The sequence below is a fragment of the Flavobacterium fluviale genome, from assembly GCF_003312915.1.
Classification (GTDB): Bacteria; Bacteroidota; Bacteroidia; order Flavobacteriales; family Flavobacteriaceae; genus Flavobacterium; species Flavobacterium fluviale.
Genome location: NZ_CP030261.1, coordinates 115,343 through 173,013 on the forward strand (window position 1 = coordinate 115,343; position 57,671 = coordinate 173,013).

The 57,671-nt window shown below is 32.4% G+C and carries 53 protein-coding genes and 1 tRNA gene (1 of these 54 cut by a window edge); 28 read left to right on the forward strand and 26 right to left on the reverse strand.

The window, feature by feature from the left end; translation table 11 throughout:
- The 4 genes from HYN86_RS00585 to HYN86_RS00600 all read right to left on the reverse strand — a co-directional run.
- Nucleotides 1-1,304, reverse strand: partial view of a sensor histidine kinase gene (locus HYN86_RS00585; RefSeq protein WP_113676317.1) — the 5' portion only. Its footprint begins 217 nt before the window's first position; 1,304 of the gene's 1,521 nt are visible here — the first part of the coding sequence; its start codon is at nucleotides 1,302-1,304; its stop codon lies off the left edge, out of view.
- A gap of 152 nt (nucleotides 1,305-1,456) precedes the next feature.
- Complete coding sequence (gene xerD / locus HYN86_RS00590) at nucleotides 1,457-2,353, reverse strand: site-specific tyrosine recombinase XerD (RefSeq protein WP_113676318.1); 897 nt, start codon at nucleotides 2,351-2,353, stop codon at nucleotides 1,457-1,459.
- An 81-nt stretch (nucleotides 2,354-2,434) separates the two neighbouring features.
- Nucleotides 2,435-3,016 carry a porin family protein gene (locus HYN86_RS00595; RefSeq protein WP_113676319.1) on the reverse strand — a complete coding sequence of 194 codons (582 nt, stop codon included), beginning with the start codon at nucleotides 3,014-3,016 and terminating at the stop codon, nucleotides 2,435-2,437.
- Between the two features lie 195 nt (nucleotides 3,017-3,211).
- Nucleotides 3,212-3,718, reverse strand: coding sequence for a porin family protein (locus HYN86_RS00600; protein WP_113676320.1), 507 nt, complete (start codon nucleotides 3,716-3,718; stop codon nucleotides 3,212-3,214).
- A 282-nt stretch (nucleotides 3,719-4,000) separates the two neighbouring features.
- On the opposite strand from HYN86_RS00600, the gene HYN86_RS00605 reads away from it, so the two are divergent.
- The 3 genes from HYN86_RS00605 (at nucleotide 4,001) to HYN86_RS00615 (ending at nucleotide 7,764) form a co-directional block, all read left to right on the forward strand.
- On the forward strand, nucleotides 4,001-4,561 hold the full coding sequence (locus HYN86_RS00605; protein ID WP_113676321.1) for a porin family protein: 561 nt from the start codon (nucleotides 4,001-4,003) through the stop codon (nucleotides 4,559-4,561).
- A gap of 125 nt (nucleotides 4,562-4,686) precedes the next feature.
- Nucleotides 4,687-5,100, forward strand: coding sequence for a type II 3-dehydroquinate dehydratase (aroQ, locus tag HYN86_RS00610; RefSeq protein WP_113676322.1), 414 nt, complete (start codon nucleotides 4,687-4,689; stop codon nucleotides 5,098-5,100).
- Nucleotides 5,101-5,277: 177 nt separating this feature from the next.
- Complete coding sequence (locus tag HYN86_RS00615; protein ID WP_113676323.1) at nucleotides 5,278-7,764, forward strand: DUF5686 and carboxypeptidase regulatory-like domain-containing protein; 2,487 nt, start codon at nucleotides 5,278-5,280, stop codon at nucleotides 7,762-7,764.
- Nucleotides 7,765-8,063: 299 nt separating this feature from the next.
- On the opposite strand, the gene HYN86_RS00620 is transcribed toward HYN86_RS00615, so the two are convergent.
- The 4 genes from HYN86_RS00620 to HYN86_RS00635 all read right to left on the reverse strand — a co-directional run bounded on the left by HYN86_RS00620 (nucleotide 8,064) and on the right by HYN86_RS00635 (nucleotide 11,454).
- Complete coding sequence (locus tag HYN86_RS00620; RefSeq protein WP_113676324.1) at nucleotides 8,064-8,942, reverse strand: cation diffusion facilitator family transporter; 879 nt, start codon at nucleotides 8,940-8,942, stop codon at nucleotides 8,064-8,066.
- An 85-nt stretch (nucleotides 8,943-9,027) separates the two neighbouring features.
- The gene (murA, locus tag HYN86_RS00625; protein ID WP_057117740.1) at nucleotides 9,028-10,341 is read right to left on the reverse strand and encodes a UDP-N-acetylglucosamine 1-carboxyvinyltransferase; all 1,314 of its coding nucleotides are present in this window, start codon (nucleotides 10,339-10,341) and stop codon (nucleotides 9,028-9,030) included.
- Nucleotides 10,342-10,434: 93 nt separating this feature from the next.
- Entirely contained in the window at nucleotides 10,435-11,154 is a 720-nt protein-coding gene (locus tag HYN86_RS00630) for a DUF4290 domain-containing protein (protein WP_057117739.1), read from the reverse strand.
- 3 nt (nucleotides 11,155-11,157) lie between these two features.
- A complete protein-coding gene (locus tag HYN86_RS00635) occupies nucleotides 11,158-11,454 on the reverse strand; it encodes a DUF493 family protein (RefSeq protein WP_026727611.1) in 297 nt (98 codons plus the stop codon).
- A 271-nt stretch (nucleotides 11,455-11,725) separates the two neighbouring features.
- Between HYN86_RS00635 and HYN86_RS00640 the strand changes: the two genes are divergently transcribed.
- The 7 genes from HYN86_RS00640 to HYN86_RS00670 all read left to right on the forward strand — a co-directional run bounded on the left by HYN86_RS00640 (nucleotide 11,726) and on the right by HYN86_RS00670 (nucleotide 18,314).
- Nucleotides 11,726-12,640 carry an alpha/beta hydrolase family protein gene (locus tag HYN86_RS00640; protein ID WP_113676325.1) on the forward strand — a complete coding sequence of 305 codons (915 nt, stop codon included), beginning with the start codon at nucleotides 11,726-11,728 and terminating at the stop codon, nucleotides 12,638-12,640.
- A 12-nt stretch (nucleotides 12,641-12,652) separates the two neighbouring features.
- Entirely contained in the window at nucleotides 12,653-13,438 is a 786-nt protein-coding gene (locus HYN86_RS00645; RefSeq protein ID WP_113676326.1) for a hypothetical protein, read from the forward strand.
- A 293-nt stretch (nucleotides 13,439-13,731) separates the two neighbouring features.
- On the forward strand, nucleotides 13,732-14,265 hold the full coding sequence (locus tag HYN86_RS00650) for an AAA family ATPase (RefSeq protein WP_057117736.1): 534 nt from the start codon (nucleotides 13,732-13,734) through the stop codon (nucleotides 14,263-14,265).
- 64 nt (nucleotides 14,266-14,329) lie between these two features.
- The gene (locus HYN86_RS00655) at nucleotides 14,330-16,225 is read left to right on the forward strand and encodes a RecQ family ATP-dependent DNA helicase (RefSeq protein ID WP_113676327.1); all 1,896 of its coding nucleotides are present in this window, start codon (nucleotides 14,330-14,332) and stop codon (nucleotides 16,223-16,225) included.
- Nucleotides 16,225-17,172, forward strand: coding sequence for a methionyl-tRNA formyltransferase (gene fmt / locus HYN86_RS00660; RefSeq protein ID WP_113676328.1), 948 nt, complete (start codon nucleotides 16,225-16,227; stop codon nucleotides 17,170-17,172). Before HYN86_RS00655 ends, fmt begins: the two co-directional genes overlap by 1 nt.
- Nucleotides 17,173-17,352: 180 nt before the next feature.
- The gene (locus HYN86_RS00665) at nucleotides 17,353-17,625 is read left to right on the forward strand and encodes an HU family DNA-binding protein (RefSeq protein ID WP_008464760.1); all 273 of its coding nucleotides are present in this window, start codon (nucleotides 17,353-17,355) and stop codon (nucleotides 17,623-17,625) included.
- Nucleotides 17,626-17,753: 128 nt separating this feature from the next.
- Nucleotides 17,754-18,314: a YqgE/AlgH family protein gene (locus HYN86_RS00670; RefSeq protein WP_113679812.1), complete on the forward strand. Its 561-nt coding sequence runs from the start codon at nucleotides 17,754-17,756 to the stop codon at nucleotides 18,312-18,314.
- Here the strand turns inward: HYN86_RS00670 and HYN86_RS00675 are convergent.
- Nucleotides 18,311-19,150 (reverse strand): aminotransferase class IV, encoded by an 840-nt coding sequence (locus tag HYN86_RS00675; RefSeq protein WP_113676329.1) that lies wholly within the window; start codon nucleotides 19,148-19,150, stop codon nucleotides 18,311-18,313. The genes HYN86_RS00670 and HYN86_RS00675 overlap by 4 nt on opposite strands.
- A 54-nt stretch (nucleotides 19,151-19,204) precedes the next feature.
- Nucleotides 19,205-19,597, reverse strand: coding sequence for an START-like domain-containing protein (locus HYN86_RS00680; RefSeq protein WP_057117732.1), 393 nt, complete (start codon nucleotides 19,595-19,597; stop codon nucleotides 19,205-19,207).
- Nucleotides 19,598-19,747: 150 nt separating this feature from the next.
- Here HYN86_RS00680 and HYN86_RS00685 point away from each other — a divergent pair.
- The 14 genes from HYN86_RS00685 to HYN86_RS00750 all read left to right on the forward strand — a co-directional run bounded on the left by HYN86_RS00685 (nucleotide 19,748) and on the right by HYN86_RS00750 (nucleotide 29,000).
- Nucleotides 19,748-19,821: transfer RNA gene (locus HYN86_RS00685), tRNA-Met, on the forward strand.
- 60 nt (nucleotides 19,822-19,881) lie between these two features.
- Nucleotides 19,882-20,136: a GIY-YIG nuclease family protein gene (locus HYN86_RS00690; protein ID WP_113676330.1), complete on the forward strand. Its 255-nt coding sequence runs from the start codon at nucleotides 19,882-19,884 to the stop codon at nucleotides 20,134-20,136.
- 110 nt (nucleotides 20,137-20,246) lie between these two features.
- Complete coding sequence (locus tag HYN86_RS00695) at nucleotides 20,247-20,501, forward strand: GIY-YIG nuclease family protein (RefSeq protein ID WP_113676331.1); 255 nt, start codon at nucleotides 20,247-20,249, stop codon at nucleotides 20,499-20,501.
- Nucleotides 20,502-20,612: 111 nt separating this feature from the next.
- The gene (locus tag HYN86_RS00700; protein WP_113676330.1) at nucleotides 20,613-20,867 is read left to right on the forward strand and encodes a GIY-YIG nuclease family protein; all 255 of its coding nucleotides are present in this window, start codon (nucleotides 20,613-20,615) and stop codon (nucleotides 20,865-20,867) included.
- Between the two features lie 110 nt (nucleotides 20,868-20,977).
- Nucleotides 20,978-21,232 (forward strand): GIY-YIG nuclease family protein, encoded by a 255-nt coding sequence (locus tag HYN86_RS00705; protein ID WP_113676332.1) that lies wholly within the window; start codon nucleotides 20,978-20,980, stop codon nucleotides 21,230-21,232.
- A gap of 110 nt (nucleotides 21,233-21,342) precedes the next feature.
- Nucleotides 21,343-21,597, forward strand: coding sequence for a GIY-YIG nuclease family protein (locus tag HYN86_RS00710; RefSeq protein ID WP_113676333.1), 255 nt, complete (start codon nucleotides 21,343-21,345; stop codon nucleotides 21,595-21,597).
- Between the two features lie 188 nt (nucleotides 21,598-21,785).
- Nucleotides 21,786-22,040 (forward strand): hypothetical protein, encoded by a 255-nt coding sequence (locus tag HYN86_RS00715; protein ID WP_113676334.1) that lies wholly within the window; start codon nucleotides 21,786-21,788, stop codon nucleotides 22,038-22,040.
- 75 nt (nucleotides 22,041-22,115) lie between these two features.
- Nucleotides 22,116-22,682, forward strand: coding sequence for a Crp/Fnr family transcriptional regulator (locus tag HYN86_RS00720; RefSeq protein WP_113676335.1), 567 nt, complete (start codon nucleotides 22,116-22,118; stop codon nucleotides 22,680-22,682).
- An 80-nt stretch (nucleotides 22,683-22,762) separates the two neighbouring features.
- A complete protein-coding gene (locus tag HYN86_RS00725; RefSeq protein ID WP_113676336.1) occupies nucleotides 22,763-23,542 on the forward strand; it encodes an SDR family oxidoreductase in 780 nt (259 codons plus the stop codon).
- Between the two features lie 261 nt (nucleotides 23,543-23,803).
- On the forward strand, nucleotides 23,804-24,328 hold the full coding sequence (locus HYN86_RS00730) for an RNA polymerase sigma factor (protein ID WP_113676337.1): 525 nt from the start codon (nucleotides 23,804-23,806) through the stop codon (nucleotides 24,326-24,328).
- A gap of 46 nt (nucleotides 24,329-24,374) precedes the next feature.
- Nucleotides 24,375-24,584, forward strand: coding sequence for a hypothetical protein (locus tag HYN86_RS00735; protein ID WP_057117728.1), 210 nt, complete (start codon nucleotides 24,375-24,377; stop codon nucleotides 24,582-24,584).
- A 10-nt stretch (nucleotides 24,585-24,594) separates the two neighbouring features.
- On the forward strand, nucleotides 24,595-25,434 hold the full coding sequence (locus HYN86_RS00740) for a FecR family protein (protein ID WP_113676338.1): 840 nt from the start codon (nucleotides 24,595-24,597) through the stop codon (nucleotides 25,432-25,434).
- 100 nt (nucleotides 25,435-25,534) lie between these two features.
- Nucleotides 25,535-28,156 carry a TonB-dependent receptor gene (locus tag HYN86_RS00745; RefSeq protein ID WP_113676339.1) on the forward strand — a complete coding sequence of 874 codons (2,622 nt, stop codon included), beginning with the start codon at nucleotides 25,535-25,537 and terminating at the stop codon, nucleotides 28,154-28,156.
- A gap of 4 nt (nucleotides 28,157-28,160) precedes the next feature.
- Nucleotides 28,161-29,000: a DUF4249 domain-containing protein gene (locus HYN86_RS00750; RefSeq protein WP_230406410.1), complete on the forward strand. Its 840-nt coding sequence runs from the start codon at nucleotides 28,161-28,163 to the stop codon at nucleotides 28,998-29,000.
- 588 nt (nucleotides 29,001-29,588) lie between these two features.
- On the opposite strand, the gene HYN86_RS00755 is transcribed toward HYN86_RS00750, so the two are convergent.
- From HYN86_RS00755 to HYN86_RS00785, 7 genes are all read right to left on the reverse strand, one after another.
- Nucleotides 29,589-29,876, reverse strand: coding sequence for a hypothetical protein (locus tag HYN86_RS00755; protein ID WP_113676341.1), 288 nt, complete (start codon nucleotides 29,874-29,876; stop codon nucleotides 29,589-29,591).
- Between the two features lie 426 nt (nucleotides 29,877-30,302).
- The gene (locus HYN86_RS00760) at nucleotides 30,303-31,430 is read right to left on the reverse strand and encodes an HNH endonuclease (RefSeq protein WP_113676342.1); all 1,128 of its coding nucleotides are present in this window, start codon (nucleotides 31,428-31,430) and stop codon (nucleotides 30,303-30,305) included.
- Between the two features lie 30 nt (nucleotides 31,431-31,460).
- On the reverse strand, nucleotides 31,461-32,384 hold the full coding sequence (locus HYN86_RS00765; protein ID WP_113676343.1) for a hypothetical protein: 924 nt from the start codon (nucleotides 32,382-32,384) through the stop codon (nucleotides 31,461-31,463).
- A 16-nt stretch (nucleotides 32,385-32,400) separates the two neighbouring features.
- Nucleotides 32,401-33,543 carry an AAA family ATPase gene (locus HYN86_RS00770; RefSeq protein ID WP_113676344.1) on the reverse strand — a complete coding sequence of 381 codons (1,143 nt, stop codon included), beginning with the start codon at nucleotides 33,541-33,543 and terminating at the stop codon, nucleotides 32,401-32,403.
- Nucleotides 33,533-35,329 carry a DUF262 domain-containing protein gene (locus HYN86_RS00775; protein ID WP_113676345.1) on the reverse strand — a complete coding sequence of 599 codons (1,797 nt, stop codon included), beginning with the start codon at nucleotides 35,327-35,329 and terminating at the stop codon, nucleotides 33,533-33,535. The genes HYN86_RS00770 and HYN86_RS00775 overlap by 11 nt, the downstream gene beginning before the upstream one ends.
- Complete coding sequence (locus HYN86_RS00780) at nucleotides 35,322-36,563, reverse strand: DNA cytosine methyltransferase (RefSeq protein WP_113676346.1); 1,242 nt, start codon at nucleotides 36,561-36,563, stop codon at nucleotides 35,322-35,324. Before HYN86_RS00780 ends, HYN86_RS00775 begins: the two co-directional genes overlap by 8 nt.
- A gap of 52 nt (nucleotides 36,564-36,615) precedes the next feature.
- A complete protein-coding gene (locus HYN86_RS00785) occupies nucleotides 36,616-36,930 on the reverse strand; it encodes a helix-turn-helix domain-containing protein (RefSeq protein WP_113676347.1) in 315 nt (104 codons plus the stop codon).
- 314 nt (nucleotides 36,931-37,244) lie between these two features.
- Here HYN86_RS00785 and HYN86_RS00790 point away from each other — a divergent pair, with 314 nt between their 5' ends.
- The 3 genes from HYN86_RS00790 to HYN86_RS00800 all read left to right on the forward strand — a co-directional run bounded on the left by HYN86_RS00790 (nucleotide 37,245) and on the right by HYN86_RS00800 (nucleotide 39,974).
- Nucleotides 37,245-37,985 (forward strand): HNH endonuclease, encoded by a 741-nt coding sequence (locus tag HYN86_RS00790; protein ID WP_113676348.1) that lies wholly within the window; start codon nucleotides 37,245-37,247, stop codon nucleotides 37,983-37,985.
- An 87-nt stretch (nucleotides 37,986-38,072) separates the two neighbouring features.
- Nucleotides 38,073-38,798 carry a hypothetical protein gene (locus tag HYN86_RS00795; RefSeq protein WP_162789237.1) on the forward strand — a complete coding sequence of 242 codons (726 nt, stop codon included), beginning with the start codon at nucleotides 38,073-38,075 and terminating at the stop codon, nucleotides 38,796-38,798.
- Nucleotides 38,799-38,966: 168 nt separating this feature from the next.
- Entirely contained in the window at nucleotides 38,967-39,974 is a 1,008-nt protein-coding gene (locus HYN86_RS00800) for a PDDEXK family nuclease (RefSeq protein WP_113676350.1), read from the forward strand.
- 279 nt (nucleotides 39,975-40,253) lie between these two features.
- Here the strand turns inward: HYN86_RS00800 and HYN86_RS00805 are convergent, their stop codons facing one another.
- The gene (locus HYN86_RS00805; RefSeq protein WP_113679813.1) at nucleotides 40,254-40,997 is read right to left on the reverse strand and encodes an NERD domain-containing protein; all 744 of its coding nucleotides are present in this window, start codon (nucleotides 40,995-40,997) and stop codon (nucleotides 40,254-40,256) included.
- A 509-nt stretch (nucleotides 40,998-41,506) separates the two neighbouring features.
- Complete coding sequence (locus tag HYN86_RS00810) at nucleotides 41,507-41,812, reverse strand: hypothetical protein (RefSeq protein WP_162789239.1); 306 nt, start codon at nucleotides 41,810-41,812, stop codon at nucleotides 41,507-41,509.
- 97 nt (nucleotides 41,813-41,909) lie between these two features.
- On the opposite strand from HYN86_RS00810, the gene HYN86_RS00815 reads away from it, so the two are divergent.
- A complete protein-coding gene (locus HYN86_RS00815) occupies nucleotides 41,910-42,122 on the forward strand; it encodes a helix-turn-helix domain-containing protein (protein WP_113676352.1) in 213 nt (70 codons plus the stop codon).
- Nucleotides 42,123-42,209: 87 nt separating this feature from the next.
- Here HYN86_RS00815 and HYN86_RS00820 read toward each other — a convergent pair whose 3' ends face one another.
- From HYN86_RS00820 to HYN86_RS00850, 7 genes are all read right to left on the reverse strand, one after another.
- The gene (locus HYN86_RS00820) at nucleotides 42,210-44,012 is read right to left on the reverse strand and encodes a glycoside hydrolase family 2 protein (RefSeq protein WP_113676353.1); all 1,803 of its coding nucleotides are present in this window, start codon (nucleotides 44,010-44,012) and stop codon (nucleotides 42,210-42,212) included.
- Nucleotides 44,013-44,387: 375 nt separating this feature from the next.
- The gene (locus HYN86_RS00825; protein WP_113676354.1) at nucleotides 44,388-45,803 is read right to left on the reverse strand and encodes a hypothetical protein; all 1,416 of its coding nucleotides are present in this window, start codon (nucleotides 45,801-45,803) and stop codon (nucleotides 44,388-44,390) included.
- Between the two features lie 157 nt (nucleotides 45,804-45,960).
- Nucleotides 45,961-46,860, reverse strand: coding sequence for a PKD domain-containing protein (locus tag HYN86_RS00830; protein ID WP_113676355.1), 900 nt, complete (start codon nucleotides 46,858-46,860; stop codon nucleotides 45,961-45,963).
- Nucleotides 46,861-47,024: 164 nt separating this feature from the next.
- Nucleotides 47,025-48,122, reverse strand: a complete 1,098-nt coding sequence (locus HYN86_RS00835; RefSeq protein ID WP_113676356.1) for an endo-1,4-beta-xylanase — start codon at nucleotides 48,120-48,122, stop codon at nucleotides 47,025-47,027.
- 164 nt (nucleotides 48,123-48,286) lie between these two features.
- Nucleotides 48,287-49,879: a RagB/SusD family nutrient uptake outer membrane protein gene (locus tag HYN86_RS00840; protein WP_113676357.1), complete on the reverse strand. Its 1,593-nt coding sequence runs from the start codon at nucleotides 49,877-49,879 to the stop codon at nucleotides 48,287-48,289.
- A 42-nt stretch (nucleotides 49,880-49,921) separates the two neighbouring features.
- Nucleotides 49,922-52,948 (reverse strand): SusC/RagA family TonB-linked outer membrane protein, encoded by a 3,027-nt coding sequence (locus HYN86_RS00845; RefSeq protein WP_113676358.1) that lies wholly within the window; start codon nucleotides 52,946-52,948, stop codon nucleotides 49,922-49,924.
- A 323-nt stretch (nucleotides 52,949-53,271) separates the two neighbouring features.
- Nucleotides 53,272-57,405, reverse strand: a complete 4,134-nt coding sequence (locus HYN86_RS00850; RefSeq protein ID WP_113676359.1) for a hybrid sensor histidine kinase/response regulator transcription factor — start codon at nucleotides 57,403-57,405, stop codon at nucleotides 53,272-53,274.
- Nucleotides 57,406-57,671: the final 266 nt, after the last annotated feature.

The following is a 57,671-nucleotide window of genomic DNA, read 5'->3' on the forward strand; positions in this document are numbered from 1 at the left end:
TTGAAACCTTCTGGTTCTATCGCAAAATCGAAAATTATTACAGGATCGCGATCTGGATGGGCATATTTTATGGCATTTGTGGTAAAATTCAACAACACACTTTCCATATAAGCCGGATTGAAATTAATTGTCAAATATTTTGGAACATTATTTATAATGGTCACATTTCGTTGTTTATCATAGCCTTTAATCGTCGAAATAGTTTTTTCGATATATTCACACAACATCAACGGCACAACCGCAATATTGATATTACTCTGCGTTTTTACAATCTGTGTCAGATTTGAAATTGTCTCATTCAGGTCATTTGAAACAGTGCGTAAATGTTCCAGCATTTCTTCAACCGTCTGCCTGTTTACATCGGCATCGATAAAATCTAAAATCGACTTAATATTACCAGCCTGCGTATTCAAATTATGCGAAACGATATGCGAAAAGTTCAATAAACGACTGTTCTGATCACTGTACAATTTCATTGTTTTGATAAGTTCCAGTTCTTTTTCTTTTTGAGCAGAAACATCCGTATGCGTACCGATTACACGCAAAGGCTTTCCGTTTTCATCACGTTTGATAACTTTCCCGCGGTCCAAAATCCATTTATAATTACCGCTTGATGTCATTACTCGGTGGTAATTTTCATAATAGGGAATCTTATTGTCAAAATGTTCCTGAATATCCGAGTAATATTTGGGAAGATCATCAGGGTGCACAATTTTATCCCAGCGTTCTGGATCATCAAAAATATCGGTTGATTCTAATTCTAAAATTTTAAGTGAAAGAGAAGAATAAAAAACACTATTGGTCACCATATCCCAGTCCCAAATTCCAGCAGTTGAAGCATCAAGGGCAAATTGAAAACGTTCTTCGGATATGCGAAGTTTTTCTTCTTTATCTTTTAATTCTGTAATATCTGAAACGTGTCCATAAAAAACAACCTTACCACCTACAGTAGATTCTGTTTTTGAAGTAATCTTAAACCAGCGAATTCCTTTTTTAGGCAGAACTGCCCTAAATTGAATTTCCCAAGGCTTAACATCTCTTTTAGCCTGAACTAGAGACTGAAAAAAGCGCTCGCGATCGCTTGCTACAATTCGGTCGAAAATTATAAACTTTATATCATTAGTAAAATCTGCCGCAGAAAGCTCAAATATTTCATCTGCCGATTTACTTACAAGTGGAAACGAATAATTATTATCTGCATCAATAATAAACTGAAAAAGTACGTCAGGCATTTCTGCTAGTAATTTTTTATAAAAATTATTTACTTCTAAGCAATCGTCATTTCCATACAAATCAAAAACCATATACTCCCTTTTTATGTAAATAAATATCCATACTTTTTATTTTTAAAGAAACAAATTAAAATCACAAAATAGTGCTAAATTGTTTTTATTAAAACAAAAATTTAACACAATATATTAATTTTTACGACAAAATAAACGCAATAATGATAAAATTATTTTCTAGGATGGAAACTATGCATTACTTCTTTTAAAAAGCTGCGGTCTAAATGAACGTAAATTTCAGTTGTTGTAATCGATTCGTGGCCTAGCATTAATTGAATTGATCTCAAATCGGCACCATTTTCCAATAAATGTGTTGCAAAAGAATGGCGCAGTGTATGCGGACTTATATTTTTTTTTAATCCAACTTTTTGAGCCAGATCTTTTATAATAGTAAAAACCATTGCTCTGGTTAAGTAATTTCCTCTCCTATTTAAAAACAAAGTATCTTCGGCACCTTTTTTAATACTCAAATTAGGCCGCACTGCATTTTTATAAATATCAATATATTTTTGAGTTAATGGCCCAATCGGAACAAATCGTTCTTTATTTCCCTTTCCGGTGATCTTTATAAATCCCTCATCAAAAAACAAATCGGATATTTTAAGGGAAATTAATTCAGAAACACGTAATCCACATCCGTACAAAGTTTCAAGCATCGCCCTATTCCGTTCGCCCTCGTTAGTACTTAAATCTATCGCTTCTATGAGATTATCTATTTCCTCAAGCGAGAGCGTATCTGGTAATTTACGTCCCGTTTTTGGAGCCTCAATTAATTCCAACGGATTATCGTTTCTGTAATCTTCGAATACCAAATAATTAAAAAAACTTTTCAATCCAGAAATAATCCTTGCCTGCGACCTCGGATTTAATTCTTTTGCGACTTCATAAATAAATTGCTGCAGGGTTTCTTCAGAAATTTTTATGGGTGAAACATCAATTTGATTGGTTTCTAAAAAAAGACACAGGCGCTCAATATCAAAGCCATAGTTTTCAATCGTATTTTTAGACAAACCTCTTTCTATCCTTAAATACGACTGGTAATCTTTTATATATCTGTTCCAATTCATATGTACAAAGTAAACCATTTTTAATCATAAAAAAACCTCCCTGAATCAGGAAGGTTTTTGAAATATTTTTATTCTGAAATATTAGAATTTATAAGATAAAGATAGTGCAAGATTACTGTTTTTTGCACTGTCATAATAATCATCGGTATTATCTACATCTTCATCAGTTAGTGGAGATAAACCAATAGTATATCGAAGACCTACTGCAAGATTATCTGTAAAGTTATATCCAGCACCAATGTTAAAGCCAAAATCTACTGATCTAGTAAAATCTTTAATATCTTCACCTTCAGCTTTAGCAGATAGCAAAACACCTAACTGAGGGCCAGCTTCCACACTAAACTTATTGTCTACAATATAGTATTTCGCTAGTACAGGGATATTTAAATAATTTAATTTAAAATCAACATCTCCTCCAAAGCCTCCATCAACTTTTGTTCCTTGAGCTGAAAATAAAAGCTCTGGCTGTATAAAAAATTTCTCTACAATATTGATCTCAGCAAATCCTCCAACATGAAAACCTACTAAAGTTTTTGTATCATCAACATCTCCTCCAACTACAGTTGAAAGGTTAAGACCTCCTTTTACTCCGAATCTTGTTTGTTGTGCATTTGCAAAACTAAATGCCGCTACCGCTATAGCAGTTAAAATAATTTTCTTCATACTATTTGTTTTGGTTAAATTTTAATGATCAAATATAAAAATATTCTTCATAAAAAATAATTTGGAATTTAACAAATAAAATAGTAATAAGTATATAAGTTGTTAAATTAAAATGATATAAGAATGAAGCAAAATCTAACAAAAAAAAAACCTTCCCGAAGGAAGGCATAAAAAAACTAACTAAACTTGTTTTTTTTAAAAGTGTAATGCAAATCCAACGTTAAACTGGAAAGCACTTTTGAAGTAATCATCATTTAAAGATACATTATAACGGATTCCTGGTTCAACAGAAACATTTTTTCCAATAAACCAAGCATATCCACCTTGTAATCCTAAATAAGATGGGTTTTCATCTGCACCTTTGTAGCTAACTCCATTGTAAGAAACCTCTAAAGGAAATTTGTTTGCTGCATAATATTTTGCCCCAATTTTGTAAGCAAAAACACTGCTGTCATCTCCCTCATCTCCGTAGCCTAATCCAACTTTTAAAGCTAAATTATCAGCCACGAAATAACCACCTTCTGCACCAATATTCCAAGCTGTTTCACCATCAACAGAAGTTAAACCAAAAGATGTTGAACCAACATTAGAACCAAAGCCAGTATTAGCCTCAATTAACCATTTTCCTTTTGCTGTTTGTTCTTGTGCATTAGCAAAACCAAACGCCATTACTGCAATAGCAGCTAAAATTACTTTTTTCATGTTTTATATTTTTTAATTACAAAACACAAAACTAAGATTAGACTTACAAAATTGAATCCACAATAAGTTTAAAAAGTATTAAAATAAGACAGAAAAAAATGACTAAATACGAATCTGATTATCAAGTATCTAAAAGAGTTTTAACTGCCTTTTTATCGTAAAAAATGAATTTCGGTGGGAATTTTATTAATTATTTAATCCAAAATATAAGGCAATAAAATGCTAAATATGTAGTTTTGAATTTTAAATAACGTTTAAATACCAAACTTTAAAAACATTTTTATGAAAAAAATACTTTTAGCAGCTGTTTTGTTCATTGCAACATCAGCTACAATCAACGCTCAATTTGTGCAAATCGGGGTTAAAGCAGGGGTTAACTTTGCAAATCAAACTGGAGGTTCTGACTTTGACGGAATTTCTGTTGACAAAGAAGGTATTACAAGTTACCACGCAGGTCTTGTAGCAGAACTTAAATTATTAGAAAAATTCTCAATTCAGCCAGAGCTTTTGTATACTACACAAGGAGCAACTTATAAAAATGCTATTTCAGAATTCAAAAACGAAATGGGATATATCGCTATTCCTGTAATGGCGAAAATCTACATGACTAAATCACTTAGTTTAGAACTTGGTCCACAAGCTTCATTCCTTGTATCTAATAAAAAAGAATTTGACGTTGCAGATCCAAAAACATTTGACTTTTCTCTTAACGCAGGTTTAGGATTAAAAGTTGTTGGAGGTCTTTTTGTTCAAGCTCGTTACGGAATAGGTTTAACTGAGATTTCAGAAGAAGCTGACTTTAAAAACTCTGTATTCCAACTTTCAGCTGGATACATGTTCTAAAATATATCACATACTTTTATAAAAACCGCTCTATTAATTGGAGCGGTTTTTTTATTTTTACAAAGTTCAATGACAATGGCAGAATAAATGGCAATGTCAATACATAATTACACAAAAAATTAAATATGAGAATCTGCATTATCAACGGACCCAATTTGAATCTTTTAGGGAAACGCGAACCAGAAGTTTACGGAAGCCAGACTTTTGAAGATTACTTTGAAACGTTGAAAGAGAAATTCCCAAACATCGAGCTTTCGTATTATCAAAGTAATATCGAAGGTGAACTAATTGGAAAAATCCAGGAAGTTGGATTTTCATTTGATGGAATCATTTTGAATGCTGGCGCTTACACACACACTTCAATTGGTTTAGGCGATGCCATGAAAGCTGTTACAACTCCTGTAATTGAAGTTCATATTTCTAATACATATGCTCGCGAAAGTTTTAGACATCAATCGTATTTATCTGGAAATGCTAAAGGTGTTATTTTAGGCTTTGGGTTGAAAAGTTATGAATTGGCGATTCAGTCGTTTTTATAATTTAAACTAAATATCATATCACCGAAGTCTTGCAGGAGAAAGGGGCTTCGACTCCGCTCAGCCTGACATCTGCGAGATTAAGCTTGAAAGAAACTCATATAAACAAAATTACAATTTAACATATTATTAATAAGCTCATTTTCAAGTTCTTTTATTTTTGTAAGAGAAACCACTTACATGAAAAACTTTACATTATTAGCCTTTTTAATATTTTCAATTTCCAATTTTGCCCAAATCAAAGGGACTGTAACCGATGAAAAGGGAAATCCACTGCCGTTTGTTTCTATTTTTGAAGAAGGGACTTATCGCGGCACCACTTCGAATGAACAAGGCAAATACCAACTGCAGGTAAAAGAAATTGGTAAAAACCGAATTGTCTTTCAGTATTTAGGTTTTAAAACGCAGAAAATCACAATTTCTCCAGATTCAAATACAACTTTAGATGTCAAAATGGAGGAAGAAAGTTTCTCTCTAAATGAAGTTGTTATTGATCCTAAAAACAATCCAGCAAATGCCATTATAAAAAGCGCGATTGCTAATAAAAAAGAAAACTCCGATAAAACATCTAGATATACAGCCGACTTTTATTCTAAAGGAATGTTTAAGGTCAAAGATCTTCCTAAAAAAATCTTAGGACAGAAAGTTGATCTTGGCGAGGATATGGCTTCCAATTTAGATTCTACTGGAACAGGAATTCTATATTTATCAGAAACCGTTTCTAAAATTACTTTTGAAAAACCCGAGAAGTTAAAGGAAAGAATTATAGCTTCTAAAATTTCAGGAAATAATCGCGGTTACAGCTACAACACTGCAGCATTATCGACTTATGATTTTTATGACAATACTGTAGATTTCAACGTTAAAATGATTTCTCCTATTGCTGATAATGCTTTTACTTACTACAAATACAAGCTCGAAGGAACTTTTTACGACGATAATAAAAAGCAGATTTATAAAATAAAAGTTATTCCAAAGCGAGATAAAGAACCTGTTTTTGAAGGTTACATTTATATTGTTGATGACAGTTTTGCCATTTATGCTATAGACTTAGAGATTAAAGGCTATCGCATGAAAAATGAATTTACCGAAGTAATGAATTTAAAGCAGAGTTTCAGCTATAATGCAAAAAACAAAATTTGGTCTAAAAATGCTCAGACGCTCTCTTTTAATGCAGGTGTTTTTGGAATAAAATTCTCTGGGAACTTCAATTATATTTATTCTAATTATGAATTTCCATCTTCTTTCGAGAAAAAAACTTTTGGAAATGAAATTGTTTCCTTTGAAGCAGACGCCAATAAAAAAGATGATGCATTCTGGAACCAAATCAGACCAATTCCGTTAACTATTGAAGAAAGCACTGATTACAGTAAAAAAGATAGTCTTTTAGTCATTCGAACATCCAGAAAATATACCGATTCTATAGATGCCAAAAACAATAAATTTAAAGTTTGGGATATTTTAATGGGCTACGATTACAAAAATACTTTCAAAAAATATTCTTTTAATTACCAAGGTTTACTAAACATCGCTTCTTTAAGTTTCAATACCGTTCAGGGATTTAATTTGGATTCTGGTTTTTCATTCAAAAAAGAAAATGAAGAAGAAGGAAAAACAACTTCTATTGGTACGACTTTTAATTATGGATTTTCAGATCAGCGATTTAGAGTTGTTGGACAATTTTCCCATAAATTCAATAATATAAATTATGCTACAGTTGGAGTTTCGGGAGGAACAAAAACTGCGCAGTTTAACGGTGCTGAACCTATTACTAAATTGGTCAATTCTATAAGTTCTTTATTTTTTAAAGACAACTATATGAAGTTGTACAATTTAGAATATGCGCAGGTTAACTATTCGCAAGACGTTTTAAATGGCGTTAATTTGTTTGGAAAAGTGGCCTACGAACAGCGAAAAGCTCTTTTCAATACCACTGATTATTCTTTCTTTAAAAGAGATGATCTATATTCTTCAAACAATCCTCTTGCTCCAAATGATTTTACCACGGCACCATTTGAGCAGCATCATTTGTTTAAAGCAGGTCTAAATGCCAGAATTAACTTTGGAAATAAATATATTTCAAGACCAGACGGAAGATACAATTTTAGAGATGACAAATATCCAACAGTAGTTTTAGGTTTCGAAAAAGCTTTTGCTGCAAGCGAAAAGAAATACGAATTTGAAAGAATCGGCACTTCTGTGCAATATGATTTACGACTTGGAAATAAAGGTCTTTTGGGAACTAATTTTAGAGCCGGAAAATTCTTCAATGCAGAAAATATTTCTTTTATAGATTACAGACATTTCAACGGAAACCAAACTCATATTGGTACAAGCGGCCGCTATTTAAATGTTTTTAATTTAATGCCATACTACGCCAATAGCACAAATGATAGTTATTTTGAAATGCATCTAGAGCACAATGACACAGGATTTATTATGAATAAAATTCCATTACTAAATCTATTAAAATCTACGATGAATATTGGATTTCACTCGCTGGCAATTCCAGATCGAAAACCTTATACGGAATTCACTGTTGGTTTGGATAATTTAGGTTTCGGTAAATTTAAATTGTTTAGAGTGGATTACGTACATTCTTATCAAGGAGGCATTCAACAAAATGGTGTTGTGTTTGGATTGAAGATTTTGAATGTTTTAGATTAGGTGCAAAGCTGCAAAGGTTCAGAGGTACAAAGGTATGTGCTTTGAGAATTTCGCTGGACGCTTGAACCGACAACTATTTTATTACAAAATAATTTTCTTACTACCAGAGATTGCGTTAGGGATAGGAGCGACATCCTTTTTGTTTTTTCTTTAAAAACAAAAAGATATAGCGGATAGCCCGGCCGAAGGTAACGCGCATAAAAAAATCCATTGACTCTTTTAAAGAATAAATGGATTTTTTAAATTTTATCTTAGAAGCAAAACCTTTGAACCTTTGCGCCTATGCACCTTTGAACCTTTTAACAATGATAATCATCTGGCTCAATATGAATTAGAACATTTCCTAGCTGTGGAATTTGTTCTTTTAATGTATCTTGTAATTGGTGTGATAAATCGTGTCCCTCTTTTACTGAAATTGCAGCTGAAACTATTGCGTGCAAATCTACGTGATAGCGCATTCCTGCTTTGCGAATGAAACATTTTTCTGTTCCCAAGATTCCAGGAACTGTCAAAGATACTACGCGAATCTCTTCTACTAAATCATCATTTAGGTTTTCATCCATGATTTCGCCAAGCGCAGGTCTGAAAATTTTATAACTGTTATACAGAATAAAAAAAGCCGCAAAAAGCGCAGCCCAGTCATCTGCAGATTCGTAGCCTTTTCCCATAATTAAGGCGATCGAAATTCCGATAAACGCTGCAACAGAAGTTATGGCGTCACTTCTATGATGCCACGCATCAGCAGCTAATGCCGAACTATTTGTTTGTTTACTGCGTTTCATTACCAAACGAAAAGAATATTCTTTCCAGATAATAATAGCACCTAGAACATATAATGTCCAAGATTTAGGCAAATTGTGCGAAGTTCCAATATTGGCAATACTTTCATACCCAATAATGGTTGCTGAAGTAATTAAAAATCCAACAACCAAAAATGTAATTAGAGGTTCTGCACGACCGTGGCCGTATGGATGATTTTCATCTGCCGGTTTATTAGAATATTTGATTCCAAATAAAACCAGACAAGACGAAAATATATCCGTCGTAGATTCGATCGCATCTGCAATCAGGGCATATGAATTGCCAAAAAAACCTGCGAGACCTTTTATTAGGGCCAGGCAGGTATTTCCAGCTATACTAAATAGAGTAGCTTTTATAGCTTTTTGTTCGTTTGTCATTTAGACTATTTTTTTCGCTGCGAATTCACGAATATTTGATGATCTTTTGAAGATTAAGTTCGTGAATTTGCGGCTAACTTTCTTTTTAAGCTCTCACGATTTTTGCACCGATTGCTCTTAAACGCTCGTCGATACGCTCGTATCCACGATCAATTTGTTCGATATTTTGAATTGTACTTGTTCCTTTTGCAGAAAGCGCCGCAATCAATAATGAAATTCCCGCACGAATATCTGGTGATGACATTGTGGTTGCTTTCAATTGAGATTCAAAATTATGTCCCATAACCACTGCTCTATGCGGGTCACATAACATGATCTTTGCTCCCATATCGATTAATTTATCCACAAAGAACAAACGGCTTTCGAACATTTTTTGGTGAATTAAAACATCTCCTTTTGCCTGAGTTGCCACAACCAAAACGATACTTAATAAGTCAGGCGTAAATCCTGGCCAAGGTGCATCTGCAATTGTTAAAATAGAACCGTCGATATCTGTTTTTACTTCATAGCCATCTTTGTGAGCTGGAATGTAAATATCATCGTTACGTTTTTCAATTGTAATTCCCAATTTTCTAAATGTATTCGGAATCAAACCTAAATTTTCCCAGCTTACATTTTTGATCGTGATTTCGCTTTTTGTCATAGCCGCAAGACCAATCCAAGAACCAATTTCGATCATATCTGGAAGAATGGTGTGCTCGCATCCGCCAAGGCTTTCAACACCTTCAATAGTCAATAAGTTAGAACCAACTCCAGTAATTTTAGCTCCCATAGAGTTTAGCATTTTGCATAACTGCTGTAAGTACGGTTCGCAGGCAGCATTGTAAACTGTAGTTTGTCCTTTTGCTAAAACAGCAGCCATTACAATGTTTGCCGTTCCGGTTACAGAAGCCTCGTCTAAAAGCATATCTGTTCCCTGAAGTCCTCCTTCTGGAGTTTCTACTCCGTAAAAATGATCTTCTCTGTTATATCTGAATTTTGCTCCAAGGTTAATAAAACCTTCAAAGTGTGTATCTAGTCTACGACGGCCAATTTTATCTCCTCCTGGTTTTGGAATATATCCTTTTCCGAAACGAGCCAAAAGAGGTCCAACAATCATAATAGAACCACGAAGCGCTCCTCCTTCTTTTTTGAAAGCTTCGGTTTCTAAATATCCAACATTAACTTCATCGGCTTGAAAAGTGATAGAACCTGGTTCGTTACGTTGAATTTTAACCCCTAAATTCCCCAATAAAGTGATTAATTTATTGATGTCAATAATATCGGGAATATTATTAATTTTTACTTTATCCCCCGTTAGAAGCACGGCACATAAAATTTGTAATGCCTCGTTTTTTGCTCCTTGCGGAGTGATTTCTCCTTTTAAAGGAGTTCCTCCTTCGATTTTAAAAATTCCCATAGATCTTGATTAGGTTCTAGGTTCTGAGATTCTGAGGTTCTAAGCTAAAAAAAAATCTTAGCATCTTAGCTCCTTAGCATCTTAGCCCCTCTTTTATTTCTGATTATTGTTTTTTTGAAATGTTTTTTTTTGGCCTCCTTTATTGTTTTTGTTGTTTTGAATTTTTGGCTGTCCAACAGAAGCTGTTTTATTAGACATGCGTTTATTGGTACGCATTAAATCTGTTGTATTCAACAACTCTTCTGTGCTGTGAAGCAAGTTTATTTTTCCACCAGACAATTCATATAAATGCTCAAAAATTACATCATCTTTCACTGTGTCTTTGTTCCAGCTTAAGAAAGATTTTTTCATGTGGTTGGCAATTACCATCACCAATGCATTTTTCATTTCTCCATCTTCCCATTTATTGGCAACATCGATCATGTATTTGATATTGTTACCATAAAATCTGTATTTTGGAAAGTTCTGCGGATATTGCAGCACATCTGGTTTTAGTTCCAAAACTTCTCTTGACGGAATTGGATATGGCGATTCTACATTCAGTTTAAAATCAGACATTATAAAAAGCTGATCCCAAAGTTTATGTTGAAAATCTGGCACATCGCGCAAATGCGGATTCAAACTTCCCATAACCTGAATGATATATTTCGCCGCTTTATTGCGTGTTTCATCATCTTCTATTGCGGTAGCCTGATCGATCAATTTTTGTAAATGACGACCATATTCCGGAATAATCAAACGCTGTCTTTCAGAATTATATTCTAAGTTAAAAACAACGTCATTTGCGACTTCTTTTTTATATTTTTCGACCATAAGTTATAATGAAACTATACCTTCTATTGTAGAAACTTCTTTGTATTTACTAATCACATCATCTGAACTGTTCATAGTAACATCTACAGAAACGCTGGTAAATTTACCCGTTTTAGATTTTGTTGTTTTAATAACCGCTCCCATTCTATCAAAAGCTTTTTCAACTCGCTCCACATTATCCGCAACAGATGGCACAATAAATTTATACAAATATTCTGCTGGCCAAGTGTTTGCGTTATCTAGCTCTAATTTTAATCTTTCGTAAAATTCGGCGGTATTTTTTTCTTTATCGTTCTCCATTCGTAATTAAAAATAAACGCAAATATACGTTTTTGATTTCAGATATTAGATTTTAGATTTTAGATTTTTTCTATTGAAAGGATGACTGTTTTTTCGCCACCAAATTCACTAATTTACACTAATTATATTATTGCAAATCTCTTCATTAAATTGCACTAGTTCTTGATTACTCTTAAATTTAAATTTGCAAAAATTCGCAAAACTCTTGACAAAACTTTATATTTGAAATATTTCGCAGCTCTTCGACTTTGCAAAATTAAAATACCTTACAATGAAAAAAATTATCTTTTTACTTTTTACAATCTGTACTTTTTACAATAGCCAAGCGCAAGAAGTCAAAACGCTGACTTATTTCCAGAACGATACTTTAAAACTAGATTTAGATTTATATCTGCCGAAGAAAAAATCTACTGAAAAAATTCCTTTGATCCTATTCGCTTTTGGCGGTGGATTTTCTGGCGGAGAACGTACAAGCGAAAAAGAGTTCGGGAAATTTATGGCTCAAAATGGCTATGCCGTTGCCAGCATTTCGTACAGTTTATATATGAAAGGAAAAGATTTTGGATGTAAAGGAACTTTAACCGAAAAAATAAAAGCAATCCAAATTGGTGTGAGCGATATGTGGCAGGCTACAGCTTTCTTAATTGAGAATGCTGATAAATACAATCTGGATACTTCTAAAATATTTATTTCTGGAATCAGCGCGGGTGCAGAAATTGGTTTCCATGCTTCGTTCTGGGATTATAAATTAATGAATTTGTACAAAAGCAACCTGCCTGAAAATTTTAAATACAAAGGTTTTATTGGAGGCTCAGGAGCAATTCAGGACATCAATTTGATTACAAAAGAAAAAGCAATTCCGATGTTATTGGCGCACGGAAGTAATGACGATACGGTTCCGTATAATGCTGGTTCGCATCGCTCGTGCCCGACAAATGCTTCGGGCTGGCTGATTCTTTTTGGTTCTTATGCCGTTTACAATCATATGCAGGATTTACATAAAGATATTGAACTGATTACTTTCTGCGGTGGCGGACATGAATTCTCTGGTTATCTTTTCCACGAAGGACAGCAGTATGTTTTAGATTTTGTGAATGATGTTTTGAAAGGAAAAAAGTTTGAATCGCATTTGATTGTGCCTTCAAAAAAAGGAAAAGGTTCTGGTGGTTATTTGTTTTGTGAGTAATAACAAAAATTTATGAGCTTAAAAATTATATTGGCGTCGTTTATTTTAGCATTAAATTTTGGATGTAAAAACAATGTAGGCAATCCCAAAAAAGACGCTAGCAAAATTGAACAAATCTCTGCTGTAAACAAATTTGATCATATTAAAAAGTCTAGTTTTAAATTCCAATTCTTCTCTGACAGTTCTTATGTTTTTACTATAGAAGAAAAAGACCTAAATCATCAAAAATTTGAAAAATTTGATGACTTATGTTATGCAAAAAATGACACCATTTATTTCAGCCATACACGTTTTAGATATAATGGAAGTAAAAAAGCAGTTATAAAAAACAATTTTATTGAATTTATTGATGGTGATTTCCCTCTAAAAATTGAAATCAAAAAAAATCTCTTTCAAACAAAAAGCAATTTAAACCTCAAAAAGTACAGTGATTACTCTTTTTTTAGTTTTGAACAAAAATTTCATGAAAGATACTTCGAAAAATCAAAAAGACTAAAACCTTCAGATTTAAATGAAAAGGAATTAATTGAATTGGATGAAATTTTAAAAAAATGCTTTTTAGAAAACAGTGCAAAACTTAAAAAAATAGATCAATATCTAAAACAATGCATTGTTGTTTTAAACGAAAAACAAGAAAAGGAAATTCGAATCAACTGTTATTGTAAAGATTATAATTTGAATAAAACATTCCAATATGATTTAATAGATATGAGTGACGGTGGAAATTGCAATATTAGTTTAAAAATCAACTTAACAAAACACAATTATTCAGATTTAAACATCTCAGGACGAGGATAAAGCAGTTTTATGCCTCCTTTCTAAAAAATGCTCCAGCGGAGCAAAATATGTATAGCAAATTCAATTTTCACACCAATCAAAGCTCCAGCGGAGCGACATCCAAACTATTTAAATTATGTCACTCCGCTGGAGCTTTATATATCGTGTATATTTTTTCTATAGATATATCGTCCCTATAGGGACTTTAAAAATAAGAACTTTTATTTATCAAAATATCAAATCTTTCGTTTCGGATAAATATTCTTTTTAATTACGAATAAGTTTAGGTAAATTTGCGCTTTATTTTTAGAATAGTGCAAAAAGAAATCATAGTCTTACTTGGCGGTCCTGGTACTGGAAAATCAACACTTATTAACGAATTGGTAGCTCGTGGCTTTTGCTGCTATCCTGAAATCTCTAGACAGGTAACCATGAAAGCGCAGCAGGAAGGTATCGAACAACTGTTTTTAGAACAACCGCTTTTGTTTAGCGAAATGCTTCTGGAAGGCCGTATCGAACAATACCAAAATGCTCTTGAAGAACCTGATAATGTAGTTTTTATAGACAGAGGAATTCCCGATGTTGTAGCCTACATGGATTATATTGGAGATGAATATCCAGAGCGTTTTACAAAGGCTTGTGAGGATTATAAATATTCTAAAACTTTTATTCTGCCACCTTGGGAAGAAATTTACCAAAGCGATACAGAGCGTTACGAAAATTTTGAACAAGCGGTTAAAATTCAGGAACATCTTATTGAAACCTATAAAAAATATGGTTACGAATTGATTGAAGTTCCAAAAGATACGGTTGAAAACAGAATTCTTTATATCTTAGATAAAATTTAGCGACGCGTTTTTAGCTGTAAAACTAGAACCTGTTTTCTGAATTTTTAACTTTAAAACTAAAGCAATGCTCGGAGCACAGGATATTCTTCTAAAATACTGGAAACACGACAGTTTTAGACCGTTGCAAAAAGAAATTATCGATTCGGTTCTTGAAGGACAGGATACTTTTGCTGTGCTTCCGACCGGGGGCGGAAAATCAATTTGTTTTCAGGTGCCCGCGATGATGCAGGAAGGAATCTGCTTGGTAATTTCTCCTCTTATTGCCTTGATGAAAGATCAGGTAATGAATTTGCAGAAGCGGGAAATTAAAGCAATTGCTCTTACAGGAGGTATTCATACTGAAGAAATCATCGACCTTTTGGACAACTGCCAGTTTGGTAATTATAAATTCCTTTATCTTTCGCCAGAGCGTTTACAATCGGATTGGATTTTGGAGCGAATCAAAAATCTTCCTATAAATTTAATCGCTATTGACGAGGCACATTGTGTTTCGCAATGGGGACATGATTTTAGGCCGGCATATCTTAAAATTTCGGAATTGAAGAAATTCTTTCCTAAAATTCCTTTTTTAGCTTTAACGGCGACAGCAACTCCGAGAGTTATTGAAGATATTAGAACGCAGTTAGAATTAAAAAATCCGAGACATTTTCAACAATCTTTTGAGCGAAAAAATATTGCTTACATGGTTTTTGAAGTTGAAGATAAATTATACCGTACGGAACAAATTCTGAAAAAAAATCCGCAGCCTTCTATAATATATGTCCGAAACCGCAAGTCTTGTTTGAATATTTCTTCGCAATTGCAATCTTTAGGTTTTACGGCGACGTATTATCACGGCGGACTTTCGTCTAAAGAAAAAGACAAAAACATGCAGTTGTGGATGTCGGAGCAAGCGCAGGTTATCGTGGCTACGAATGCTTTTGGAATGGGAATTGACAAAGACAATGTTAAAACCGTTATACATACCCAGCTTCCAGAAAATTTAGAAAATTATTACCAAGAATCTGGAAGAGCAGGAAGAAATGGCGAAAAAGCTTTTTCGGTTTTACTCTACAATAATTCTGATGCAACACAAACGGAACAGCAGTTTTTAAGTATTCTTCCCGACAAGAAGTTTCTGAAAACAATGTATGTCAAACTTTGCAACTATTTTCAAATTGCTTACGGAGAAGGTTTAGATGATTCTTTTTCGTTTAAACTGAATCATTTTTGCAACAAGTACGACTTCCCTACCCTTAAAACATACAATGCTTTACAATTTTTGAATCAGCAGGGAATTATTACGATGTCGCAGGAATTCTCTGAAAAAATCAATATTCAGTTTTTGATTGAATCCAAAGAAGTAATTCGATACATGAGTTTGAATCCGAATGATGAAGAGATTATACTGGCGATTTTGAGAACTTATCCAGGAGTTTATGAGGTAAAATCAAACCTGAATCTGGGATTAATTGCTAAAAAATCGAATCGCTCTGAAGAGCAGGTTACAGCACTGTTAGAAAAATTAAAGGAAAAAGAAATTATAGAATATAAATCTAAAAACAACGACGCTACTATATTATTTAATGAAGTCCGCGAAGACGATCATACTATAAATAGAGTTTCGAAATATTTAGAAAAGCAAAATCAAGTTAAAAAAGAACAGCTTCTGTCCGTTTTGCATTATATAAAAGACAATAAAACCTGTAAAAACAGATTGGTTTTGGATTATTTTGGTGAAGAAACGAATGAAAACTGCGGTATTTGCTCGTACTGCATTACCCAAAAAGGAAAAATAACAGAAGCCGATTCGATTGCTGACAAGATTCTATCTTTACTCAAAACTGCTTCTTTGACTTCGAGAGAAATTGAAAACCAAATAAAGATGGACACCAAAGATATTATTTCGGTTCTTCAGGAATTACTCGAAAACAATCATATTATCATACAAGCGAATAATAAATACACTTTAAAATTATAATGGAGAAATTGAGAATTATATTTATGGGAACTCCAGAATTTGCTGTAGGCATTTTGGATACCATTATTAAAAACAACTATGACGTTGTCGGCGTAATTACTGCTGCAGATAAACCAGCAGGACGCGGACAAAAAATAAAATATTCGGCTGTAAAAGAATACGCTCTTGCCAACAATTTGAACTTATTACAGCCAACTAATTTAAAAGACGAAAATTTCTTAGCAGAATTAAAAGCTTTGAATGCCAATTTACAAATTGTAGTTGCGTTTAGAATGCTGCCAAAAGTAGTTTGGGAAATGCCAAGCTTAGGAACATTTAATCTTCACGCTTCTTTACTTCCAAATTACCGCGGTGCTGCTCCTATCAATTGGGCGATTATTAATGGAGAAACTAAAACTGGTGTTACAACTTTCTTTATCGATGACAAAATCGATACCGGTGCCATGATTTTAAATTCTGAAATCGCAATTGATCCAGAAGAAAATGCCGGACAATTACACGACAGATTGATGCATTTAGGAAGTTCTACCGTAATTGATACTTTGAAAGTTATTGAAAACGGAAATGTAACTACTACTATTCAAGAAGATAACGCAGAAATCAAAACTGCTTATAAATTGAATAAAGAAAACTGCAAAATAGACTGGACAAAATCTGGAGCAGAAATCAATAATTTAATTCGAGGGCTGAGTCCGTATCCTGCCTCTTGGTGTTTTTTGCAAGACCAAAATGAAGAGCTGAACATTAAAATTTATGAAGCAAAATTGATTTCAGAACCGCATCCTTACGAGGCTGGAAAATTAATTAGTACTAAAAAAGAAATCAAGATTGCAATAAAAGATGGCTTTATTCAGTTATTAAGTCTACAATTTCCAGGAAAAAAGAGAATGCTAGCTTCAGAAATATTAAATGGAGTCAGCTTTTCAGATGTTGCAAAAGTGTATTAAGGTCAGTAAAACAGGGGTTTGCACTTGTTTTTGATCGATAAACAACACTCTTTATGAACAAAAAAAGCAAGTTATCAACAATTTTTGCTAAAATTAAAGAAAACACTTGCACGCAACGGATTTCCTACTAAATTTGTGTATTAACAATTTTTTTTAACCAACAATTAATAACTAATTATTATGAACAAATCAGAATTAATCGATGCTATCGCTGCTGATGCAGGAATCACAAAAGCTGCGGCGAAATTAGCTTTAGAGTCTTTTTTAGGTAATGTAGGAACTACTTTGAAAAAAGGTGGAAGAGTTTCATTAGTAGGTTTCGGATCATGGTCAGTATCTTCAAGAGCTGCTAGAGACGGTAGAAACCCTCAAACAGGAAAAACTATCAAGATCGCAGCTAAAAATGTTGTAAAATTCAAAGCTGGTGCTGAATTAGAAGGTGCAGTGAACTAAGTAAGAAAGTTCTCTAAACTTATAATATAATTAAAACCTTCCTCGTGGAAGGTTTTTTTATGCGGTTTAACGATTTTTTTTGTGATTTTAATTTTTTTATGATTAAATTTAATAAAAATTGTAACCGTATGATTTCAGAAAAATTAAAAAAAGGACACCTGCTTATTGCCGAGCCTTCAATAATTGGAGATTTATCATTTAACAGATCGGTAATTTTATTAGCAGACCATAACAAAGAAGGATCAATAGGTTTTATCATTAATAAACCATTAAAATACACTATTAATGATTTAATTCCTGAGATTGAAGCCAACTTTAAGATATATAACGGAGGCCCTGTAGAACAAGACAACCTTTATTTCATCCATAATATTCCAGAATTAATCCCAAATAGTGTTGAGATTTCTAATGGAATTTACTGGGGAGGCGATTTTGAATCAACCAAAGACTTAATTAATGACGGATCTATTAGCAAAAATAATATTCGTTTTTTCTTAGGTTATACCGGCTGGGACGAAAATCAGCTTGAAAGTGAGATGCAGGGAAACTCTTGGATTATTGCTGATAATAATTATAAGAATAAAATTATCGGTAAATCTACTACCCACTTTTGGAAAGAGCAGATTATAGAACTTGGAGGCGACTACCTTATTTGGTCTAATGCACCAGAAAATCCATATCTGAATTAATTTTCAGAAATGGATTCATTTAATTTCTGCACTAATAAATGAGCCAGATTAGTTTTAAACTTCTTTTTTCGATATTTGGTTATCGGCTGTATTCCCATGATTACATTTGTCAGGAATATTTCATCCGCTTTTTGAAGATCAAACGGTGAAATTATTTCCTCCGAAATTTCTATGCCTTCTACTTTCTTGGCTAATGCCAAAATTTGTTTACGCATTATTCCATTTAAAGCACCTTCTGAAACTGGCGGCGTTATTAGTTTTTTTCCTGTTACCATAAAAATATTCCCTTGAAGTGCTTCTACCACATTTTTGCTGTCATTTAGTAAAAGGCAATTGGCAAGATCATTTTCGTGGGCATAAATACTTCCTGTAATGTGAATCATCTTATTAGTCGTTTTAAGAGACGATAATAATTGTTTCGTTACATAGAAATCTTTATATAAATCAACTTCGTATTCGTTTGTATTAACTGTGTAGGAAGTATTTTCAAGTGCTGCTGCTTTGATTAAAAATGAAATTTCATTGGTTTTTGGAAGATATAAACCTCCGTCATTTCTAAAAACAGTAATTCTAGCTCTAGCCGAAGAGGAAATACCCTGCTCTTTTACTAAATTAAGGATTTGCTCTTCGAAATATTCCATTGTAAAATTCATCGGAATCATCATTCTAACCACGCGCATAGAAGCCATTAATCTAAAGTAATGATCTTCAAGAAACAAGATTTTCCCATTGATTATTTTTACTGTTTCAAAAATGCCGTCACCGTATAGAAAAGCGCGGTTTTGAGTTAATATGTTACTATCTTCCTGCGCTATATTTCCGTTAAAATTAATCATAAAAAAACCCTGAATTTTGTTCAGGGCAAATATAAGGTATAAAATAGACTTTTACTAAACAGATCCTATAAGATGTTTTAGATCTGAGATTTGATTCTCCCACAATTGTTTAGCTTCGCCAATTTCTTCTTTATCAGCAAAATCAACTACCATAAGCGAAACATCTTTAGTCAATTCATCGACTAAAATATGAAGTTCGAAAAAGTATTCAGTATCCTTACTGCTCTCATCTACCCATTTAAACTTAACTTTTTCTCCTGTTTTTTTTGAAGCCAAGCGTGCTTTTTCCTGCGAATCATTCCAGATGAAAGTAAAAAATTCACCTCTTGAATTAACATTGTCAGCAAACCATTCTGATAAACCTGACGGAGTTGATATATATTGATACAATAATTGCGGCGAAGAATTGATCGGAAACTCGATTTCGTAACGTATTTTTGAATCCATGTGCTACTTTTAATTTTTTCGAAATATAAGAATATATGTCCAAAAACAATGCGTTTTTAAAAATATTTTTTTTTCTTCAAAATATTCTTGTACGCTTTAATATTATTTCTATCTTTGCACCCGCAATCAAGAATTCATGATAGCAGTCCAGGCGAGGTAGCTCAGTTGGTTAGAGCGCAGGATTCATAACCCTGAGGTCACGGGTTCAACTCCCGTCCTCGCTACAAGATAAAAAACACCACTTTTTCAAGTGGTGTTTTTTTTTTGCTTATAATATTTATTTTATGGAAGAATTTGTTGTCTATATTCTTTATTCTGAAAGATTTAATAAAAACTATACAGGATTTACTTCTAATCTAATCGAAAGATTTAAATCTCATAATGATCTTGGGACAAAAGGATACACTTTGAAATTTAGACCATGGAAAGTAATTCATGTAGAATTCTTTACATTTAAATCTGACGCAATGAAAAGAGAAAAATATCTAAAGACGGGAGCGGGAAGAGAATTCATCAAAGATCTTATTAGTAAACTTTAGCAGGATATATATCCGCCACGGCGGACACGGGTTCAACTCCCGTCCTCGCTACAAGATAAAAAACACCACTTATTCAAGTGGTGTTTTTTTTTGCTTATAATATTTATTTTATGGAAGAATTTGTTGTCTATATTCTTTATTCTGAAAGATTTAATAAAAACTATACAGGATTTACTTCTAACCTAATCGAAAGATTTAAGTCGCATAATAATCTTGGAACAAAAGGATACACTTTGAAATTTAGACCATGGAAAGTAATTCATGTAGAATTTTTCACATCCAAATCTAAAGCAATGGAAAGAGAAAAATATCTAAAAACGGGAGCGGGAAGAGAATTCATCAAAAATCTTATTAGCAAACTTTAGCAGGATTTATATCCGCCACGGCGGACACGGGTTCAACTCCCGTCCTCGCTACAAGATAAAAAACACCACTTTTTCAAGTGGTGTTTTTTTTTTGCTTATAATATTTATTTTATGGAAGAATTTGTTGTCTATATTCTTTATTCTGAAAGATTTAATAAAAACTATACAGGATTTACTTCTAATCTAATCGAAAGATTTAAATCTCATAATGATCTTGGGACAAAAGGATACACTTTGAAATTTAGACCATGGAAAGTAATTCATGTAGAATTCTTTACATTTAAATCTGACGCAATGAAAAGAGAAAAATATCTAAAGACGGGAGCGGGAAGAGAATTCATCAAAGATCTTATTAGTAAACTTTAGCAGGATATATATCCGCCACGGCGGACACGGGTTCAACTCCCGTCCTCGCTACAAGATAAAAAACACCACTTATTCAAGTGGTGTTTTTTTTTGCTTATAATATTTATTTTATGGAAGAATTTGTTGTCTATATTCTTTATTCTGAAAGATTTAATAAAAACTATACAGGATTTACTTCTAACCTAATCGAAAGATTTAAGTCGCATAATAATCTTGGGACAAAAGGATACACTTTGAAATTTAGACCATGGAAAGTAATTCATGTAGAATTCTTTACATTTAAATCTGACGCAATGAAAAGAGAAAAATATCTAAAGACGGGAGCGGGAAGAGAATTCATCAAAGATCTTATTAGTAAACTTTAGCAGGATATATATCCGCCACGGCGGACACGGGTTCAACTCCCGTCCTCGCTACAAGATAAAAAACACCACTTATTCAAGTGGTGTTTTTTTTTGCTTATAATATTTATTTTATGGAAGAATTTGTTGTCTATATTCTTTATTCTGAAAGATTTAATAAAAACTATACAGGATTTACTTCTAACCTAATCGAAAGATTTAAGTCGCATAATGATCTTGGGACAAAAGGATACACTTTGAAATTTAGACCATGGAAAGTAATTCATGTAGAATTCTTTACATCCAAATCTGACGCAATGAAAAGAGAAAAATATCTAAAGACGGGAGCGGGAAGAGAATTCATCAAAAATCTTATTAGCAAACTTTAGCAGGATTTATATCCGCCACGGCGGACACGGGTTCAACTCCCGTCCTCGCTACAAGATAAAAAACACCACTTATTCAAGTGGTGTTTTTTTTTGTTATAATACTTTGCAATAGAAGAAAATTTGTAGTTTACATTTGGTACAAGCGCAATTAAAAATACTATTTTTGCAACGAAGTAATAAAACAGAAAATGGATATAGTTAAATTTAAAATCACATCAAAAACGATTAAAGTAGAAGTACGCAATTCGAATAATTATGTTTTTAATTTTAATACTGCCTTAGACATTGCAAAAGAAGACAAAGATGTTTTATTAAAACTCTACAATGCATTAGATCTTCTTTTTAAGAAAGAAAATCACGCCGAAGTAAAAAATTACATTTCGCCAAACCAAACCAATATTTTGGATCAAATCTCTGCGGTTGAAGATTCGGATAAAGAATAATGACAGCAATAAATTATCTCTAAATATTTACCAAATGGTAAATTAATCGTAGGCAGATTTTACTAATTTGCAGTCATGAAAGAATTGATAAATTATATTTTACAGTTTGGAAGCCTGAATCAACAACAGCTAGCTTTCATTGAAAAAATGACTTCGGAAATTGAACTGCAAAAAGACGAGTATTTTTCTGAAGCAGGAAAAATTCCTAATCAAGTTGGTTTTGTTTTAGAAGGTGTCATTCGAGGTTGTTATTACAACAACAAAGGAGAAGAAATTACGCGTTGTTTTATAAATGAAAATAGTCTCGTTGTAGATTATATAAATTTTGAAACCAATACAATTTCTTCAGAGTATCTTCAAGCCCTTACTCCATGCAGACTCATTGTATTTTCAAAACAAGACTGGGAAGAACTTTCACATACTATTACGAGCTGGGACAATATTAAAAACAAAATGGTCCAAAAATGTCTTTTTCAAAAATCAAGAAAAAATCCGGTAATTTCGCAAGACGCAACTACCAGATATCTTGAGTTTATGAAAAATTATCCTTCACTTGTCAATCGTGTTCCATTAGTTTACATAGCTTCTTATTTGGGCGTTACACAACAGTCTCTTAGCAGAATAAGAAAAAATATTCGATAGTTTACTTTTTACCAAATGGTAAATTGATTTATTTACATTGACTTTAATTTTGTTCCATCATGAATTATTAAAAAATTATAATGGATACACAAAGCACAAACTTTTCTAAAGATAAAATAGAAAATAGAATAGTATTAATTACTGGAGCCAATAAAGGTATTGGTTTTGAAACAGCGAAACAACTAGTCAAAAAAGGACTTTTTGTTTATTTAGGCTGCCGCGATATTGAAAGAGGAAAAGCTGCAGAAAAGTTACTAAATGAAAATGGTTACCAAAATGTTAAAGCAATAGAACTAGATGTTACTAAAGCGGATACTATAACAGCGGCAAAAAACACTATCTCTCAAGAACATGGAAAATTAGATATTTTGATAAATAATGCTGGTATAAGCGGTATTGTGCCTCAAAAGGCATTAGAAACAAACATTTCTAATTATCAAGAAGTTTATGAGGTCAATCTTCATGGTGTAATTAGAACTACACAGACTTTTATCGATTTATTGCAAAAATCTTCAGAACCTAGAATTGTTAACGTAAGTACAAGTCTTGCATCATTAACACTTCAAAGCAATCCAAAATGGCCTGCTTATGATTATGGCAAATATGTGGTTTATGCTTCTTCAAAATCTGCTATGAATATGTATACTGTTCATCTCGCTTACGAACTCCAAAATACTGCCATCAAAATTAATGCAGTTTGTCCAGGCTACACCAAAACGGATTTCACCAATTACATTGGAGGCGAAGTCGAAGATGCTGGAAAACGTATTGTAAAATATGCCTTAATTGATAATGAGGGACCAACTGGCAAATTTTTCAGCGAGGAAAGTAATCCAGAAACTGAAGAAATTCCTTGGTAAAAACTATTAAAAAATTCCTGTTTTACTTTTACAAAAAGTCTTTAAAATTATTTTAAAGACTTTTTTCCAGTTTAAATACTATGTAAACAAAAAACATACATTTTACTGTAACATTTTCCAATAACAGCGTCAAAATATAAAATTAAATTACGGTTCTTTGTAACTTATTACATTCATGTTTTGAAATCAATCCTATTTTGAATGCAATAATAGTAAGACCAATGAGTTTTTATTAGTTAAACAAGTCGCGATATTTTCGTTATGGACAATAAAAAGTTTATTCTTAGTTTGAAAAAAGGGAATGAAGCCGCTTTTAAAGAGGTTTACTTCACTTACTACGATAAACTGATAAACATTGCCAAGCGTTTTAATCTGACAGTTCTTACGCCGGAGGACTTTGTTCAAGAAAGTTTTTTACGACTCTACAATAAAAGAGAATTACTTAACGAAGATGTTCTATTGGACAAGCAATTGTACACTATCTGCAAAAACATTATTCTCAATCACATTAATAGAGAAAATAAAATAGTGCAGCTGGACCCTTTTCAAGCTGATATCTTGGAAGAGCAAGATTCCGATTCTGGAATTTTTGAAGAAAGACAAGAAAAACTACAAAACTTCATCAATCAGCTTCCGGAGCAGCAGCAAAAAATATTTACTTTACACAAACTGGAAAACCTTAGCTATAAGGAGATTGCAGCAATTACGGATCTTTCTGAAAAGACCATTGCCAATCATATTTATCTCGCCAGTAAATTTATTCGAAAAAAAATCGAAAACCATTAGGAACTTTTCTGTTCTCGTTTGTTATATATAAAAACAAGAACAAAAAATGCACATTGAAGCGTATAAAACAAATGTTAGAACTAAAAAAGATGCCAGCTTAATTGTGGTGCTTTTGCAGTTCATTATTTCCGATTGTATTATATATTTTGATTTCAAAAATCGCGAGAGAATTCTAAGAATCGAAACCAACAGAGACATTAAGGAAATGGTTTATGGTGTTTTTAATAAACAAGGATTTTATTGCCAGAAACTCTAACACCAAAAAAATGAACAAGGAAAATTTAGACGAAGAGTTTAAAAAGTTATGGAATGAAACTCCATCTTCTCATTCAGAAAGCACAAAAGAAGCTTCTTGGGAAGAATTCCAAGCAAAAGCTTTTCCTAAAAAACGAAAAATTAAACTTTGGCGCTATTATGCAGCGGCATCTGTTTTACTTTTTGTTCTTATCGGAACTGGAATTTATTTTAACAATAACTCTATAACAGAAAAAGCTGTTCTGGCAGGAAATGTAATTGAGAATACTACTCAGAAAATAAAATATGTAGTCCTGCCGGATAATTCAAAAGTGGAATTAAGTCCGAATTCTAAAATTTCTTATGGAGACAATTTTGCTTTAAACAGAAAAATTGAAATTGATGGTGAAGCTTATTTTAAAGTTAAAAAAGACAAACAGCATCCTTTTCAGGTTTTTTGTAACGAAACGACAACAACTGTTTTAGGAACTTCTTTTATAGTAAAAGAATCAAATCAAAAAGAAGTTACTGTTGAATTGTATGAGGGAAGTGTCCAAATGAACGTAAACGGTCAAGATCAAAAATGGATTCTAAAAGCTGGCGAGAAATTTATTTACGGAAATCAAACTGCGGCAGTTACCGCCTTCAGCCGATTTGTAGATTTTGACAACGCTAAATTAAGCGCTTTAGGAACTTATATCGAAGAAAATTACGGTTACAAAGTAAATATCCCTCAAGAATATTCTACTCAAAAAATCACCATTCGAATCAACAAAAAAGAAGATTTAAATACAATTGTACAATTAATAGCAGAAATGTATAACCTAAATTTTGAAATAAATGAAGATCTAAAACAGATTACTTTTCAATAATAAACAAAAAAGGATGTAAGCCGCGAAACTACACATCCTCCTCTTAATCAGGATAACACGAAGTTATTCCATTTAATAATATTCAAAAATACGAAATTTCATGAAGCATATAATTTCAGCATGCTTTTTTTTATTCAGCTTATGTATGTCCGCTCAAAGCGTTACGATAACTGTAGATCAAAATGTCACTTTAAAAGAATTCTTCAAGCAAATTGAAAATCAAACCGATTACAAATTTGCTTTTACAGATCAAATCGATACTGGGAAAAAATATTTTACTCAAAAAAATACTTTTAAGCAGACTACTATTGAAAAACTTATTTCAGAATTAAATAAAACTGCCTCTTTACAATTTTCTATAGCAGGCAATAATATTTTTGTGAAACAGAAAGCTCAAAGTCCTAAAACGACGACCAAAAAAAAAAGCAGGCTAAAAGGTCAGATTCTTGATGATGAAAAACAACCTGTTATTGGCGCCAACGTTTATATCACAGAATTACAGACTGGCACTGTAACAGATGTCAATGGAAAATACAGCATCGAAGTTCCGAATGGAACTTACACCGTTTCGATTAGTTATGTTGGTTTTCAGAATAAGGAAAGACAGATAAATATTAATGATGATACTACGCTAAATTTCAATATAGAATCGGACAGCCAGCAATTAGGTGAAGTAATTGTAATGAATAATAAAGCTGTTGATGTTAAAACCACTCAAATGAGTGTGAACAGACTTTCGATGCAGGAAATCAAAAAAATTCCTGTGGCAATGGGCGAACCAGATCCTTTAAAGTCGATCTTAACTTTGCCTGGAGTTACGAATGCCGGAGAAGCTTCTTCGGGTTTTAATGTACGCGGTGGTGCAGCCGATCAGAATTTGATACTTTTAGATGGAGCTCCTGTTTATGCTGATTCGCATATGTTTGGATTCTTCTCGATTTTTAATGCTGACATTGTTAATGGCTTAGATTTATATAAAGGCGGAATTCCATCGAAATTTGGAGGACGTGTTTCTTCTGTTTTAGATGTTACACAGCAAACGGGCGATTTTGAAAATTATAAAGTTAACGGAGGAATTGGAATTATTTCCAGCCGACTTTTGGTTCAAGGACCAATACAAAAAGAGAAAAGTTCGTTCATCCTTTCCGGACGTGCTTCGTATGCGCATTTGTTCATGAAACTGGCAGATAATAAAAACTCTGCCATGTTTTATGATTTGAATGCTAAATTCAATTACCGTTTTAACCCAAATAATACACTTTCTTTTTCTGGTTATTTAGGAAATGATTTATTCGACATCAATGAACGTTTTTCTAGTACTTACGGAAGTACAATGGGTATTTTAAGCTGGAAACATAAATTTTCTGATCGTTTAAACAGTAATCTTTCTGGTTTTTATAGTGACTATAAATTCAACTTAGGACTTTCTACAGAAAATTTCGAATGGGAAAGCAGCATCAGCAGTTACGGACTAAAATATGCTTGGAATTACCAAACATCAGAAAAATTTAAAATTAATTACGGAATTGATGGTTTGTACTATAACTTCAATCCGGGAGTTGTACAGCCAACAAGTTCAGATTCTCAGTTCAATTACAAACAGCTGGATAAAAAATATGCATTAGAAACTTCTGCTTATATCGATTTTGAAAATCAAATTACAGAAAAGCTGAATTTCCGTTACGGACTTCGTTACAGCTCATTTTATCGTTTAGGCGGCGAAGAAATCAGTACTTATGAAAATGGTCAGGCTGTAGTATTTAATCCGCTTTATAAAATTTATGAGGAAGGAACTCCAACGGGAACCATAAGTTACAAAAAAGGACAAGCCATAAGCACTTTTAATAATTTTGAACCAAGAGCTGCTTTGTCTTATGCTTTTAATGATGAAACTTCTGTAAAGGCAAGTTATAATAGAATGGCGCAGTACATTCATATTTTGTCCAATACACAGTCTCCCCTGCCTATGAGCATCTGGACTCCAAGCGGCCCTTTTACTAAACCTCAGCTTTTGGACCAGTATGCAATGGGTTATTTCCAAAATTTTAAAGACGGTGATTATTCTTTTGAAGGAGAATTATTCTATAAAAAAGTTCAAAACCGTATCGATTATATAGACGGAGCCGATGTTTTAGCCAACAATAATATCGAACAAGTAATCCTGAACGGTAAAGCCAGATCTTACGGACTGGAATTGTTATTTAGAAAAAACGCTGGTAATTTCACCGGATGGGTTTCTTATACTTTATCAAGAGCAGAACAAAAAACCGTTGGAAGAACGCCTGAAGAACCAGGAATCGCAAATGGTGATTGGTATTTATCTGGATATGACAAACTTCATAATTTAAGCATTGTAGGAAGTTACGAACTGAATCCGAAATGGTCTTTTAATGGTAATTTCACTTTACAGTCGGGTCAGCCGGTTACTTATGCCAATGGATATTATGAATTTGGCGGCATCAATGTTCCTAATTATTCTTTAAGAAACGAAAACAGATTACCTCTTTTCCACCACTTGGATGTTGCTGCAACTTACACTCCAAAACCAGACAAAAAGAAAGGATGGCAAAGCTATTGGGTATTCAGCCTTTACAATATTTACAACAGAAAAAATGCTGCTTCTATGAGTTTTACAACTAATGACGATACAGGAGCAAATGAAACCAGAAGACTTTCGATCTTCGGAATTGTACCTGGAATTTCTTATAATTTTAAATTTTAATGCGATGAACAGATTAAAAAAATATAGTGCAATAAACAAAGCGCTGGCATTACTAACACTTTTTCTGGCTTTGTCTTTTACTTCTTGTGAAGATGTTGTAAACCTTGATTTGGAAACTGGCGAAACAAGATTGGTAATTGATGCTGAAATTATCTGGAAAAAAGGAACTGCAGGAAACGAGCAAACTATAAAAATCAGTAAAACAGCTCCTTATTACAACGATACAACACCAAAAGTTTCGGGAGCGCAGGTGCGTGTTGAAAATAGTAATGGCGACGTTTTTACTTTTACTGAATCTGAAGCGGGGGTTTACAAATGCAATAATTTTGTTCCAGTAATCGATATGGATTATAAATTATTTGTTGAAGCCGAAGGACAAAGTTTTACAGCAACCGAAAAACTAACTTCTGTAACGCCAATTACGAAAGTGGAACAAGCCATTGTTCCAGATTTTGGCGGGGAAGATGTAATCGAACTGACTTTTTATTATACTGATCCCGCAGATCAAGTTAATTTTTATTTAACCGATTATCAAAGTGAGTTTCTAATTTTTCCAGAATACGAAATTACAAATGATGAATTTTATAATGGAAATCAAATCAGTACAAGATTTTCTGATGAAGATATGAAGTCAGGAAATACGGTAAAAATTACACATAGAGGTGTTTCTAAAAACTTTTTCAATTATATGAAATTAATTTTAGAAGCTTCAAATTCAAATCCGTTTTCTGTTCCTCCTGGAAACATTCGCGGGAATATAATCAATAGCAACAATGCTAATAATTATGCAATGGGGTATTTTAGACTTTGCGAAGCTGATCAGGTTGATTATTTGGTGAAGTAAAATGGTTATCTATAAAAACACAAAAGCCTTAAACGAGAATGTTTAGGGCTTTTGTGTTTGGTGTATTAATGGAAAAGCCTTGGGTTAGGAAATGAGGTTTGTAGAAAAGTTTTGTTTGTATTGTTGTTTATTCTGTTTGTAGTAATGTTTCATTAAAGAAATTGCATTTAGCTTGCGGTTAGTTTATGGAAATCTTGACTCGAAGTACACTTTTTCAAAACCTTTATTTTAAACAATGTAAATACACAGTATTTATAGCATATTTGAAGAATTTTCAGCGGAACCATTGTATCCGTATAGAGTACTTATGATTTAGCTTGAGAAATTATAGTTCGCGAGCGTAATTATGGTTACATATCATATAATAAAAAAACTGAGGATTCAGAAAGAATTATCATTGAAGGCAATAAAAAAATCTTATTGAATAACTATGAGAAAGATAAAGTGTGAGAACAGTAGTCAAGAAAGTCGAACCTCTATAACAAAACTTAGAGCACGTTGCTAGATACTTTGAAATAACTTATAGATAATTCTTTTGCACATGAAGGCACTAAGACTTAAAGAAATGACAAAATAATTTCCATCTAATTATGAACGTTCTGATGGTAGTGGTATAATTTTGTCTAGGCCTGATTCTAATAACATTTCTTCGAGCATAATTTCATATATGTCTACTCCTTCAGTTTCGCAAACATTGAAACATTCATTCATGAGTTCATTTCTTAGATCAGCATCCTCTTTACTATATGAAGGTAAGTTCGTTTTAGAATTTACATAGTCGTTAAAGTCATCATCAGGATGAAAACTTAAGCCTTCCGCAGTCAATTGTTTTGCAAATTGTTTAACATCTTCAATATTTAGAATTTTGTTTAACATAACTTTACTTTTTAATTAATAGAAAACAATTTAGATGCTGTAAATTAAAGCATGATACGAATTTAAAAAATAAATTAATTCGATTGGTAATACAATCTTTTAATTTAATCGATTTTCATAAATATCCTTAATTAATACTCATCTCATTATTTAAGGTTAATTGTTATTTTTTAAAATGCCTAATTACTGTAATTCATTTTGTAAAATGATAGCTTGCATATGGATGATTAAAGTAAAGAGTTGACATCATAACAAATAGTAAACTACTTTCCATAAGTCAATCTGAACTTATAGTCAACAAATTAATAGTTATTAATACTTTTCTGCCTCCCAAAATTTATTTTGAACAATATTTAAAAAAGAACCGTGCGAAATGATTAAAAATGCTGACAATTAAAATGCATTAGTTGTTTAATAAATGAACAATTAAATCAAGTCGGTTATCTCGTCCAAAAAGACATGTTTTCGATGATAATCTAAATAGTATTCTCTATTTTCCGGAAATATTCTCATCTTATTTTTTGCGGCAGGATTAATATTTAGTTTATCCCATGTGTATGCACTTAATTGTGTACCACAAATCAATTCTCCGCTGTCTGAAAATGTAATATAACCTTGGTCAAATAATCTATCATAAGTTGGAGAAAGTGAAAGTCCATTCAAGTAATCTAAAGCTTGATCTTCTCTTTTTTCTCTAATGCATACACTATAAGGTTTAATATGACTAGCGATTAAAATTCTTTCATCTGTTAGTTTAGAAAATGGACATTGTGGCATATATTCAATTACAGCTCGACGATATCTTTCTTGACCGATTCTATATGATTTTTTAATTTCTTCAATTTCTTCAACTACTGGTAAATCTTCTTCAATTAATAATAAGGAACTTGGATGTACAAAAGTTCTAAATTGGTAATCCAAAAGGATTCTAAAGTAAAAAATAGGTTTGTTATTCTCTTCCGTTGGGGATACTGGAAATAATTTTAGTATTGAAAGATAGCTGATTTTTGGTAATATTAACTCTCTCCATATTTTCCATATTTTATCATCAGACCTCATGTAACCTCTATTTTGTTTTTGTGAGATATTATCTGAGGCATCATAAATTGAAAAATAAATGTATTCAGTATCTAAATTTTGAACTTCATTATATCTTTCATCATAAAATGCACTTATGTCATTATGATAAATTTGCTCTTGTGAATAATATTCAGCTTTAGCATCATCTAAATACTTTAATAAATTTGATTTACTAAAGAAACAAGTATTATTTTGAATAACAGCACCTCTTTCGATCGCTGATTCTATTGTTTTCCGTTTTTTTTTAGAATCAAAGTGTTCTAATCCCCAATTCGAATATTCAAAAAAGTTTGATAATTTTTGTCCAAGTTCGCCTTTGTATGTTCCGACATGTTTTTTAGACTCGCCATTTCCGTCAAACTGAGCAAGTTTGTTTGATCTATGTATAAAGCTATCTTCTGCGCGAAAATCCTGAATAGAATCAATTATAAAATATTCAATATCATTAATCCGCATTTTTTGATAATCTTCCATATTAAGTATATTATTCAGTATTTTTAGTTTTTATTGATTTTTTTCTCTGTATTCGAGTATTTTTATAACTCTTTTCGGAATCCGGCTTATACCTTCAAAATCTCTTTTATAAGTAAAAGCCTCTACCAAATGGTAACCATGATATTGATTTTGCGGATTATCATTTTCATATTCGTACCAAATAAATTCTTGTTTAACTGTATCGTAATTTATTACATCTTCAGGATTACTATGACTTCGTTTATCTCCAACAGCTTTTTTTAGAAAAGATTCAGCATTCTCTCTACCTCCAACTCCTCCTAGAATTGGTGATTTGGGTTTGCCCGTCCGTTTATCTTTACCATGATTGCCGGAATTTTCAATATGTCTAGTATCCGTATGGTTAAAGTTTCGTTCAAGTCTATTATTTTGTAACCAGTCGTCTAATTCTTTAAAATCAGTGACGTATGGTATGTTGTAGTTCGTAACATTTTGATTACAATTTTCTATAATCATTATTGGATTCTGTGAAAAAAAATAATTAAATAAGTTTAAAATGATTTGTAAATCTGCTTCTAGTAGTGTTTTATGTTGTTTAATTAGATAGGGGAAAAAATTAGGGACATTATCATCCAAACTGTCACTTATTGAATTATATACTTTTATTTTGCAATTTGTTGTATTATTTTCATCAACTGATAAAATTTTATTTTCAATAAAGAGATAATTTATGTACGTTTCTAAATCATAAGTTCCAATATTAATTTTAGATAATTCCTGATAGGTATTTATATTTTCAAAAAAAACATCCTTGTTAGATGTACTGTAATACAAAACAGAACCGAATTCGCAATCTGCTAAATCAATGACCATATGAAAATTTTCAATAATCTTTTGACTTTGTTCACGAGAATCAAAATGGTCATCTAAGTTCTCAGGAAAATGTATATAAGCATGTATAGTTTGTGCCGGCATAACTAGAATTTTTGACTTAAATTAATTCACGAAGATCTTTACCAATTTGGTCAAAAAAACCAATAACTCTATTTTCTGTCCTCCCACCATCTAAAACATTAATTGGTATTGCATTGGTTTTATGCTCAATTTCATCTCTTTCAAAATAGTAAATTTTTAGGTTTTCTTTATTTATCCCTTTTTCTCCCTTTGATGTTTCAAATTTTTTACTTTGAACAAGTATGCCGTTTATTATATGATCGGAATGAGTTTCAACAATTATTTGTATTCCTGCCTGTGCAGCTATACAGATCAGTTCCGATAATTTAGAAATTCCATATGGGTGAATATGAGCTTCAGGGTTTTCAATTAATAATAATGAATCTTTTTCAGCAGATAGTATAGCTACTATTATTGGTAAAACGTATGATAGTCCAAAACCAACATTTTTTTTAGAGAGTTCATCAACAGAACCGAACATTTCTTCTGATTGCACTGTGTCAAAAGAGTACTTAATATCATAACTGTCTCCAAATGGTATAGCAACTACATTAATATTATTACTAATTTCTCGTTCCCATGCCGACACCTGACTTAGTAAAAAGTCATCCTTTTCCAACGGATGTCTTAGACTTTCAATTACTTTTAATTTTTTACCATACTCAAATAAAAATTGAGCAACAAGTTCCCCTTTACCTTCATTTACTGAAATTTGTTTTTGAAACTCTACTGCATAATCATCGGTAATGTATTCAATACCTCTAAGTGCACTTAAATATTGAAAGTTATTATTAAACAAGGAAATATTCTCATATCCATCGCTGTCTATTACATCATTTTTTCTTTTAAGGTATGCTTTGTTTTGATATCTTGGTATCTCAAATATCCATGAATATTCTAATTTTTCATCTGCTAAAACTATACCTATTAAGTTTTCAAACTCTTCATTTGGAAATCTATAAATTGCATCATTTGATTTTCCAATAAAACATAAAGGAGAGTTTAAATCTAGAATAGAATCCAATCTGTTTTTTTGATTTGTTTGTCTCAATAATAACATTGATTGGATGATTGAAGATTTTCCCACTCCATTTTGACCAGATAATACAGTCAAATTTCCCAAACTTAAGACGGTGTCCTTGTGAGATTTGAAATTTAATAAACGAAGATTAGTAATCATTTTCGATTGTTTCTTTAATTATTTTTTCTACTTCTTGAAATCTTCTCATTACACTATCTTTTAGAGCGGTTCCTTGTGTGATAGATCTTAGAAAAGCTAAATTTTTATGTAATTCAATAAACTTAAGTTTAAACCTTTCTTTCTTTCTTTTTAATATATTTCTGTCTGATTCGTTTAATTTAGAGAATGATACGCTTAAGACTTCAAATAATGCTTTATTAATAGGTTTTCGCCCATCTGATTCATTAAACCTTTTTCTAAATGCATCATTGCCAAATAAGTCATGAGCAAGCTTCATAGAATTGTAAAAATCATCTTTTAATTTAGATATTTCGACGTTACTTAATTCTCTTATCTCTGCCATACCATTATTTAAGAAGGTGTCTAAATTTGGTTCATAATTAGTATAGTTTATTAGATAAAAAGAAATAAACCGGGTTATAAAGTCTCTATCTTCCATTCTATATGGATCAATTCTATTATCTGTAGCTTTTACAAATTCTTTTCCTTCTCTAGTGGCATAAAGTTTAATTTCTTTTCCATCTCGATTTTTTCTAGTACGAATTTTATTTGTCTCGTCTTCATCATCTTTCCCTCTTGATAAATCGGCAACAAGTTCCGCTGGAATTCCTTGATTAATGGCATGTCTAATTTCTTGTTCCTTTAATTCTAAACCACCAGTGTTAACCCTTTTAAAGATGTTATATTTAACAGCATTTGGAGTTCCTTTTTCAATTATATATGTCGTAATTTGAAAAGTTTTAATACGTCTTTGAAAATTAGATGGGAGTTGATGAAAGAATAATCCATTATATTCTTGCAAAAACTCTAAATTTATTAATCTGAAATTTTCATGTAATACATAATTTTTTATTGTGCTTATTCGCTGAAGTCCATCTATTACTTCTAATTCATTTTCATCTAATTCATTAAAATAAAATGCTGGAATAGGTAGTTTTAGTAAAAGTGATTCTATAAATCTACTCTTTTTTGTATCATTCCATAAATTTGGTAATCTTTGAAATTCAGTATTTAAAACAATGAAATTATCTTCTAGATCATTAATTATTTGTCCTATATGTGAAGGAGTAGTTCTTACTTTAATTTTATTAGGATCGAAAGGAGTTTCAATATCAGCCATTTCGTTTGATATTTCTCTTTCGACATATTCAATGTCCTCAGAAACAGAAGTAAACTTATTAATGTCTAAGTTTAAGTTATTTGATTCGTAAATCGAATATTCGATTCCAGTTAAATTTAGAGTGAAATAAAAAAGTTCTTCATTAGAGTCATTTTTTATCTTATATATATTGAAATATGAAATATTTGGAAGAGGAATTTCTCTTAAGATGTTATAATTTTTTTTATCTAATAGCTCATTAACAGAATTAATATAAACTCTTGGGCCTTCAATCTGATTTTGATCTTTTATGCGAAATTTTATAATCGGATCAGAATTGTTGATTATATTAATTCTTAAATCCCATAGGTGCGATAATTTATCGTTATCACGATAGGTTTGTAAAGGATCTTTGTATTCATTGTAAACATTATTAAGATAGTGTAACAAATTATGTCTTGATAAGATGCAATTTGCTTCAAAACCTCTCTTTCCAAAAAAATCGATAGTATTATGGTTACTTTGTCCTACATAAAGTTTTGCTTCTCCGTTGCCTCCTCCAGTTTTGTTAGAAGGTACTACAAATGAGTCGGCAATAGTAATTTTTTCAATTACATCGACTAATTTAAAATTTTGTTTTTCTATTTGAATTTGAATACTATTCATTCTTTGCAAATTTTGTAATATCCATTTCTTTCATCAGAGCAATAAATACATTTGTTACAATACTATTACCAGCTTGTCTATACATTTGCGTGTCACTTACTACTTGTTTAAAATCATCTCTAAATCCCATTAAACGTAAACATTCTCTAGGAGTTAATTTTCTAATTTTACCTTTGTTATGTGTAACATAATTATCAACTCCCGAGCGATGCATTTTATGCATTGATTGTAAAAGAGGCCTGGCAATTTCTAAATCTGTCCCTACAGTTGTTTTAAAAGCTTTAGTACCTGTAGATAAAACATATGCCTTTGTTTTTTCTGATAAATAGTATTTTTCTTCAACTTCGTTAACGTCAAAAACAAAAGCATTGAAATCATTTAAAGTTTCTTCAAAGATAAAATCACCGTGCCAGTTAAATTGTTGGTTAGCCTTTTGGCATAAAGCTATTTCTCCATTAATCTGCGTATATCTTTTATTTCTATTTTTTGTACTTGTAACGAATTTAATCCCCTTTTCTTTAAGATAATATTTACTATCGGTGTAATCCTCAAGAAAATCTTGCATTTTATATTCTAAAGGGATAGCTTCAGGAAAATCAAAATCAATTGAATTATCCTTAAAACCTACTACAAAAATGCGTTCTCTATGCTGTGGAATACCGTAATCTTTAGAATTTAGTAGTTTATATTTGAATTTATATCCTAGTTCTTTAAATGTCTCTTTTATTACTTCAAATGTATTTCCTTTGTCATGGCTTACTAATCCTTTGACATTTTCGAATATAAATACTTTTGGTTGGCTTTCTTTAACCACTCTAGCGAATTCATAAAAGAGTGTACCTCGTGTATCATCAAAGCCTCGTCGTTTTCCAACCATTGAAAATGACTGGCAGGGACTTCCCCCCACTAACAAATCAATTTTATTGACATATTTTGAGCCATCTATATTTTTTACATCTTCATACCAACTAGATTCAGAAATTTCATAATTAGCAAAATAACTATCTTTTACATGTTTGTCATTGTCACAAGCAAAAACAATTTCTTCTTTTAAATTTAATCTTTTAAGAGCATGTTCAATTGAGCCAATTCCACTAAACATAGTTGCTAATCTTATAGTAGCATTTGGGTTTTCGAATTCTTTTAATGTCCAATCTTTAACATTCTTTTTAATGTTGACAATTGGTTTTTCTAATATGTCTTTAATTTTTCCCTCTTCAATATTCGTACTCATCAATCTTGTTTTATTTTTTGTTATTGAAAATGTTTTCAAATTACATTTATAGTTATCCTAATTCTTCTAGTTGTTTATTTTGAGTAATAAATCTCATTTTTTCTTTTGCAACTTTCAAAATTTCATTGGCATTATCTTCCTTTTCTATTAAATCACAGACTTGGTCAGCTACCCAAATAGTAAGCAATTCTTTTTCTTTTGTCTGAAGAATTGCTGCTAGAATCGGAAGATGATCTCTTTTTGCTCTTCTTTCTCCTCGTTCTATTTTACTTAACATTGCGGTATCCATGTCTAAAGCATTAGCTAAATGTCTTTGCAATAGATGTTTTTGTTCTCTTAAGTGTTTTATGTATTCTCCAAATTTCATATTACTTATTTTGACTTGTCAAATTTTGTCTAATGTATAGAAAAGTAAAATTATATAGTTAGTTTGTTGTAAAAGTTATTCACTATTTTATTAAGAAATTCCATTGCCTGTGTAGTTTGAAAAGTGATTTTTCTATATTTGTTTAAGTAGCAGAAGTTCTTTTCAATTGAAAAGAAGTTTATTGTATAATATAACAAAGGAGAAAATCTTTTAATCCCAACGAGGTTACACTTAGAATTGTGTGATAAAGAAGGGCTGTATAATCGAATAGTAAATAGCAGATTAAAACGGCAGTCTAATTTAAAATAATATTTATGGATGATTGGTCAATAATTCAAAATCAAGCAGAGAAGTTATTGAAAACCAAAGGTGAGTTCCACTCGCTTGGAGGTTTAGTGAAATATCGATTATACCATGTTGATGATGAAAAAATTGTTGTTGACAGAATCAATGGAGGAAATTACGCATTAATTGGTAGACTTGGAGCTTTGAATGCTATAAATAGATTAAAACAAGAAAGACAAATAAAAAAAACTGATTTAATAAATAGTGTCTTAAGACAAACTACATTAGTATTATTGCATCCAAATATTTATTATGATAATCAAACAAAACAAATTATTTGGAAAGATAAAAAAAAGGAGATAAAAGAAATAGAGAGTTTTATTAATCAAGCAAAAGATGATGAAATTGAAAAAATTCAAATTCAAATAAATAAGAGAAGGAATCAATCTAAATTTAGAGAAAACATTTGTAAACTGTACGAAAACAAATGTGCAATTTCTAATAATGGTATTATAGAGGTTTTAGATGCTGCTCACATTATTTCACATTCTAAAAGTGGGATTAATAAAAATGATAATGGAATTTTATTGAGAAGTGATTTACACATATTATTTGACAAAAATCTAATTACAATAGATCCACAAACTTTTGAAATTTTAATAGATAAAACTTTAGTTAACTCGTCTTATTATAAATATCATAAAAATAAAATTAAACTACCCATTGGTAATAAATATTTATTAAAGAAATGGGAGAATCAACATTCATAATAATGAGAAAAAATAATGACAGACGTAGAGCTTTATAATTCAGCAGTAACCTTTTTACTTTCGTTTAAAAATGTAACCAAACAAGATTTGGACAAGCATCTTTTGTCTGAACATGAAAAGCCTAAAGACCTTAAAATAATTTACAGATGTCTTTGTGAATCTGCCCAAAACAGGCAAATGAGCACAAGGGTTATTGGAAACTCAATTGGAGGGGTAGCTAATCTTAAAAAAATTCTATACGATTTTGATCCGCATCAAGTGGCAACAACTTATAAAAAAGATGATACAGAAATTTTGCTAGCAGATATCAAACAGAAATTAAATCCGAAAGGAAAATTTCGGACGGAAACAAAGAGTTTGTGGCCGCAATTTTGTAAATCAATTATTGATTCCGCACATTTTTTAAAATCATTTGATACAGCAGACAATTTTTATGAATGGGCTAACTTTTTTGCAAAAGATGTTAGGGCAAAACCTGCACTTCCTTTAATGATAAGTGTCGAAATAGCAGGAATTGGTTTTCCTTTGGCTTGCGATTTTTTGAAAGAATTAGGATTTGATGAATATGGTAAGCCAGATGTGCATTTAAAAGATATTTTTCAAGCATTAAAAGTTATTGATATAAATGAAAAATCTGTTATTAAACAAGATTATACTACATTGAAAGTAATTGATAGGATTGCAAAAGCAAATAATGTAACTCCTTATGCCATTGATAAAATATTTTGGCTAATAGGTAGCGGGAATTTTTATTCCACAGGTAAGAATATTGGAAGGCAGAAACAAAATTTCATTAACCAAATTATCAAATAAATTGTTATACTCACGATTATTTAAGGAATTGAGATTTTAATAGAATTACTGTTAGTTATTCATATTTTATGAAGAAGAAAATATTCTGATTCAATTTTTACAATGTTGAAAAATATCGTACTTCGAATGTTATAGTATAAAACTAATTATATAAATAAGAAAAAAATAATGGCCATATTCAATATTTCTAAAGAAGGCATTTACGAAGTTAGTGAAACTAGTTTTCATGCAAATGGAATACTAGAAAGAACTCATTTGCAAAATTATTTGAGGGATAAAATAGAAATACTTTGTCCAAAAACTTTAATTATTTCTGAAGAGTTTTCCGATTGGGATGAAAGTAAAAAAAGAATTGATTTACTTGGAATTGATAAGGATGCAAACCTTGTGGTAATTGAACTAAAGCGGACTGATACTGGAGACCATATGGAATTACAAGCCCTACGATATGCTTCAATGATTTCAACTTTGAATTTTGAAAAATGTGTTTCTATATTTCAAAATTATATTGACAAAAGAGGTTTTCAAACAAATGCAAAAGATGAATTGATGAACTTTTTGGAATGGGAAATTCCTTTAGAAAATGATTTTGCATCAAACGTTAAAATAATTCTTGCGTCAAGAGACTTTTCGAAGGAACTTACTACTTCAGTTATGTGGCTAATCAGTAAGGGAATTGATATTACTTGCATAAAATTAATTCCATATAATTTTAAAGATGATTTGTTATTAGATATTAATCAAATTATTCCTCTTCCGGAAGCCGAAAGTTATCTAATTAAAATCAAAGAGAAAACAATTGAAAGGCAGATTGCTATTCAGAACTCAAGAGATAATACGAAGTACTTATTTAATAACATGAAATTAGGAAAAGGACGATTGGTCCTTGAGATTGTTAAATCATATTTGAATAAAAATCCAAATTCAACTTTTGGACAGCTTCAAAATAGGTTCCCTCCAAATTTACAGGGTTCAACAGGAGTAATAAATACTTTAGATCATATCAAAACTAAATATGAAAAAGCTTCAAAAAAACGACATTTTATAGAAGATGAGTATGTTTTAGTGAGCGGAGATAATATTTCATTCGCAGTTTCAACAGAATGGGGAATAGGTAACATCCATAATTTAATTGAAATAGCAAAAGAAGAAGATTTTCAGATTGAAGAAGTGTAAGACAAATAACAGCTACTGAAACAGACTTAGTTATTTGTCCTTATGAAAATTCAATTTTGCATTTAGAATTATAATTTCTTTTCATCTGACAAGAAGTTATAATCATAAGTGCGAATAATTCAAATAAATATCAAAATCATTAAACCAATTACCTCTACCTTTTACAAGATAAAGCTTCAGAGAAATCTAGAGCTTTTTTATTTTCTCTAATTTTTAAATTAACAAAAATATTTTTGCGTCACGAGCGGGACTCTCACGCTAGTCAAACACTGTCAAAGTTTATTTTAATATTTTTTTTGTAAATTTACATTTAGGATATGATTTACACCCAAAAAAACGCCCAAATTCTCCTTTTCTTTCAACCAAACTATTACCACATCTTGGACATTTCTTTTCTTGAATTGTTTTCTCTCGGTCGTTGATTCTTTGTTTAATAGAATTAATATGTTCCTTTTTGTTGAACGAATCAACTATATTAGCAGAATTAATTTTTTCGAAAATATTTTTCTTAATTTCTTGTGAGAGATTTGCAGTTGAGTATTTTTTTATTGTTCTTATGAGACGATGCATATTAACAACATCTACATTTGTATCTATTCTTATTTTGGCATTTGTTGAGAAAACAATAATAGATATATATTCTAGCTTTCTGTATTCTTTTAGAGAAGTTTTCAAAGCTCTTATATGTCCTGCATTTTGAAAAATAGGATTATAAAACTTGGATCTATATTTATATATCACTTGAGTCCAGTACTCCGATTTTTCGTAACCAATAATACATCCTTTATAATTTTTAGTTTCGATAACAAATATTCCAAAACTAGAAATGACTACATGATCAATTTGAGTGGTTACTCCTCCTATCTGTAAAACTACATTATGGATGACTTTATAATCTGACTTATCTAAGAAATTTAATATTAAAGTGACTGTTTTCTCTCCAATTATCCCTTTAACTTTTACCTTATACAAACCATAAATAAAAATCAGCAAAAATATTCCTATTAGTAAAATTAGTTCCATAAATTATTATTCACTTAAATTTCAACTAAATATAAAAGTATAAGAAATATTACTAACTAACAATTTCATAAAAATCTTCAAAAAATTGGTTAGATAAATTGAATGCTTCCCGCTACTAAAGTGAGCTATTAAAAGTAATTGTGGGTAGCGGGAACAGGACTCGAACCAACACGCTACAAATCTTATTTGTAATTAATCCTAAAAAAATTACACTCCCCTACCAATCTCCCTTTCACCGGCCAAATCAAACACTTGAAAACAGTCTTTAAAAAAAAGAAATTAACTAACTAAATTCTGTGTAAAGAAATTGTTTAAACACGAGGTACACTTTTTTTCTGCGCTTTCTCTTAATTAACATTTAAAGCCTTGGATTTACTAGGGTTCTTAAAAATTAAGAGCGGAACCTCTTCATCCGCAAAAAGAACTCAACAGCGATGCTTTTTTTATCTATAAGTATCTCTCTTTAAAATAGTTAATTCCAAAAATAAAGAAATAATCATATCGAAGCCTTATTTTTTGATATCCAGACCAACTCTAAAAACCTCATCCAACAACTCCATTTCATCATTCGGCAGTAACTGCAACGCCATCTCAACCAAAATCATAGCATCAGAGAAAGGTTTGTTAGAATTTTCGCTTTGGAGCATTGTAATACTTGCTTTCAATAAAGCGGTAACTATAATATTTAATTCACTGTAACAAGATACATTTAGAATTGCGGAAAAAGAATCATTATGAGGTTTGAGTTTATTAAAATAGTTTCCTTTATTCATTATTTCTAATAATTGTGTTACGGCTTTTTGTTGTGTTTCCATGAGTTCAAGTTTAATCATTTTTATTAGTTATCATATACGATAACCTATAATTGCAAATATATAACAAATTTTGAATTATCATAAAAGATAATTCGAAATGAGCGAAACCATACAACAGAAAGTAGGAAAGAGAATCGTAGAAATCAGAACACAAAAAAATATTTCCCAACAAGAATTGGCATCCAAATGCAATTTTGAAAAAAGTAATATGTCTAGATTGGAGAAAGGAAATGCAAATGCGACCCTTTCTACTCTCGAAAAAGTATGCGATGCATTACAAATAGAATACATTGAATTGTTTAAATTTTAGGAATTATAATCAAAACATCTTTCAAAAAACCAAAAAACCTCCAAAATCAAACTTGACTTTGAAGGTTTTTCACTTTATCTAAAGCTCTTATTTATATTCGGCTTCTTTCTGCTTATACCAATCTTTCATTACATAAAAAGCTTTCTTTTTAATTCCTTGATCGGAGATTAAACCCTTACGATTAAAGAAATCCTGAATGTTTGGCAATTGTCTTCTTGGTGATCTGAAGTCGACTAAAATCCAAGGCGAAACTCCTGCTAAACCTTCGATGCGATTGAACATCTGTGTGTTTTGAATGTATAATTCTTCCTGATATTCTTCGTTCCAGCGTTCTTTTTTATCGCCGTGACGACCTTGCAAAGCTTCGCCTCCAAATTCGCTGATGATAACCGGCTTGTTATACGGAATTACCCATTGCATGTCTTTGCAAGATTCGTTTGTTCCTCTGTACCAGCCTAAATATTGGTTAAAACTCACAATGTCTACATATTCGTTCATATTATCGTGAAGTGTATTAACATTGTTCGGACTTTTGGTTACTTCCATCGCCATACTTATTAAACGAGAATTATCTTGTGTACGCGCATATTTGGCCAATTTACTCAAGAAAACATCTCTGTCATCTCCATGCGGAGTTTCATTTGCAATTGACCAGATTACAATGCCGCAGCGATTTTTATCTCTGTAAATCATATCGTGCAATTGACGTTCTGCATTCGCGTAAGTGTCTGGATTCGTCCATGATATGGTCCAATAAACTGGAACTTCAGACCAGATCATCAATCCCATTTTTTCAGCTTCTTTTACCATTTTTTCGTTATGCGGATAATGCGCCAGACGAACATAGTTACAGCCTAATTCTTTTGCCCAAGTCAATAATGTAACAGCATCTTCTTCTGACCAAGCTCTTCCTGATCTGAAAGGAGCTTCTTCGTGAATACTAATACCGCGTAAAAAGACTTTTTTTCCGTTTAACAGAATCTCTTTTCCTTTGGTTTCTATGGTTCTGAAACCAATTTGATCTGCAATATTTTCATCGGCTTTGCTAATCGTTACTTCATATAATTTTGGTTTTTCCGGCGTCCATAAAATAGGATTGGCTTTAATTTCAAAATACGCCATTCCTTTGGCATCAGTCGTAACGTTCTTTTTGATTTTTAACTCTGGAATCGAAACCGAAACAGATTGGTTTGCTGTTTCACTATTCAACTTTATCCAGCCCGAAATTTTTCCTTTTTCTTTTTTGTCCAATTGTACCAAATAATCTTCGATATAGGTATTCGGGACTTGCGCTATAGTCACATCTCTTGTAATACCGCCGTAATTCCACCAATCCATATTTACGGTCGGGACATTATCTTTATGGCGTTTGTTGTCGACTTTTACTACCACAAAATTATTGCCGTCCAACAATAAATCGGTCACATCAAAATTGAATGGTGTATAACCGCCAACGTGAGTTCCTGCCAGTTTTCCGTTTACATAAACCTTTGCATCGTAATTGACTGCTCCAAAATGAAGAATACCTTTGCTTTGAGAATTCTTTTGATAATTGAAGTCTTTCTGAAACCAAACTGTTCCTTCGTAAAAAAACAATCTTTCGTCTTTACTATTCCAGTCAGACGGAATATCCATCGTGGCAGAAGTCGCAAAATTATATTCGGTTAAATCTGTGGTATTCCATTTTTTATTTTCGAAGAATCCGTTGTTTTTAAACGGCATTAAACGGTAATCGTAATATCCGTTTTCGAGCGGGTCTACGATATAACTCCATTTTCCGTTTAAAGTAATATTGTTCCTCGATGAAATGTTGGAAACTAACGGAATTTCCTGCGCCATTGCTTTCCCCATCAGCAGAAAAGTACAGCACAGCATTACAATTTTTTTCATAGTTTTTATTTTTAATTATATTGGTCTAATTAATTTAAACACATCACTAGATTAAATCTGCTGATCTGCTAAATCTGCGGGAAAATTTTTTAGCTCGCAGATTTAGCACATTTTTTAACACATAGAATCATAGATTTTCTTTGAGTCTAAAGGCGTTTCACTTTTTTAAATACACATAGCTGCTTTTATATCCTCACCTTTATCTGTTGATCTGTAAAATCTGCGGGAAAAAATTTTCGCTCGCAGATTCGGCAGATTTAGCAGATTAGTGGATTTTTTAATTTTTAATTTTTAATTTTTAATTTTTAATTTTTAATTTTTAATTTTTAATTTTTAATTTTTAATTCTTAATTTTTAATTCTTAATTTTTAATTCTTAATTCTTTTTATTATCAAAATAACGCGTCAGTTCGTAAGCATTATCATTAATCACTTTCATTTCTTTTAACAAAGGCTGATACGGTTCGAACTTGCTGTTGACAATTCCTTTGTTGGAATCTCTGTTGGAATAATCGGTAGTTAAATCTTCTGGATCGTTATCCATATATTTGAACCAATGCCAGCCGACAGAATTTTTATTTTTAAGTAATTCCAAAGTGAAATTCTGATAGAAAAGTCCTCTTTCTTTCTGCGTTCGAACCAGCCAGCCCGCGCCGGTATTATTGGGCAGTCCAGAATCTTCTCCTTTGGTGTACCATTCTGTAATTAAAAAAGGCTTTCCTGACCATTCTCCCCAATTGTTCATTAATTCCTGACTTGGCTCCCATTTTCTATAATGATTTATTGAAATGATATCCATGTATTTTCCAGCCACTTTAAAAATCTCCGGATTTGTCAATTCCTGTTCCTTATCCTGATTGAAACGGCATCCTAAATAAAGATGGTTCGGATCTGCTTTTCGAAGTGCTTCTGTGACTTTCTTCATATAAGTTTCAAAATAAAAAGCGGTAAATGCCATTCTATCTTCCTGATTTACATCAGAAATAGAAGCATTAAAACCTTTTCTTTTGTCCAGCCAATCTTTTGCTGCAATATATCCTTGTTCATCTTTGGCCAATAAAGTTAAATGTTTATCTAATGCGTCGTTATACCAAGGCAGTTCATTATCAGTAAAATAACCCATCAAATACTTATCATTTTTATATTGAGAAACGTCTTTTACGGATTTTTCTACGTACGCATCAAATTCTTTATCGAAAACCATTACGAGATCAAAACGGTAATTCTGCCAGCTGGCTTCTTTGTATTTTCCGCCGTATTTCTTAATATGATCGGAATGATACATACCCATTGGCGAAATAATTATGGTATAAACCAATGGATTTTCAGCTTTTCGAACCAAATCAATATTCGACCAAGCTCCTACTCCATTAAAACCATTGTCACGAAGTAATTTTGTTTCCTGCTTCAGCCAATTTTCTGGACTTCCGTATTTTTTATCGAATGCTTTCTGCTGATTTACAGAGCGTCCTGCGTTAAAAACTGCAACACCTTTATAAATAAACGGATAGCCTTCTGGATCAATAATCCACCATCTGTTGTTTACCTTTTCTGTTCTAAAAAATCCCGTCGCTTCTCTCTGCCAGACTTTAGATCCGCCGTAAATAGAAATCGGCTCTTGCTTTTTAATTTTAAATCCAGGCAGCTTGTCAACTGTCTTTGCATCGTACGCCACCCATTTTGGATCTAATGCATTTTGTCTGGCTTCTACTTTTTGGTACGTAATGTTATTCTGTGCATTTGCAGTAATGAGGCTTATAAAACAGAACAATACATAAATGGAATGCTTCATTAAATTTGTTTTTTAATATGTTTAACACATAGAAACATAGATTCTCTTTGAATTGAGAAAGGCGCTCACATATACATAGATTTTGCTATATGAGAAACTAGTTTACTTTTAACTCTCTCAAGTCTAAAAAACCTATTTCTCTATGTGTTTAAAAATTTTATTTAGATAAATAGATATGATCAATATCAAAAATGTAGTTATTTAAAGCTCTAACATCTTCTGGATCAACACTTCTTAAAACCAAAATATCTTTGATTTTAGTCAAGTCTAATGACGGATTTTGTTTTTTATAATCAGCAATTGGAATTTTAACCATGTTCCAGCTTCCGTCTCTTTTTAATCCATACAAATTACTTGTGGCATCAAATTCTACATATCCGGTATTGGAAGCATCTTTCATTCTAAATCTGATTTTTCCAGTGCTGGTCGTTCTTACCGCCATATTAATATGGGTGTAAGATGAAATATCCGTGAAATTTACAAACGATAGAATTGCCATTGCCCATTTAGCTTCGGCTGCAGGCGGTGCTGCTGGAAGAGAAAAATTTCTAAAGGCTCCTTCATAACCATCAGCAGCGACTTCTTTAATTACAAATTGATTGCTTGAAACCCAGTTTAGGACAGGAGCTGTTTTCGTGAAATCAGGATTTTCAGAATAAATTTTAAGGGCATCAGCCGGGATAACGATTGGCGGAGTTGCAGGCGCTTCAACCTCAACCGTAAAAGTTTTCTTTTGAGTGGTATTGTCAACAAAAGTAATTTCTAAAGTGGTTGTAAAAGTACCGCCTTTAGCATATTTCACCTCAACGTTCGGTTCAATAGAAGAACCTGGAGAGCCGCCTTGAAAAGTCCATTTTACAGCACGGACTTTTGTCGACGAATCTGTATATGTAATGGTTTCTCCTGCTTTAACAGAGGTATTGGTGGATTCTGCTTTTAATTCTCCTTTTTTATAAAGATATACTTCGCGTACATCATCTTCACAGGAAAACAAACTTGCAAAAAGTACTAAAAGAAAATATTTCAGTTTAGCGATATGATTTAGTTTTATAGTCATGGTTTTGTGTTTTTGGGTTAATTTTTTTCAGAAATGATGCGTCATTTAGAATATAGAGGATAGAACATAGAGAAAAGATTTTTCTAAGAATCTTAGATCTTGCTTCTCGCTTCTTGCCTCTATTCTCTATACTCTATATTCTATTTTCTACACTCTTAAAAACTCTATTTCAATCCATCTAAAAATCCTTGGTATGCAGGTTTCTTATTATAGTCGGCATCTAGAAGCAACGGATACTCTTTTGAATGCCAAAAACCGGTTAACCAAGTATATTTGTCGGTTACACCCCAAGTTGAAATGGCAAATTTTTGGGTTTGAGGCAATTCTTCGTACATCGTTGTGATGTATTTATAAGTTTCAGCCTGTTTTTGGGCTTCGGCATCTGTAAAAACATACGAGTCCGATTTAGCTGTGTTTACTTTGATGTCTAATTCTGAAATGTGAATTAACAATCCTGTTGAAGCCATATCAGTAAAACCGGTTTTCATGGTTTGCCTGTTGGTGTCTGTTGCATAATGAAATTGGTCTCCCACACCATCGATTGGAATTCCATTGGCTTTGAATCTGGTTACCATTTTTTTTATGGCAGCTCTTTTTCCACCATCCAGAACTACGCTGTAATCATTGTAAAATAATTTAGCCTCTGGATCTGCAGCTTTTGCATATTTAAAACACCTGCCGTAAAAGCCTATTGGGTCATTAAAAATTGGTTTGATTACGGTTTCATTTCGTAAAGCTCCGCCATCGGCAAAAACTTCATTTACAACATCCCAGCTTTTTACTCTGCCTTTATAACGACCAACAACATCTGTAATGTAAATTTTGACTTTTGACTCGAATGCAATGGAATCGTATTTTGCGTTTTTAAACCATTCTGGAAAGGAATCGTACCAGACTAAAGTATGTCCGTGCACTTTCATATTATTGTCTTTTGCAAAACCAACTAAATAATCGGCGGCTGTAAAATTATACGCTGTTGAGGATGACCAGATACTAGCCATTTTCATTTCGAACTCAGCCGTAATCTGGTTATAATGTTTTATAACTGCATTTTTATAATTGGCTTCTCCTTGTAAATCTTTCATTTTAACTGCTGCACCAACCTTAAATTTTGCTTTTTCTTTTAAGGTTTGAGTAATCGGATTTGGACTGCCGGTACCGCCGTCTTCATCTGCATTTATAAAAACTACTTTTTCGTCGTTGCTGCAGGAAGCAAACAGCAAAACAGTTAATAGACCTAAAATATATTGTTTATTTATCATCGTGTTTTTTTTTAGTTTGATCCGGAAATCAAATGTTACTTTGTTTCCCGGATCGGGTTATTACTAACTTTAACCTTAACTTTTTGGAAGTTTTTTTAAACACATAGAAGCATAGTTTATAAGCTCAAAAAAGGTGTTCAATCTATGTTTCTATGTATTAAATATTAATTATAGCCTACATTAAATCCTTCTGGTTTTCCCATCAAATCGATTTGACTTTGCGGAATCGGCATATTGATCATTGCAGGAGTCATTTTTAATGGCACTTCTCCAGGAATAGTTCCAGATGGACTTGAGCGAAAATATAAATTCTGTCTTTCTACCAAAAGTCCGAGTCTTTTCAAAAGAAACCATCTGTTGTTTTCAAATGCTAATTCTCTAGCCGATTCGTCTAAATAATTATTTAAAGTCCAAGCTGTTAAATCAAAAGTTGTTACGGTGCTTTCAGGATTTCCGGTATAACCTCTTCTTCTTACTTTATTTAAATACGCAAGGGCTTTGGTATCGTTTCCTAAATTGTGATGAGCTTCAGACGCTAATAAATACGTTTCTGCCAATCTGTAATACATATAATCTTTGTAACTGTTTGAAGTCATTGGCAGTTTTTCTGTATCGTGGTATTTTTTCAAACTCCAGTGCCAAGCTCTGTAATTTCCATTTGGAGCCGCGATTGCCGGATTGGTAATTGGCTGTCCGAATTTTGGATTCCCTGGAACATTGATTTTATAATCCTGATAATTATCGGAATAATAATAGGTTTTAAATCTCAAGTCGTTTGTTTGATCGTAAAGTGATTTCAAATAGTTATTTGGATAAAACCAGCCTAGAGCCTGACCTCCGTATGCCACGTCCTGAACCAATTCGCTGGTATTTAATTCATAAGTTCTGTGAGTAAAAACACTGCTCAGCCAAGAACCGCCGCCTCCAGCTAAATTATCATCAGGACCTAATAAAAAGTCTTTTTGATAGGTAAAAAGAGATTCTTTATGATTTCCGTTTTGTCCCCAAACATCAGCAAGTGCAACTAAACCATGAGTTCCGTCATTGATAATAGCATCAAACTGCGCCGCTGCCCCTGCCCAGTCTTGCTGCCATAAAGCACTTTTGCCACGAATATGTCGGGCAACACCCTGCCCGTAACGTCCTGGATCTACTTTAAAAGGAAGATTGGCAATTGCATAGTCTAAATCAGCATCGATTAATCTGTAAACATCTGCGTCGCTTGCTACTTTGTACTCTACTGGATCGTTAATATTTTGAGGAGTTGTTGGAATTGTATCAATTAGAATACCTCCATACATTTGTTTTAAATCCAAATACAATTCACCTCTAATTACTCTTGCCTGCGCTACTAATCTTTTCTTAGCTGCGTCATCCATTTGAATTGATCTTGCAGCAGTGATAATTGCCGAACACCTGTCGATAATCTTATAGCCCTGAATCCATTTTGAACCTGTGAACGACTGCGGATTATGACCAGTTCCGTATGGTGTATTCCACGTTCTGTGCAATCCTAAATCTGTTGCTACCATAAAGAATACATTGGCCCACAAATCGCTGTTGTCACCAGATGGCAGATTGTAATAACGCATTTGATTGTACAGTGCATTAACTCCAACTTCTAATCCTGCTGGAGAACTGTAGACATAATCTACAGAAACTTGATCTTTTACCGTTTCCTCTAGAAAATCTTCGCACGAAGTAAGTCCCAAAGAAAGCCCGAATATCAAAACAAATAGAAAATTTATATTTTTCATGATCTTGTTATTTTTTTATTTTATTGAATGTCTTAAGCTGTGTTAAAAACCTACCTGTAAGCCAATAACACAAGTAACAGGCTCAGGATAATCGTTTATTTCTTTTTCTGGACTATAAGATTGGTAATCTGTAATGGTAACCAAGTTGCTTCCTGTTACATAAAGTCTCATATTGCTCAACCCCAGCGATTTAATTGTATTTTCTGGAAATTTAAATCCAACCGAAACGTTTTGAAGACGAACATAGGAAGCGTCTTGTAATCCTAAAGTATTGATGTAAGGCGGATCATTTCCGTCTCTTGGTCTCGGCCAGTTTCCTCCAGGATTTTCTGGTGTCCAATAATCTTGTTTGATACCGTTTTTAACGCCTCTTAAAGATCCTCCACGCACATAATCGTATAAAAACAAGTTATCTCTGGTAACACCCTGAACCGTATAAATATCTGCTGAGAAATCGAATTGTTTGTATTCTAAAGCCAAAGAGAAAGTACCAAACCAATCCGGCATTTTGGAAGTGATCACTCTGTCCTGATCCGGATTTGGATTGGCACCATTTGACGGATCTGCGTCATATAATTTGATATCTCCAGGATACAAAGTTGTTCCTGTAACTAGCGGAATATTTTCGCCTTCCTGATAAATTCCAACTGCTTTGTATCGGTAATAAACATCAATTGGTTTTCCAATAAACCATAAGTTTCCAACGGCATCATCTTCTCTTCCGTCGCCATCTGCATCTTTTCCGTAGATACTTACTATGCTGTTTTTATTTTTAGTGAAAGTTGCTCCAACATTCAATCTGAAATCTTTCTTTTTAATTAAATCACCGTTCAAAGTAACCTCCAGACCTTTATTGTTTACCTTTCCAATATTTGAAAGTTTCAAGGTATATCCCGTATTGGCATTTAATGTTTCATAAATCAGCAAATCTGAAGTATCGGTATTATAAACCTCAACTGTACCCGTTAATCTGTTTTTGAACAAACCAAAGTCGGCTGCAAGGTTAAGCTGTGTTGAGGTTTCCCATCTTAAATCGGGATTTGATAATTGCGTGCCTGGCACATATCCTGAAACTTTTACGCCATTAATAATATAATCTCTCTGCACGGCAGTTGCCATACTTTGGTAAGGATCTTTTGGCTGGTTACCTACTTTACCATAACTTGCTCTTAATTTTAAATTGCTGATAACTGGAACGTGTTCTTTCATGAACTCTTCATTCGAAACATTCCATGCTGCATTTACCGCTGGGAAAAATCCCCATTTATTATTTGCTCCAAATACTGAAGACCCGTCGGCTCTTCCTGAAACGGTGAAATAATATTTACTGTCAAAATCATATTCTAATTTTCCTGCAAACGAAACAAGAGATCTTTCGTTTCCTCCAATTAAAGGTGTATTTAAGAAAGCACTTTCTAAACCGTAAATACCCAAAATATCACTTGGAATTCTGCTTGCTGAATTACTAAAATCACTATACTCCGATGAGGTAATTTCATAAACCCCAGTTGCATTAAAATGATTTTTTTCAGCTAAGTTGAAGTTGTAATGCAAAATATTACTTAACTGATATTCTACATTGTCTTTATAAGTAATGCTGCCGCTTCCCTGTCCTGAGTTAGCAATCCCAGAAAGCGATTTTGAAGTATTAAAAGACAAAGCTTTATAATTCCAAGATCTGCGGCTGGCATTTAATTTATAAGTAAAACCTTTTGCCAGATTAATATCTAGAAAGACATTCATGATATCATTTCTATTCAATTCATTTGTGTTGGTTTCATAAACATCAATAAGCGGATTTGGTGTTTCCTGAATTCCTCCTGGAAGGTAACGGAAAGAGCCGTCTGGATTATAAACCTGCCCTAACGGTGATGTATTTATAGCATTATTTAAAATGTTACCTACATTAGGACGATTTGATTCTGAGAACTGAAGCGAAACATTCATCCCTACTTTTAACCAATCTGTAACTCTCTGATCCACATTTACCCTCATTGCTACTTTATCATAATCCGAATTTGGAACTACTCCTGAAGTATTGATGTAGTTGATGCTCGAAAATATACTTGTTTTATCTGTTCCAGATGAAATACTCAAACTATGGTTATTAGTCACGCCTGTTCTTAAAACCAATTTTTCCCAATCAATATATTTTCCAGATTGAACAGATTCTAATTCTAATGGAGTGAAAACCTGATTATCTGGTCTGTAAACGCCATTATTACTAGTTCTGTATGCTTCTCTTTTTAGCTGTGCAAATTCTTCTCCGCTGTAAACATCAAAGTTTCTATTGACAGTTTGAACGCCAGAAAAACCATTATAAGAGATTTTTGCTTTTCCTGTTTTTCCTCTTTTGGTAGTAATCAGAATAACTCCGTTGGATGCTCTTGCTCCATAAATAGATTGTGCAGCCGCATCTTTTAAGATTTCTAGAGAAGCAATATCATTCGCATTAATATCATTAATATTTCCGATTACGATTCCATCGGCGATTACGATTGGTTCGTTGCTTCCGTTAATAGATTTTTTCCCTCTAATTTGGATTGAAGAAGAACTTCCTGGTCCGCCATCGGCCAAACTTACCTGAACTCCGGCTGCTTTACCTCTAAGCATTTCACCAACATCAGAAGTTGCTACTTTGGTCATGTCTTCTGGTTTTACCGATGCAACAGAACTAATTACGTCACTTTTCTTTTTCGTGCCGTAACCTACAACGATAATTTCGTCAAGCGCTTGAGAACTTTCTTTTAATACTACTTTTAAATTTTTCTTGTTTTCGGTATCAACAGAAACTTCATCCATTCCGATAAAAGAAAAAACTAACGTACTTTTTGCCGGGACACTGATTGTAAAATTCCCGTCGAAATCGGTTTGTGTACTTTTTGAGGTTCCTTTGGCATGTACATTTACCCCCGGAAGCGGGAGTCCGGCATTGTCGACTACTTTTCCTGTAATCGAACTTTCTTGTGCACTCACTGTGGTTGAGAGAATACACATAAAAAGCAATAAAACTAGTTTTAGATAATTTCCTCCAAGAAAAAACATCTTTACATGTTTGTTTTTTTTCATAAGTTATTTTTTTGGTTAGTTAGATAGAAATCAGTCATGATTTATGTTGCAAATGTGACTAATAAATGACGGTTTCAGGGGAGAAAAACATTCGCATTTGGGGGCGTCAATGTGTTTATTTGCGAATTTAACACGTGACAAAGCCTTAAAAAATGGTATTCGTAATAAAAACCTTAAAAAATTATTGGGTAACTAATTTCAAGTTTTATAATTAAATTTTAACCGCAAAGTCCGCAAAGAAAAAACGCAAAGTCCGCAAAGCTTAAAATTAAACTGTGCGGACTTTGCGTAAACCATAGCGATCTTTGCGGTGAAATATGCGGTTAATTCTTAACCTGAGCGCTTTTATATTCAGTAGGAGAAAGATTGTAGAACTTTTTAAATTCTTTACTAAAGTGTTTTCGATCATTAAAACCAACCATATAGGTTACTTCAGAAACGGAATAACTGGTATTGGACAAAAGACTTGCCGCTTTCTTTAATCTCATGTTTTTGATAAATCCTGCTACAGAATGATTAGTCAGCATTTGTACTTTTTTATAAAGAACTGTTCTGCTCATTCCTATTTCATTTACTAAATCATTTACATCAAAATCTGTATTATCGAGATTGGCTTCGATGATCTGAGTTAGTTTTTTTACAAATTGGCCTTCGGGCGTGTTTACATTTTCCTGCTCAGCATCTGCAATAAAACCTTCACCGTATTTTTGACGCATTATTTCTTTGGCAGATAATAAATTGGCAATGGTTAATTTTAATTCTTCAATACTAAAAGGTTTCGAAATATAAGCATCTGCGCCTGTCGAAAGTCCTTCAATTCTATTTAAAGTCGAAGATTTTGCCGTTAAAAGTATCACTGGAATATGATTGGTATTTTGACTCGTTTTTAAAATTTTACACAATTCAAAACCATCCATTTCGGGCATCATAACATCTGTCAGGATAAGATCTGGAATTTCTTTCTCCATATATTCTAAAGCTTTTATGGCATCTGTAAATCGCAGCACTTTATAATCGCTGTATAAAATATCGTTTATAAACGAAAGTACTTCTTCGTTGTCCTCAATTACGAGAACCGTCTTTTTTGTACTGTTATCAGATTCGTCCAGATATTCCGGTTCATAAATATCAATTTCGGTTTTAACATCAGAAATAGGATTGGCGTTTTCTTCTATTTTAATTGCATTTTCAACAATCTGCGATTTTTTAAAATGCTCTTTCCCCTTCTTTAATGTAATGGTAAATATCGTATTGAAATTGGCATCAGCTTCTGTTTGTACTTTTATTTCTCCGTGATGCAGTTCTACAATACTTTTACTCAAAGCCAGACCAATACCGCTTCCCAAATTGGCGCTGCCGCGTTCGTCTAACTGAAAAAAGTTTTTAAAGATTTTCTTTTTTCTATTTTCTGGAATACCAATTCCATTGTCTTTTACTTTTATTTCGATAGAATCAGAATCTTCTTTTTGCTCTACAGCCAAAGTGATTTTTCCATTTTTACTAGTGAATTTAAATGCATTCGAAAGGAGATTGTAAATCACTTTTTCCATTTGGTTTTTATCGAAATAAAGCAGCGCGGTATTAATATTAAGTACAAATTTGTAATCAATCTTTTTCTCAACGGCAATTCCGCGGAACGATTCATAAATATCAAAACAGAACGAAACAATATCCTGCTGCTCGCAATAGATTTTCATACTCCCTTTTTCGGCTTTTCTAAAATCCATTAGTTCATTGACCAATTTTAATAAGCGGTCAGAATTACTTTTAATGGTTTTTAATTTATGTTCCAGATTCGAATTCTTTTCGGCACCGCTCAAAAGTTCTTCAACGGGTCCGCTTATAAGCGTAAGAGGCGTTCTAATTTCGTGCGAAACATTCGTAAAGAAATCGAGTTTCATTTTATACAATTCTTCTTGTCTTTCTTTCTCGACCTGATCCAAATAATAGGTTTGTTTTAATAATTCTCGGTTTCGTAAAAAACGGAATAATAAAACAGCGGCGCCGGCCAATAATCCAAGATAAAGAACATAAGCCCACCACGTTTTCCACCACGGCGGCAGCATAATAATTTTTAAGGTTTTAATTGTCGGATTCCATTCTCCGCCGCCATTTGAAGTTTTTATTTTTAGCAGATACGTTCCAGAATTCAAATTTGTCAAATTGATATAATGCTGCGACCCGATATTATGCCAATCGTCTTTATTAAATGAACTTTCTAATTTATAAGCATATTCGCTTTTTTCTGGTGAAATAAAATTCATCGCACTAAATTCTATTCCGATGTATCCCTGATCGTGTTTTAAAGTGATTTCGGAAGTTTCGCTAATTCGTTTTTCCAGTGTAACTTCTTTATTTCCTGGTTTAATTTCTTCGTTGTTTACGATAAGCTTCGTCAGGACAATTGGCGCTTTATCTTCTGTTTTGATTAATTTCGAAGGATTAAAAAGCACCAAACCATTTGAACATCCAAAAACCAATTCTTTTGCATTGAGCTGTAAACTGCAGTTGTTCGAAAACTGTTTGACTTTTAAACCATCTTTGGAAGAATACGACGTAATCTCAAAATCAGAAATTCTAAAAGCTGGACTTAGCTTTTTGGTTTTTATTTTATAAAGCAGGTTATTGTCGCTAATCCAGATATTTCCCTCAGAATCTTCTGAAATGCTTTTTATAGTTTCATCCGTAAAACCCATTGAGCGGTTGATTTCGAAAAAACGGCCTTTCCGTTCGTCAAATAAATTTACGCCTCCGCTTTCGGTACCAATCCAAAATCTATTTTTAGAATCAGTAAACATGACGGTTAAACTGTTGTTCGACAATCCGTTTGTGGAACCTGTTTTAAATACTTTGGTAACTTGTTTTAATTTTTTATCAAAATAGTTTAAGCCATATTGTGTGGCAATCCAAAGTCCGTTTTTCCTGTTGATAATATCCGTAATGAAATTATCGCTCAGTGAATTGGAAGTTCCATCTGCCATGTAAATTTCAACCGTTCCATCTGGCATTACTTTTTTTAATCCGTTGCCATTTGTACCCACCCACAGATCGCCATTATCCATTAAAAGAGACGTAATTGGACGTTCTCGTTCTTTAGAATCTTTTCGCGAAAGCGATATAAACTGAAAAGTTTTACTGTTTTTATTGAACTTAAATAATCCGTTGAAAGTTCCGCAAAACAAATACTGCTCGTTTTGGTTGACCAAAGCAGTTATCATATTTACGCTTTTGTCAAAATCATAACTTTCAATAGCATACGAAGTACTTTTATTGTTTCTAAAATCAAGATAATTTAAACCGCCGCCGTTGGTTCCCACCCAAACCGATCCGTCATTTTCTCGTGCCACTGCATTTACAAAAGCAGTATTTAATCCGAAATTGGGTTTTATAACTTCTCTTACATTGGTAAAATTGGTGTTAGTTTTTTGAAAAAAGTTGACACCGCCGCCGTTGGTTCCAATCCAAATATCATTATGTCGGTCTTTAAGAAAACATTTCACATCATCGTCTGAAAGACTGTAACTCTCCAGCGCATTATGACCGTATTTCGTAAATTCATTTCTGTCTTTCTTGTAAACACATAGTCCGTTTTTTGTAGCAAACCAGATTGTATTGGCATCAACCTCAACAATATCATTCACCCAATTTGACGATAAACTTTTTCTTTTACTCGTATTTAGCAGAAAATTGGTTATTGAATTCTGACTTGCATCAAAATGGAATACGCCATTGGCTTCGGTTGCAAACCATACATCGCCATTTTTTTCTTTTAGAATCTTCCAGATTTTAGATTTTAACAAAGATGTATTATCACTCCAAATTTTTGGCAAAGCTTTCTTAGAACCATTTTTAGGATCAAAACATTCTAAACCTTTAGAAGTACCGACTAAAACGCCGTAATTACGATCGTAAAACAAAGACAAAACCCTGCTTTTCCTAAATGGCGAATTATGATCGTTTGAGATTTCTTCCAACAAATATTTTTGTCTGTCCAGACGTTTGATACCGCCAAAAGTCCCAACCCAGATTTTGTTTTGATCGTCTTGGATTATAGATGAAATATAGTTTCGTCCGCCTTTGATTTTCTGAACATCAACTCGTAGAAAACTCTTTTCGTTTTTATTAAAAAGGTTTAAGCCATTATTCGTTCCTACCCAAATTTCTCTTTTATTATCTTCTAAAATTACATTAACATGATTGTTGCTGATGCTGTTGAGAATGTCTTTATTATACACATATCGCAGAAAATCATAGCCATCGTAACTAATCAAACCATTCGCTGTTCCGATCCATATAAATCCTTTTTTGGTTTGATGAATACTCGAAATCATGCTCTGCGAAAAACGGGTATCATAATTAATATGATCAAAATACAAATCTGAACTTTGAGCATACGAACTCACAGCAATTGCAAAAAATAGAATAAAACTTAAGATGCCGTTTTTAATGTTTTTCATAAACGAAATTTAATAAAAGCTCGAGTAATTTAATTGCAATAAACCTATGAAAAAAATCAATCGAATGCTTTGCAAAATAGAGCTTATGCAAAAAAAAGAGGTGGCAGTTTTTTCTTTTTAAGGGGTGTAGATGTACTTTTGAGCAGGTTTGAAGTTGTTTTTTATAATTTGAAGCTAGTTCCAGCTATCTGCTATATCTTTTATGGCGAACCCCGCCATAAAAGGATGCCGCTCCTATCTGGGCTAGGGCAATCATTTTCAAAAGT

Coding starts and splice junctions, on each gene's coding strand:
- xerD (WP_113676318.1), bottom strand. CDS start 2,353: ATGAATTGGAACAGATATATAAAAGATTACCAGTCGTATTTAAGGATA.
- HYN86_RS00595 (WP_113676319.1), bottom strand. CDS start 3,016: ATGAAGAAAATTATTTTAACTGCTATAGCGGTAGCGGCATTTAGTTTT.
- HYN86_RS00600 (WP_113676320.1), bottom strand. CDS start 3,718: ATGAAAAAAGTAATTTTAGCTGCTATTGCAGTAATGGCGTTTGGTTTT.
- HYN86_RS00605 (WP_113676321.1), top strand. CDS start 4,001: ATGAAAAAAATACTTTTAGCAGCTGTTTTGTTCATTGCAACATCAGCT.
- aroQ (WP_113676322.1), top strand. CDS start 4,687: ATGAGAATCTGCATTATCAACGGACCCAATTTGAATCTTTTAGGGAAA.
- HYN86_RS00615 (WP_113676323.1), top strand. CDS start 5,278: ATGAAAAACTTTACATTATTAGCCTTTTTAATATTTTCAATTTCCAAT.
- HYN86_RS00620 (WP_113676324.1), bottom strand. CDS start 8,942: ATGACAAACGAACAAAAAGCTATAAAAGCTACTCTATTTAGTATAGCT.
- murA (WP_057117740.1), bottom strand. CDS start 10,341: ATGGGAATTTTTAAAATCGAAGGAGGAACTCCTTTAAAAGGAGAAATC.
- HYN86_RS00630 (WP_057117739.1), bottom strand. CDS start 11,154: ATGGTCGAAAAATATAAAAAAGAAGTCGCAAATGACGTTGTTTTTAAC.
- HYN86_RS00635 (WP_026727611.1), bottom strand. CDS start 11,454: ATGGAGAACGATAAAGAAAAAAATACCGCCGAATTTTACGAAAGATTA.
- HYN86_RS00640 (WP_113676325.1), top strand. CDS start 11,726: ATGAAAAAAATTATCTTTTTACTTTTTACAATCTGTACTTTTTACAAT.
- HYN86_RS00645 (WP_113676326.1), top strand. CDS start 12,653: ATGAGCTTAAAAATTATATTGGCGTCGTTTATTTTAGCATTAAATTTT.
- HYN86_RS00655 (WP_113676327.1), top strand. CDS start 14,330: ATGCTCGGAGCACAGGATATTCTTCTAAAATACTGGAAACACGACAGT.
- fmt (WP_113676328.1), top strand. CDS start 16,225: ATGGAGAAATTGAGAATTATATTTATGGGAACTCCAGAATTTGCTGTA.
- HYN86_RS00665 (WP_008464760.1), top strand. CDS start 17,353: ATGAACAAATCAGAATTAATCGATGCTATCGCTGCTGATGCAGGAATC.
- HYN86_RS00670 (WP_113679812.1), top strand. CDS start 17,754: ATGATTTCAGAAAAATTAAAAAAAGGACACCTGCTTATTGCCGAGCCT.
- HYN86_RS00675 (WP_113676329.1), bottom strand. CDS start 19,150: ATGATTAATTTTAACGGAAATATAGCGCAGGAAGATAGTAACATATTA.
- HYN86_RS00680 (WP_057117732.1), bottom strand. CDS start 19,597: ATGGATTCAAAAATACGTTACGAAATCGAGTTTCCGATCAATTCTTCG.
- HYN86_RS00690 (WP_113676330.1), top strand. CDS start 19,882: ATGGAAGAATTTGTTGTCTATATTCTTTATTCTGAAAGATTTAATAAA.
- HYN86_RS00695 (WP_113676331.1), top strand. CDS start 20,247: ATGGAAGAATTTGTTGTCTATATTCTTTATTCTGAAAGATTTAATAAA.
- HYN86_RS00700 (WP_113676330.1), top strand. CDS start 20,613: ATGGAAGAATTTGTTGTCTATATTCTTTATTCTGAAAGATTTAATAAA.
- HYN86_RS00705 (WP_113676332.1), top strand. CDS start 20,978: ATGGAAGAATTTGTTGTCTATATTCTTTATTCTGAAAGATTTAATAAA.
- HYN86_RS00710 (WP_113676333.1), top strand. CDS start 21,343: ATGGAAGAATTTGTTGTCTATATTCTTTATTCTGAAAGATTTAATAAA.
- HYN86_RS00715 (WP_113676334.1), top strand. CDS start 21,786: ATGGATATAGTTAAATTTAAAATCACATCAAAAACGATTAAAGTAGAA.
- HYN86_RS00720 (WP_113676335.1), top strand. CDS start 22,116: ATGAAAGAATTGATAAATTATATTTTACAGTTTGGAAGCCTGAATCAA.
- HYN86_RS00725 (WP_113676336.1), top strand. CDS start 22,763: ATGGATACACAAAGCACAAACTTTTCTAAAGATAAAATAGAAAATAGA.
- HYN86_RS00730 (WP_113676337.1), top strand. CDS start 23,804: ATGGACAATAAAAAGTTTATTCTTAGTTTGAAAAAAGGGAATGAAGCC.
- HYN86_RS00735 (WP_057117728.1), top strand. CDS start 24,375: ATGCACATTGAAGCGTATAAAACAAATGTTAGAACTAAAAAAGATGCC.
- HYN86_RS00740 (WP_113676338.1), top strand. CDS start 24,595: ATGAACAAGGAAAATTTAGACGAAGAGTTTAAAAAGTTATGGAATGAA.
- HYN86_RS00745 (WP_113676339.1), top strand. CDS start 25,535: ATGAAGCATATAATTTCAGCATGCTTTTTTTTATTCAGCTTATGTATG.
- HYN86_RS00750 (WP_230406410.1), top strand. CDS start 28,161: ATGAACAGATTAAAAAAATATAGTGCAATAAACAAAGCGCTGGCATTA.
- HYN86_RS00755 (WP_113676341.1), bottom strand. CDS start 29,876: ATGTTAAACAAAATTCTAAATATTGAAGATGTTAAACAATTTGCAAAA.
- HYN86_RS00760 (WP_113676342.1), bottom strand. CDS start 31,430: ATGGAAGATTATCAAAAAATGCGGATTAATGATATTGAATATTTTATA.
- HYN86_RS00765 (WP_113676343.1), bottom strand. CDS start 32,384: ATGCCGGCACAAACTATACATGCTTATATACATTTTCCTGAGAACTTA.
- HYN86_RS00770 (WP_113676344.1), bottom strand. CDS start 33,543: ATGATTACTAATCTTCGTTTATTAAATTTCAAATCTCACAAGGACACC.
- HYN86_RS00775 (WP_113676345.1), bottom strand. CDS start 35,329: ATGAATAGTATTCAAATTCAAATAGAAAAACAAAATTTTAAATTAGTC.
- HYN86_RS00780 (WP_113676346.1), bottom strand. CDS start 36,563: ATGAGTACGAATATTGAAGAGGGAAAAATTAAAGACATATTAGAAAAA.
- HYN86_RS00785 (WP_113676347.1), bottom strand. CDS start 36,930: ATGAAATTTGGAGAATACATAAAACACTTAAGAGAACAAAAACATCTA.
- HYN86_RS00790 (WP_113676348.1), top strand. CDS start 37,245: ATGGATGATTGGTCAATAATTCAAAATCAAGCAGAGAAGTTATTGAAA.
- HYN86_RS00800 (WP_113676350.1), top strand. CDS start 38,967: ATGGCCATATTCAATATTTCTAAAGAAGGCATTTACGAAGTTAGTGAA.
- HYN86_RS00805 (WP_113679813.1), bottom strand. CDS start 40,997: ATGGAACTAATTTTACTAATAGGAATATTTTTGCTGATTTTTATTTAT.
- HYN86_RS00810 (WP_162789239.1), bottom strand. CDS start 41,812: ATGGAAACACAACAAAAAGCCGTAACACAATTATTAGAAATAATGAAT.
- HYN86_RS00815 (WP_113676352.1), top strand. CDS start 41,910: ATGAGCGAAACCATACAACAGAAAGTAGGAAAGAGAATCGTAGAAATC.
- HYN86_RS00820 (WP_113676353.1), bottom strand. CDS start 44,012: ATGAAAAAAATTGTAATGCTGTGCTGTACTTTTCTGCTGATGGGGAAA.
- HYN86_RS00825 (WP_113676354.1), bottom strand. CDS start 45,803: ATGAAGCATTCCATTTATGTATTGTTCTGTTTTATAAGCCTCATTACT.
- HYN86_RS00830 (WP_113676355.1), bottom strand. CDS start 46,860: ATGACTATAAAACTAAATCATATCGCTAAACTGAAATATTTTCTTTTA.
- HYN86_RS00835 (WP_113676356.1), bottom strand. CDS start 48,122: ATGATAAATAAACAATATATTTTAGGTCTATTAACTGTTTTGCTGTTT.
- HYN86_RS00840 (WP_113676357.1), bottom strand. CDS start 49,879: ATGAAAAATATAAATTTTCTATTTGTTTTGATATTCGGGCTTTCTTTG.
- HYN86_RS00845 (WP_113676358.1), bottom strand. CDS start 52,948: ATGAAAAAAAACAAACATGTAAAGATGTTTTTTCTTGGAGGAAATTAT.
- HYN86_RS00850 (WP_113676359.1), bottom strand. CDS start 57,405: ATGAAAAACATTAAAAACGGCATCTTAAGTTTTATTCTATTTTTTGCA.